This window comes from Nonomuraea sp. MTCD27, assembly GCF_041950495.1.
Taxonomy (GTDB): Bacteria; Actinomycetota; Actinomycetes; order Streptosporangiales; family Streptosporangiaceae; genus Nonomuraea.
Map to the genome: position 1 here is coordinate 1 of NZ_JBGNUW010000049.1, position 43,842 is coordinate 43,842.

28 protein-coding genes and 1 pseudogene are annotated in these 43,842 nt (G+C 72.0%); 18 read left to right on the forward strand and 11 right to left on the reverse strand.

Annotated elements, in window-relative coordinates:
• The 3 genes from ACBJ59_RS61445 to ACBJ59_RS61455 all read right to left on the reverse strand — a co-directional run.
• Positions 1-8,029, reverse strand: an 8,029-nt coding sequence (locus tag ACBJ59_RS61445) for an amino acid adenylation domain-containing protein (protein WP_375119163.1), incomplete at its 3' end; no start/stop codon positions are given.
• The gene (locus tag ACBJ59_RS61450; protein WP_375119164.1) at positions 8,026-8,232 is read right to left on the reverse strand and encodes an MbtH family protein; all 207 of its coding nucleotides are present in this window, start codon (positions 8,230-8,232) and stop codon (positions 8,026-8,028) included. The genes ACBJ59_RS61450 and ACBJ59_RS61445, both read right to left, overlap by 4 nt.
• Positions 8,222-10,018, reverse strand: coding sequence for an amino acid adenylation domain-containing protein (locus tag ACBJ59_RS61455; protein WP_375119165.1), 1,797 nt, complete (start codon positions 10,016-10,018; stop codon positions 8,222-8,224). Before ACBJ59_RS61455 ends, ACBJ59_RS61450 begins: the two co-directional genes overlap by 11 nt.
• Positions 10,019-10,124: 106 nt before the next feature.
• Here ACBJ59_RS61455 and ACBJ59_RS61460 point away from each other — a divergent pair, with 106 nt between their 5' ends.
• Positions 10,125-16,355: an amino acid adenylation domain-containing protein gene (locus ACBJ59_RS61460; protein ID WP_375119166.1), complete on the forward strand. Its 6,231-nt coding sequence runs from the start codon at positions 10,125-10,127 to the stop codon at positions 16,353-16,355.
• Here the strand turns inward: ACBJ59_RS61460 and ACBJ59_RS61465 are convergent.
• Positions 16,257-17,225, reverse strand: coding sequence for an ArsR/SmtB family transcription factor (locus ACBJ59_RS61465; protein ID WP_375119167.1), 969 nt, complete (start codon positions 17,223-17,225; stop codon positions 16,257-16,259). The genes ACBJ59_RS61460 and ACBJ59_RS61465 overlap by 99 nt on opposite strands.
• Before the next feature lie 57 nt (positions 17,226-17,282).
• On the opposite strand from ACBJ59_RS61465, the gene ACBJ59_RS61470 reads away from it, so the two are divergent.
• The gene (locus ACBJ59_RS61470; RefSeq protein ID WP_375119168.1) at positions 17,283-18,482 is read left to right on the forward strand and encodes an MFS transporter; all 1,200 of its coding nucleotides are present in this window, start codon (positions 17,283-17,285) and stop codon (positions 18,480-18,482) included.
• Between the two features lie 51 nt (positions 18,483-18,533).
• Positions 18,534-19,793 carry a Zn-dependent hydrolase gene (locus ACBJ59_RS61475; RefSeq protein WP_375119169.1) on the forward strand — a complete coding sequence of 420 codons (1,260 nt, stop codon included), beginning with the start codon at positions 18,534-18,536 and terminating at the stop codon, positions 19,791-19,793.
• A 2-nt stretch (positions 19,794-19,795) separates the two neighbouring features.
• Here ACBJ59_RS61475 and ACBJ59_RS61480 read toward each other — a convergent pair whose 3' ends face one another.
• Both ACBJ59_RS61480 and ACBJ59_RS61485 read right to left on the reverse strand, forming a co-directional pair.
• Entirely contained in the window at positions 19,796-20,704 is a 909-nt protein-coding gene (locus tag ACBJ59_RS61480; protein WP_375119170.1) for a hypothetical protein, read from the reverse strand.
• A gap of 259 nt (positions 20,705-20,963) precedes the next feature.
• Complete coding sequence (locus ACBJ59_RS61485; protein ID WP_375119171.1) at positions 20,964-23,990, reverse strand: BTAD domain-containing putative transcriptional regulator; 3,027 nt, start codon at positions 23,988-23,990, stop codon at positions 20,964-20,966.
• A 246-nt stretch (positions 23,991-24,236) separates the two neighbouring features.
• On the opposite strand from ACBJ59_RS61485, the gene ACBJ59_RS61490 reads away from it, so the two are divergent.
• From ACBJ59_RS61490 to ACBJ59_RS61530, 9 genes are read left to right on the forward strand one after another with little or no spacing between them, the layout of a single operon-like run.
• A complete protein-coding gene (locus ACBJ59_RS61490; RefSeq protein WP_375119172.1) occupies positions 24,237-24,866 on the forward strand; it encodes a TIGR00730 family Rossman fold protein in 630 nt (209 codons plus the stop codon).
• A complete protein-coding gene (gene purF / locus ACBJ59_RS61495; protein ID WP_375119173.1) occupies positions 24,853-26,229 on the forward strand; it encodes an amidophosphoribosyltransferase in 1,377 nt (458 codons plus the stop codon). Before ACBJ59_RS61490 ends, purF begins: the two co-directional genes overlap by 14 nt.
• Entirely contained in the window at positions 26,226-27,338 is a 1,113-nt protein-coding gene (locus ACBJ59_RS61500; protein ID WP_375119174.1) for a zinc-binding dehydrogenase, read from the forward strand. Before purF ends, ACBJ59_RS61500 begins: the two co-directional genes overlap by 4 nt.
• 10 nt (positions 27,339-27,348) lie before the next feature.
• A complete protein-coding gene (locus tag ACBJ59_RS61505; RefSeq protein ID WP_375119175.1) occupies positions 27,349-30,288 on the forward strand; it encodes an AMP-binding protein in 2,940 nt (979 codons plus the stop codon).
• Positions 30,285-31,427 (forward strand): cytochrome P450, encoded by a 1,143-nt coding sequence (locus tag ACBJ59_RS61510; RefSeq protein WP_375119176.1) that lies wholly within the window; start codon positions 30,285-30,287, stop codon positions 31,425-31,427. The genes ACBJ59_RS61505 and ACBJ59_RS61510 overlap by 4 nt, the downstream gene beginning before the upstream one ends.
• Positions 31,424-31,678, forward strand: coding sequence for an acyl carrier protein (locus tag ACBJ59_RS61515; protein WP_375119177.1), 255 nt, complete (start codon positions 31,424-31,426; stop codon positions 31,676-31,678). The genes ACBJ59_RS61510 and ACBJ59_RS61515 overlap by 4 nt, the downstream gene beginning before the upstream one ends.
• Positions 31,675-33,045, forward strand: coding sequence for an amino acid adenylation domain-containing protein (locus tag ACBJ59_RS61520; RefSeq protein WP_375119178.1), 1,371 nt, complete (start codon positions 31,675-31,677; stop codon positions 33,043-33,045). The genes ACBJ59_RS61515 and ACBJ59_RS61520 overlap by 4 nt, the downstream gene beginning before the upstream one ends.
• Positions 33,036-33,935 (forward strand): LLM class flavin-dependent oxidoreductase, encoded by a 900-nt coding sequence (locus tag ACBJ59_RS61525; protein ID WP_375119179.1) that lies wholly within the window; start codon positions 33,036-33,038, stop codon positions 33,933-33,935. The genes ACBJ59_RS61520 and ACBJ59_RS61525 overlap by 10 nt, the downstream gene beginning before the upstream one ends.
• Positions 33,936-33,949: 14 nt before the next feature.
• A complete protein-coding gene (locus ACBJ59_RS61530) occupies positions 33,950-34,756 on the forward strand; it encodes an alpha/beta fold hydrolase (protein ID WP_375119180.1) in 807 nt (268 codons plus the stop codon).
• A gap of 98 nt (positions 34,757-34,854) precedes the next feature.
• On the opposite strand, the gene ACBJ59_RS61535 is transcribed toward ACBJ59_RS61530, so the two are convergent.
• Positions 34,855-35,277: a DUF4253 domain-containing protein gene (locus ACBJ59_RS61535; RefSeq protein WP_375119181.1), complete on the reverse strand. Its 423-nt coding sequence runs from the start codon at positions 35,275-35,277 to the stop codon at positions 34,855-34,857.
• A 576-nt stretch (positions 35,278-35,853) separates the two neighbouring features.
• Positions 35,854-36,255 carry a MerR family transcriptional regulator gene (locus ACBJ59_RS61540; RefSeq protein WP_375119182.1) on the reverse strand — a complete coding sequence of 134 codons (402 nt, stop codon included), beginning with the start codon at positions 36,253-36,255 and terminating at the stop codon, positions 35,854-35,856.
• Between the two features lie 79 nt (positions 36,256-36,334).
• Here ACBJ59_RS61540 and ACBJ59_RS61545 point away from each other — a divergent pair, with 79 nt between their 5' ends.
• Together ACBJ59_RS61545 and ACBJ59_RS61550 are read left to right on the forward strand one after the other, a co-directional pair.
• A complete protein-coding gene (locus ACBJ59_RS61545) occupies positions 36,335-37,531 on the forward strand; it encodes an MFS transporter (protein WP_375119183.1) in 1,197 nt (398 codons plus the stop codon).
• 31 nt (positions 37,532-37,562) lie between these two features.
• On the forward strand, positions 37,563-38,576 hold the full coding sequence (locus ACBJ59_RS61550; protein WP_375119184.1) for an NADP-dependent oxidoreductase: 1,014 nt from the start codon (positions 37,563-37,565) through the stop codon (positions 38,574-38,576).
• Positions 38,577-38,674: 98 nt separating this feature from the next.
• Here the strand turns inward: ACBJ59_RS61550 and ACBJ59_RS61555 are convergent, their stop codons facing one another.
• Together ACBJ59_RS61555 and wrbA are read right to left on the reverse strand one after the other, a co-directional pair.
• The gene (locus tag ACBJ59_RS61555; RefSeq protein WP_375119185.1) at positions 38,675-40,099 is read right to left on the reverse strand and encodes an MFS transporter; all 1,425 of its coding nucleotides are present in this window, start codon (positions 40,097-40,099) and stop codon (positions 38,675-38,677) included.
• Between the two features lie 25 nt (positions 40,100-40,124).
• Entirely contained in the window at positions 40,125-40,805 is a 681-nt protein-coding gene (gene wrbA / locus ACBJ59_RS61560; RefSeq protein ID WP_375119186.1) for an NAD(P)H:quinone oxidoreductase, read from the reverse strand.
• A 78-nt stretch (positions 40,806-40,883) separates the two neighbouring features.
• On the opposite strand from wrbA, the gene ACBJ59_RS61565 reads away from it, so the two are divergent.
• From ACBJ59_RS61565 to ACBJ59_RS61575, 3 genes are read left to right on the forward strand one after another with little or no spacing between them, the layout of a single operon-like run.
• Entirely contained in the window at positions 40,884-41,840 is a 957-nt protein-coding gene (locus ACBJ59_RS61565; protein ID WP_375119187.1) for a nitroreductase/quinone reductase family protein, read from the forward strand.
• A gap of 40 nt (positions 41,841-41,880) precedes the next feature.
• Positions 41,881-42,672 carry a winged helix-turn-helix domain-containing protein gene (locus ACBJ59_RS61570; protein WP_375119188.1) on the forward strand — a complete coding sequence of 264 codons (792 nt, stop codon included), beginning with the start codon at positions 41,881-41,883 and terminating at the stop codon, positions 42,670-42,672.
• 2 nt (positions 42,673-42,674) lie between these two features.
• Positions 42,675-43,061 (forward strand): hypothetical protein, encoded by a 387-nt coding sequence (locus ACBJ59_RS61575; protein WP_375119189.1) that lies wholly within the window; start codon positions 42,675-42,677, stop codon positions 43,059-43,061.
• On the opposite strand, the gene ACBJ59_RS61580 is transcribed toward ACBJ59_RS61575, so the two are convergent.
• Entirely contained in the window at positions 43,007-43,588 is a 582-nt protein-coding gene (locus tag ACBJ59_RS61580) for a TetR/AcrR family transcriptional regulator (RefSeq protein WP_364137794.1), read from the reverse strand. The genes ACBJ59_RS61575 and ACBJ59_RS61580 overlap by 55 nt on opposite strands.
• A 60-nt stretch (positions 43,589-43,648) precedes the next feature.
• On the opposite strand from ACBJ59_RS61580, the pseudogene ACBJ59_RS61585 reads away from it, so the two are divergent.
• Positions 43,649-43,842, forward strand: a pseudogene (locus ACBJ59_RS61585) (hypothetical protein); the annotation flags it as partial.

Below are 43,842 nucleotides of genomic sequence, written 5' to 3' on the forward strand. Positions count from 1 at the left end.
AGGTGTACATCGCGTACACCAGGTTGTCCGAACAGGGCCGCACCACCGGGGCGCTCGACACCGGTTCGTCTCCGACGCAGATCACGTGGCCGTCGAAGCGGTCACGCCACCGCTTCAGCGTGACCACGACCTGCGCCTTCGTGTCGGCCAGCATGAAGGCGTGCCGGTCGGCCGGGTGCTCCGGGTCCAGCGGCACGTACGCCCCGCCCGCCTTCATCACCCCAAGGAGCGCCACCAGCATCTCGACGCAGTGGTCGACGCACACGCCCACGAAGCGCTCCGGGCCGACCCCCGCCGTCGCCAGCGCCGCCGCCAGCCGGTCCGCACGCTCGTTCAGCTCGGCGAAGGAGACCCGGATGCCGTCGGCGTCGACCACCGCGGTGGCCTCGGGCGTGCGCAGCGCCCACTCCTCGAACAGCTCGTGCACGCACCGATCCCCCGGGTACGGCGCGGCCGTGGCGTTCCACTCCTGGATGATCGTCCGCCGTTCCGCCGGAGTCGGCAGCTCAAGGTCGGCGAGCCGGGCGGCGGGGTCGGCCGCGATGGCGCGCAGGAGATGCTCGTAGTGGCCGAGCAGGCGGGCGACCGTCTCCTCGTCGTAGTGGTCGCGCCGGTAGGTCATGGTCACCGTGAGCCGGTCGCGGGCGGAGATGTCGACCAGCAGCGGGTAGCCGGTCTCCACGCCGCTGCCCGCCGGGCTGACGGTGAGCCCGGCGGTGGTCACCTCGTCCACGAAGGAGTTCTCGAACAGGAAGATGGCCTCGAACAGCGGCTGGTCGGCGGGGACACCGCTGAGCCGGTGGACGTCCACCAGGGACGAGTGCTCGTGCGCCCGCGACTCGACCTGCTGGGCGTGGACGGCGGCCAGCCACTCGCCCACCGTGAGCGAACCGTCCAGCCGCACCCGGACCGGCAGGGTGTTCATCACCATGCCCACCATCCGGTCGATCCCCGCCACCGGCGCCGACCTGCCGGCCGTGGTCACCCCGAAGACCGCCTCCTCCTCCCCCGCGAACCGGCCCTGCAGCATCGCCCACGCGGCCAGCAGCACGGCATTCGTGGTCACCCGTTGCGACCGCGCCAGCTCACTCACCGGCGCCACGTCCAGCGTCCGTGACAGCTCGCCGACGCCCCGCTCACCCGAAGGCCGCGAGGCGGGCAGCGCGGTCGCCGCGGTCACCCCGGCCAGCTCGTCCCGCCAGAACGCCGCATCGGCCCCGGCCTCGACACCGGCCAGCCACCGCGCATGCCCCGCGAACGACACCGGCGCGGGCAACAACGGCTCCACACCCGCCCGCAACGCCTCATACACCGCGAACACCTCGCCGAACACGGCCGACTTGCTCCAGCCGTCCAGCACGATGTGATGACACCACCACGACAGCCGATGCCGGCCCGGACCCTCCTCGTTTAGCGCGATCCGGTACGGCACTCCCGAGGCCAGATCGATGGGCCCTTCCCCACCCAGCGGCACCTCCACCCGGCGCAGCACGACCTGCACCGGGTGCGGCAGCCCCTCCCACAGGAAACGACTGCGCAGCGCCGCGTGCCGGTCCACCACCCGCTGCCAGGCCGCCATCAGCAGCCCCCGGTCCAGCTCGCCCTCGATCACGTACTCGTCCCTGATCACGTACTGGTCGGGCTCGATCACGTGGTGGAGCAGCATGCCCTTCTGCAGCGGCGTGAGCGGCAGCACGTCCTCGGCGTCCGGCCAAGTCCTGCGCACCGCGGCCAGCAGGTCGTGGTCCACCTCGGCCGCCGGTACGGGGACGGCCTCCTGCTCATCCTGGGCCAGCGCGGCGACGGTCTGCGCGCGCAGCACCTGGCGCGGGGTGAACGTCAGCCCCGCCTGCCGGGCCCGGCTGCTGATCTGGATGGCGTGCAGGGAGTCGCCGCCGAGTTCGTAGAAGTTGTCCAGGACGCCGATCCGCCCGGCTTCGAGGACGTCCTCCCAGATGGCGCAGAGCATCCGTTCGAGATCGTCGCGGGGCGCGAGGTACTCCTCGCGCCGCGAGGCGTGATCGGGATCGGGCAGGGCGGCACGGTCGATCTTCAGGTTGGGGGTGAGCGGGAAGGCGTCCAGGTAGACGTATCCGGCGGGAATCATGTAGTCGGGCAGCGTCTCGGCGAGGGAGGCGCGCAGCGCCCCTTCCGCCGGCCGCTCCCCGGCGGCGACCAGGTAGCCGATCAGCTGCCTGTGCCCGCCGCCCGTCTCGCGCACCGCGACCACCGCCTGGGCCACCTGTGGATGCCCGGCCAGCCGGGCCTCGATCTCGCCCAGCTCGATGCGGTGGCCGCGGATCTTCACCTGGTGGTCGGCGCGACCCACGAACTCCAGCTCGCCGTCGGGCAGGTAGCGTGCCAGGTCACCGGTCCGGTAGAGCCGCGCGCCCGGGTGGGCGCCGAAGGGGTCGGGCAGGAACCGGTCGGCCGTCAGGTCCGGGCGGCCCAGATAGCCGCGCGCCACCCCGGCGCCACCGATGTACAGCTCGCCCACGGCTCCCGCGGGCACCGGGTTGAGGTGACGGTCCAGCACGTACAGCTGGGTGTTGGCGAGGGGACGGCCGATCGAGACGCGCCCGGCGTCGGCGTCGACCCGCCAGGCCGACGACCAGATCGTGGTCTCGGTCGGGCCGTAGACGTTCCACACGATGCCCGTACGGCGTGCCAGCTCGGCGGCGAGCGGCACCGGCATGGCCTCGCCGCCGCAGAGCGCGCGCAGTCTCCTGTCGCCGTCCCACCCGGCCTCGATCAGAGTTTGCCAGGTGGTGGGCGTCGCCTGCATGACGGTGGCGCCGGTGCCGGTGATCGCCCGCGCGAGGCGGGTTCCGTCGAAGGCGGCATCGCGGTCCAGCAGCGCCACCGTCCCGCCCTTGATCAGCGGGAGGAAGAGTTCGAGTCCCGCGATGTCGAAGGAGATCGTGGTCACCGCCAGCAGCGTCTCCCCCTGGTCGTAGTCCAGGCGCTCGGCCATCGAGATCAGCAGGTTGACGAGGCCGCCGTGCCGTACCTGGACGCCCTTGGGGCGCCCGGTCGAACCCGAGGTGTAGATCACGTAGGCCAGGTCGTCCGGCCCGATTTCAGGCAACGGGGCCTCGTCCGCTTGCCGTACGTCGTCGATGCGGAGGTGCGGGCGGTCGCCGGCGGGCAGCTGTCCCGCGCAGGTCGCGGTGGTGAGGATCAGCGCGGGGTCGGCGTCCTCGATCACGTGGGCGAGCCGTTCGGCGGGGTGGTGCGGGTCGAGCGGGACATAGGCCGCCCCGGCCTTGAGGATGCCAAGCAGCCCGGCCACCAGCTCGGCGCCCGGCTCGGCGCAGATCGCGACCAGCGACTCCGCGCGGCAGCCCAGCGCGACCAGCCGCCGCGCGAGCCGGTCGGCGCGCTCGTCCAGCTCCCGGTAGGTCACCTGGCCGCCGTCGGTGTCCAGGATCGCCACCGCTTCGGGGGTACGGCGCGCCTGCTCGGCGAACAGCTCGTGCACGCACCGATCCGCCGGGTACGGCGCGACGGTGTCGTTCCACTCCTGGATGATCGTGCGCCGTTCCGCCGGAGTCGGCAGTTCCAGGTCGGCGAGCCGGGCGGCGGTGTCGGCCGCGATGGCGTGCAGGAGGTGCTCGTAGTGGCCGAGCAGGCGGGCGACCGTCTCCTCGTCGTAGTGGTCGCGACGGAAGGACAGGGTGGCGGTGAGCCGGTCGGGCGCGGCCGCGACGTCCAGGGTGAGGGGATAGCCGGTCTCGCCCTCGTCGACGGCGCGGGTGATGGTGAGCCCGGCGGCGGAGACCTCGTCGGTGAGCGCGTTGTCGAAGAGGAAGATGGCCTCGAACAGCGGCTGGTCGGCGGGGACACCGCTGTGCCGGTGGACGTCCACCAGTGAGGAGTGCTCGTGCGCCCGCAGCTCGACCTGCTGGGCGTGGACGGCGGCCAGCCATTCGCCCACCGTGAGCGAACCGTCCAGCCGGACCCGCACGGGCAGGGTGTTCATCACCATGCCCACCATCCGGTCGATCCCCGCCACGGGGGCGGAGCGCCCGGCCACGGTCACGCCGAAGACCGCCTCGTCCTCCCCTGCGAACCGGCCCTGGAGCAGCGCCCACGCGGCGAGCAGCACGGCGTTCACGGTCACCCGCCGCGACCGCGCCAGCTCGATCAGCGGGGCCGCGTCCAGGACGCGCGACAGCTCGCCCGTCCCCTCCTGGCCGGAGGGCCGCGAGGCGGGCAGCGCGGTCGCCGCGGTCACCCCGGCCAGCTCGTCCCGCCAGAACGCCGCATCGGCCCCCGCCTCGACACCGGCCAGCCACCGCGCATGCCCCGCGAACGACACCGGCGCGGGCAACAACGGCTCCACACCCGCCCGCAACGCCTCATACACCGCGAACACCTCGCCGAACACGGCCGACTTGCTCCAGCCGTCCAGCACGATGTGATGACACCACCACGACAGCCGATGCCGATCCGGACCCTCCTGGCGCAGCGCGATCCGGTAAGGGACGCCGGAGCTCAGGTCGAAGGGCTCGTCGCCGGTCAGCGACACGTCCACCCGGCGCAGCACGGCCTGCACCGGACGGGTCAGCCCCTCCCACAGGAAGCGACTGCGCAGCGCCGCGTGCCGGTCCACCACCCGCTGCCAGGCGGCCGCGAACAGCTTCTCCTCCAGCGGCCCCTCGATGACGTACTCGTCGAGTCCGGTGTATTCGCCTGCCTGGCTGAGCGTGTGGAAGAGCATGCCGGACTGGAGCGGCGACAGGCGGAAGGCGTCCGCCACGTTCTCGTCGGCGCGAAGGTTCCGGATCTCCTCGGGTGTCAGGCCTGAATGCGCGAACGGTTCGCCGGCTTCCTCCGCCGCTTCCAGCTGTTCGAGCGTGGGGGCGAGTTCGGCGATGGTCTGGTGGTGGAGCAGGTGACGAGGGGTGAGGTGCAGCCCGTGCGCGCGGGCCGAGGCGGTCAGCGCGATCGTCAGGATGGAGTCGCCGCCGAGCTCGAAGAAGTTGTCGCCGGTGCCGATCCCGGTCACACCCAGCACCTGCTCCCAGAGGTCGACGAGCAGCGCCTCGGTGGCGGTGACCGGCGCCGTCGCGGTGCCGTCCGTGGCGGGCGCGGGCAGCAGCCTGCGGTCGACCTTGCCCGCGCTGGTCAGCGGCATCTCCTCCAACGTGATAATCGTGCCGGGGATCATGTAGTCGGGCAGCGTCTCGCGCAGGAACGCGCGCAGCCCGTCGGGGCTCGGCGGGTCCGCCACCGGGACGATGTAGGCGATCAGCTGCTTGTGGCCGGAACCGGTCTGGTGGACCGCCGCGACCGCCTGGGAGATGCGCGGGTGCAGCAACAGGCGTGCCTCGATCTCGCCCAGCTCGATGCGGTAGCCGCGCACCTTCACCTGGTGGTCGATCCGGCCGAGGAACTCCAGGTTCCCGTCAGGGCGGAACCGGGCCAGATCGCCGGTGCGGTAGAAGCGGGATCCCGGCTCGGCACTGAACGGGTCGGGCAGGAACTTCTCGGCCGTCAGTCCTGGCCGTCCCAGATAGCCTCGGGCCACCCCGGCTCCGCCGATGTACAGCTCGCCGATCGCGCCGGGCGGGACCGGGTTGAGATGGCGGTCCAGCACGTACATGGTCGTGTTCGCGATCGGCTTGCCGATGGACACCGGCCTGGCGGGGGCGAAGTCGTCCCCGATCACGTACACCGAGCAGCCCACCACGGTCTCCGTGGGGCCGTACTCGTCGATGATCCGGGCCTCGGGCGCGATCCGCTGCCAGGCGGCGACGGTTTCCGGGCGGACCTCGTCGGCGCCCACCACGAACGTGCGCACCGACCGCACCGAGCCTGGCTCGAGCAGCCCGCGCAGGGCGTCCAGATGCCCCGGCGTGATCTTCAGCAGGCTGAAGTCGCCCGGCCGGGTCAGCAGGTCGGCCAGCTCGGGCAGAGCGGCGTTGTCCGCCAGCAGGGTCACGCTCTTGCCGCCGATCAGCGGCAGGAAGAAGTTCGGCACCGACAGGTCGAAGGCGATCGAACCCACCATCGGCGCCCCGTCAACACCGTCCAGGCCGTAGCCGTCGATGGCCCACCACAGGTAGTTCATCAGCTGCCGGTGGCTGATCATCACGCCCTTGGGCCGACCGGTCGACCCCGAGGTGTACATCGCGTACACCAGGTTGTCCGAACAGGGCCGCACCACCGGGGCGCTCGACACCGGTTCGTCTCCGACGCAGATCACGTGGCCGTCGAAGCGGTCACGCCACCGCTTCAGCGTGACCACCACCTCCGCGCCCGTGTCGGCCAGCATGAAAGCGTGCCGGTCGGCCGGATGCTCCGGGTCCAACGGCACGTACGCCCCGCCCGCCTTCATCACCCCAAGGAGCGCCACCAGCATTTCCACACAGTGATCGACACACACGCCCACGAAGCGCTCCGGGCCGACCCCCGCCGTCGCCAGCGCCGCCGCCAGCCGGTCCGCACGCTCGTCCAACTCGCGATAGGTCACCGGCACACCGTCGGCGTCCGTGACCGCCACGGCCTCGGGCGTCCGTGCCGCCCACTCCTCGAACAGCTCGTGCACGCACCGATCCCCCGGGTACGGCGCGGCCGTCGCGTTCCACTCCCCCAGCACCAGCGCACGCTCCGCGGGCGCCAGCACCTCCAGGTCTCCCGCTCGCACGCCGGGGTCGGACACGACCTGCTCGAGCACGCGCTCGAACCGGCCGAGCAGGCGCTCCGCCATACCGTCGTCGAACAGGTCGCGCGCGAAGTACAGCTCGAGCCTGATGCCGCCGGGGCGGTCCACGGCCAGCAGCGTGAGATCCATCTTCTCGCCGTCGGCGTAGACCTCGGCCTCCTCCACCGCCAGGCCGGGCAGCGCCCAGTCCTCCTCGACCTCCAGGCACTGGAACATCACCTGGAAGACCGGGTTGCGCGACGGCTCGCGTTCCACCTTCAGGTCGGCGACGATCTGCTCGAAGGTCACCTCCTGGTGGTCGAGCGCGCCGAGCACGGCCCGGTGGGTACGCCGCAGCACCTCGGCGAAGGCCGGATTCCCCGACAGGTCGGCGGGCAGCGGCAGCGTGTTCGCGAACAGCCCGATCAGCGGCTCGAGCTCGGCCCGTCCCCGCCCCGCCACCGGCGAGCCCACCGCGAACCGCTCCTGCCCGGTCAGCCGGTGGAGCGTGGTGGAGAAGGCGGCAAGCAGCGTGGTGAACAGCGTGGTCCCCTGCGTGACCGCCAGGCGCCGTACGCCGGCTTCGAGCCGCCGGTTCAGTGTGCGCCGCACGATCCCGCCCCGGTAGGACGGCGTGGGCGGCCGTGGCCGGTCCGTGGGCAGTTCCAGGATCGCGGGGATCTCGGCCAGCGCTTCCCGCCAGTAGCCGAGCTCGCCTGCCAGCAGCGGCCCGGTCAGCCGCTCGGACTGCCAGCGGGCGTAGTCGCCGTACTGGACGGGCAGGGGCGGCAGGCTCGGCTCGGCGCCGCGCAGGCGGGAGCCGTACAGGTCGCCGAGTTCGGTGGCGAGCAGGCCGAAGGACCACTCGTCGCTGAGCGCGTGGTAGGCGTTGACGACGAGCAGGCTGACGTCGGGGCCGAGCCGCAGGAGCAGGACCCGCAGCAGCGGCCCGGCGGCCAGGTCGAAGGAGGCTGTGACCTCGTCCTCCGCCAGCCGCAGCGCCTGCTCCATGCGCAGGTCGGTGGGGAGGTCGACCAGGTCGACCAGGTCGAAGGCGGCCGGCGAGGGCGGGTGGATCTCCTGCACCGGCCCGTCGGGGCCCGGGCGGAAGGTGGTGCGCAGGGTCTCGTGGCGGCGGACCAGGTCGTCGAAGGCGCCGCGCAGCGCGGCCACGTCCAGGGGGCCGCGCAGCCACAGCGCGCGATGGGTGCCGAACAGGGCGTTGTCGTCGAGGAACTGATCGACGATCCACAGGCCCCGCTGCACAGGCGACAGCGGTACTGGCTCAGTCTCCGGGCGGGCCGGGATGGTCACGGCGGCGGCGGAGGCGCCGCGCAGGCGTTCCTCCAGGAGTGCGCGCTGGGCCGCGGAGATCGTCATCGGGTGTCCTCCTGGTCCGCCATCCGCCTGCGCAGGCTGAGCGGGCGCATGTCCACCCAGACCTCGTTGATGTGGTCGAGGCAGGCCTGCTTGTCGCCGCTGGTTCCCTCCTCCGCCCAACCGGCGGGCAGGTCCTTGCCCTCGGGCCAGATGGAGTACTGCTCCTCGTGGTTGACGACGACCTGGAAGCGGTCAGCGGGCATGGTGTCCTCCGATGTTGTCGGTGATCTCGGCGACGAGGAGCTCCTCGAGCGCGGCCGCGGTGCCCGCGACGGTGGGCCTTTCGAACATGACGCTGAGCGGGAAGTCCGTGCCGAACGCGCTCCTGATGCGGTTGACGACCTTGGTGGCCAGCAGCGAGTGGCCGCCGATGACGAAGAAGTCGTCCTCGACGCCGATGCTCGGGCGGCCGAGCACGTCCTGCCAGATCTCCGCCACCGCCTGCTCCGCGACGGTCCTGGGCGCGACCTGGCCGGCGGAGGGCGCCTCCGGCTCCGGGGCGGGCAGGGAGCGCCGGTCGAGCTTGCCGTTGGGCAGCAGCGGCAGCTCGTCCAGGATCTTGATCGCGCTGGGCACCGCGTAGGCGGGCAGCAGCCCGCTCAGGTAGCCGTGCAGGGTCTCCGGCGTGGCGGTGGCCTCCGGCTCCAGCACCGCGTAGACGGCCAGCCGCTTGTCGCCCGGCGCGGCCTCCCAGGTGGTCGCGGCGGCGTTGACGACCTCGTCGTGGCCGCGCAGCACCGCCTCGACCTCGGCCAGCTCGAGCCGCACGCCCCTGATCTTGACCTGCCTGTCGATCCTGTCCAGGTACTCGAAGGAGCCGTCGGCGCGCGCCACGCCGCGGTCGCCCGTGCGGTAGAGCCGCGCTCCCGGGACGAACGGGTGCGGCAGGAAGGCCTCCGCGGTCCGCCTGGGGTCGCCCAGGTAGCCCCTGGCCAGGGAGTGCCCGCCGATGTAGAGCTCGCCGGGCTCGCCGGGCGGGAGCCGTTCGAGATCGTCGCCGAGCACGTGCACCTCGTTGCCGTCTATGGGCCTGCCCAGGCTGACCACGCCGCCCTCGACCTCGCCGTCGATGCGGCCGCACGGGTGCTGGGTGGAGTCGATGGACGCCTCGGTCGCGCCCCAGGTGTTCTCCAGCGCGACGCGGTCGCCGAACCGTTCGTGGAAGGCGCGCACCAGGTCGGGGCGCAGCGCCTCGCCGCTGGACAGCACGGTGCGAAGGCGGGCCAGCCCGGCGACGTCCGCCGGGGTCAGCGCGTCGAGGAAGAGCTCGAGCACGCTGGGGACGAACTGCACGTGCACCGCCTCGTAGGCGATCGCGGCGTCGATGATGGCGCGCGGGTCACGATGGTCGCCCGGGGCCGGCAGCGCGATCCGCCCGCCCGCCATCAGCGGCCAGAAGATCTCCACGGCGGCGTCGTCGAACGTCAGCGTGGTCTTGTGCAGCACGGTCTCGCCGGGGCGCAGCGCGTGGGTGCGCTGCATCCACCGCATCCTGGTCACCCAGCCCCGGTGGGTGCAGGCCACGCCCTTGGGGTTCCCCGTGCTGCCCGAGGTGTAGTAGACGGCGCACAGGTTGCCGGGATCGACCCGTACGGCGGGCAGGCAGCCGCCCGCCGTACCCTCGAGGCTCACCCGAGGCGGCCCTCCGCCGAGGTCCCGTGCGGCGAACACGGCCTTGGCCCCCGAGTCGAGCAGGATCCGCTCGCGTCGCGCGGCAGGCGTGGCCGTCTCGATCGGCACGTAGGCGCCGCCCGCCTTCAGGGTCGCCAGCAGGGCGACCACTGTCTCCACGGACCTGTCCATGACGACCGCCACCACGTCGTCGGCGTGCACGCCCAGCTCGCGCAGCCGGGCCGCGGCCCGTTCCGCCCGCCGGTCGAGCTCGGCGTAGGTGAGGGTGCCGTCACCGCCGATGACCGCCACGGCGTCGGGTGTGCGGGCCGTTTGCTCCTCGACCAGGCGGTGGAGCAGCTGCGTTGGTCTGTTCACGTGGGGAGCGTCTGCACGGGTGCCATCCGGCAGCTGTCCGGGCGCTATCGGAGGGCGGAAAGCCGGGTGATAGGCAGGTGATAGCGGCCGCGGACGTTCTTGAGCCATGGCCGCAGACACCTTGCCCCAGCTGTTCGCCGAGCAGGCGTCCGCCACTCCGCACGCGAACGCCGTGGTGTCGGGTCAGGACACGATGACCTACCGGCAGCTGATGGACCGCGTCCGTCTCGTGGCGGGACATCTGCGAGCGCGCGGCGCCGGGCAGGGAACGCTGGTCGGAGTGTGCGTGGAGCGCGGCGCCGACCTGGTCGCCGCGCTGCTGGGGGTGCTCGCCTCGGGAGCGGCCTACGTCCCGCTCGACCCCCGCCATCCCCGCGAACGGCTGGCCGCCATCGAAGCCGACGCCGGGGTGCTGCTGACGCTGACGGACGCCGACCTGTCGAGCCTGGAGGGACCCGGCTGGTATGCGGCGCCCGACCCGGACGAGCTCGCCTACGTGATCTACACCTCGGGCTCCACCGGCCGCCCGAAGGGCGTCATGATCTCGCACGGGGCGCTGGCGAACGTCCTGCTCTCCTTCCGGTCCAGCCCGGGCCTCCGGCCGGCGCAGGGGCTGGTGTCGGTGACGACGGTCTCCTTCGACATCGCCACGATCGAGCTGTTCCTCCCGCTGATCGTGGGCGCCCGCACCATCGTGGCCACACATGACGAGGCCGCCGATCCAGTACGGCTGGCCGAGACCATCCGTGGCGTCTCCCACCCGGTGTTGCAGGCGACGCCCGCCACCTGGCACATACTGCGCGACACCGGATTCCGGCCCCCCGAGGGGTTCCTGGCGCTGTGCGGCGGGGAGAGCCTGCCGCCGGATCTCGCGCGGTGGCTGGCGGAGGGCTCCGCCGCCGCGTGGGACGTGTACGGCCCCACCGAGACGACGGTGTGGTCCAGCACGGCCCTGCTGAACCGCGACGGCGGCGTCGCCGAGTGGCAGCCCGTGCGCGAGACGCGGATCCACGTGCTGGACGAGCTGCTGCGTCCGGTGCCGCGCGGGACGGCGGGCGAGCTGTACATCGGCGGGAGCGGGCTGGCCCGCGGCTACCTGGGCCGCCCGGACCTCACCGCCGCGTGCTTCCTGCCCGATCCGCACGCTCCTGTGCCGGGCGCCCGCCTCTACCGGACGGGGGACCTGGCCAGGGAACGCGCGGACGGCAGTGTGGAGATCCTGGGCCGCCTGGACAACCAGGTGAAGATCCGGGGACACCGGGTCGAGCTGGGCGAGGTCGAGACCGCGCTGGCGGCGCATCCGGGAGTCGGCCGGGCCGTGGTGCACCCGCGTCCCGGGCCGAGCGGGACGCCGATGCTGGTGGCCTACGTGACCGCCGCTTGCGGGCAGGCTCCGCCGCGGGAGGAACTGCGGGCACACCTGGCGACCAGGTTGCCCGCGTACATGCTGCCCGGGGCCTACGTGGTGATGGACGCCTTCCCGCTCAACTCCAACGGCAAGGTGGACAGGAACGCCCTCCCCCAGCCCGGCGTGGACGGCTCGCGCGAGATCGCGCCGCCGCGCGACCACCTGGAGCGGGTCCTGGTCGCCGCCTGGGCCGAGGTGCTCGGTGTCGCCCGGGTCGGCATCCACGACCGCTTCCTCGACCTGGGCGGCGACTCGCTGGCGGCGGCCCGGCTGCTGTCACGGCTGCGCGCCGCGTTGGAGGCCGACCTTCCCCTGGCGGTGCTGCTGCGCGAGGAGACGCCCGCCGGTCAGGCGGCCCAGCTGCGGGACCTGCTGCCGCGAGCGCCGCGGGAACAGCCCATCACGCCGGCGCCCCGCGGCCGCGACCTGCCGCTGTCGCCGGGTCAGGAAGGGCTGTGGTTCGTCGAGCAGGTGCAGGCGGGCGGCTACGCCAACACCATCCTGGCCGAATACCGGGTACGCGGGCCGCTGGACGTCGACGCGCTGCGGGTGGCCGTGGAACACGTCGCGGCCAGGCACGAGCCGCTGCGCACCGTGTTCCCGTCGGTGGACGGGCAGCCCGTGCAGCGCGTGCGCGATCGGGCGCAGGTGGAGTTCACCATGCGCGCGTCGCTCGACCAGGCGGCCGCGGCCCCCTTCGACCTGACCCGCGGGCCGCTGATGCGGGTGGTCGCTGCCGAGCTCGGGCAGGAGGAGCACCTGGTCTCGTTCCAGTGGCATCACCTGGTCTTCGACGGCTGGTCGCGGGGCGTCTTCTTCGGCGAGCTTGCGCGGGCCTACCAGGCCGTGTCCGCCGGAGCCTGCCCGGAGCTCCCCTCGCCGCCCGTGCGTTACGCCGACGTCTCGACCTGGGAACGGCGGCGGCTGGCCGACGGCAGGATCGAGCACGCCCTGGCCTACTGGCGCGACCAGCTGTCCGGCGCCCCGTCCGCGCTCGCGCTCCCGTTCGACAGGCCCCGCCCGGCGACGCCCACGTTCGCGGGCGCGCACGTGGAGCATGCCGTAGCCGACGACGACGTGGCGGGCCTGCGGCGGCTCTGCGCACAGCAGCGGGTCACGCTCTACACCGCGCTCCTGGCCGCCCTGGCGATCCTGCTCGGGCGCCACTGCCGCACCGACGACGTGGTAGTCGGCTCCCCATCAGCCAACCGCCCCGAGCCCGAGATGGAGGAGCTGATCGGCTTCTTCGTCAGCACGCTCGTGCTCCGCCTCGACCTGTCGGACGAGCCGTCACTTGCCGGACTGCTGAGCCATGTGCGCGACACCGCCATCGACGCGCACGCCCATCGCGACGTGCCCTTCGAGCGCCTGGTCGAAGACCTCCGTCCGGTACGGCAAGCCGGCCGCAACCCGCTCTTCCAGGTCATGTTCGCCTACGAGGGCGCCGAGACCGGCGAGCTGGAGCTGGACGGCCTGTCCGTCGAGGCCATCCCGGTGGAGAGCGGCCGGGCCCGCTTCGACCTGGTCTTCACCGTCAGGGAGAGCCGCCGGGGAGGGTTGTCGGTGGAGCTGGAGTACTCCACCGACCTGTTCGACGGCTCCACCGCCGAACGCCTGGTCGCCCACTACCTGCGCCTGCTGCACAGCCTGACCGTGGCCGCACCGGACACCGGGATCGACGCCCTGGAGATGGCCACGCCCGCCGACCGGGCCTGGCTGGCCAGGCTGGACGCGGCGGAACTGCCCGACCACGGCCAGGCGACGGTCCACGGGCTGGTGGCCGAGCAGGCCCGCCGTACACCTGCCGCGTACGCGGTGTCGGACGAGCAGGGCACGCTCACCTACGCCGAGCTGGACGAGCGGGCAGGGCGGCTGGCCCGGCGGCTGCTGGCGAACGGCGCGGGGCCGGAGGTCGTGGTGGGCGTCCACGTGCGGCCGGGCGTGGGGGCGGTGGTGGCACTGCTCGGCGTGCTCAAGGCGGGGGCCGCCTATCTGCCGCTCGACGTCTCCTTCCCGCCGGAACGGCTGGCCGCGCTGGTGCGCCGGGCCGGCGCGTCCCTCGTGGTCAGCGAGGACGACGGCGTCTTCCCCGGAGCCGTGCCCCTCGACTCCGACGTGGCGCCGCCGCCCGTCGCCGCGCCCGAGACGCGTCCCGGCGGTCTGGCCTACATCACCTTCACCTCGGGCTCGACCGGTGAGCCCAAGGGCGTGGCCATGGCGCACGGGGCGCTGGTCAACCTGATCCGCTGGCAGGGACGCAACCAGCGCACCGGGACCAGGACCGCCCAGCTCACCTCGCTCAACTTCGACGTCAGCTTCCAGGAGATCTTCGTCACGCTCGCCACGGGCGGACACGTCGTCGTCGCCCCGCAGGACCTGCGCGCCGACGCGGAGCTGCTGTCCGCCTGGCTGGCAGAACGCGAGGTGGAGCACCTGTTCACCACCCCCACGATGCTCGACCTGATCTGCCGCCGGTACACCGCCCTGGGCCGGGTCCCCGAGAGGCTGGGCGAGATCACGGCGGCGGGCGAGCAGTTGCGCATCACTCCCGCCGTCCGCTGGGTCCTGGAGAACTCGGCCCTGCAGCTGCGCAACCACTACGGCCCCTCCGAGACGCACCTCGCGACCACCGCGATCTGCCCCCGCGCGCTGGACGCCTGGGCGGCTCACCCGCCGATCGGCCGCCCCATCACCGGACAGCGCGCCTACGTCCTGGACCCGTCGGGCCGCAGGGTCCCGCCCGGCCTCACCGGCGAGCTGTACCTCGGCGGCCTCGGCGTGGCCCGCGGCTACGCCGGTGCGCCCGGGCTGACCGCCGAGCGATTCCTCCCCGACCCCTTCACGCCGCGCGCGGGCGAGCGCATGTACCGCACGGGCGACCTGGTACGGCTGCGCCCCAACGGTGTGCTCGACTACCTCGGCAGGGTCGACGACCAGTTCAAGCTGCGCGGCATCAGGGTCGAACCCGCCGAGATCGAAGCCGCCCTCACCGCCCACCCGGACGTCCCGGCCGCGGCGGTCGTGGCCCACGAGGTGGCACCGGGTGACAAACGCCTCGTCGCCTACGTCGTGACCCGCGGTGACGTGGACGCTGGAACGTTGCGCGAACACCTCTCGCGGCGGCTGCCCGCCTTCCTGGTCCCCTCGTACTTCGTCCCGATGGCGGCGCTGCCGTTCACCAGGAGCGGCAAGCTGGATCGCGCCGCGCTGCCCGAGCCCCGCGACCTGCCCGCCGACGTGCCCGCGGAGGTGGTGGCGCCGCGAACCCCGCTGGAGCGCGCCGTCGCCGCGGCATGGGCGGACGTGCTCGGCGCTCAGCCGCGCGGCGTGCACGAGGACTTCTTCACCGTGGGCGGCCACTCCTTGCTGGCCACGCAGCTGGTCTCCCGGCTGCGGGCAGCGCTGGCCGTGCCCCTCACCGTGCAGGACCTGTTCGCCGAGCCCACCATCGCCCGGCTCGCGGCGCTGCTCGCCGGGCGCGTGCCCGACCGCGCGCAAACCCCGCACGTGCGGCCCCGCGAGCGAGGCCAGGACGTGCCGCTGTCGTCGTCACAGGCCAGGCTCTGGTTCTTCGACCAGCTCAGGCCGGGGACGCCGGAATACCAGCTCCCCCAGGTCATGCGGGTGCGCGGCCCGCTCGACACCGACGCGCTGCGCCAGGCGCTCGAGCGGATCGTCGCCCGCCACGAGGTGCTGCGGACCCGCTACCCGCTCGTGGACGACGAACCCGTCCAGCACATCGACCCGCCCGCACCCGCCGACCTGCCCGTGGTGGACCTGAACACGCTGGACGACCCGGGCGAGCGGGCACTGCGCCTGCGCCAGGTGGTGGAGTCGGCGAGCTGGCGGCCGTTCGACCTGGCCGAGGGGCCGGTGTTCAGGGCCGCGCTGATCCGGCTCGCCGCCAGCGAACACGTCCTGGTGCTCGTCGTCCATCACATCGCCGCCGACGGCTGGTCGCTCAAGCTCATCAACGACGAGCTGGGCGAGCTGTACGCGGACCAGGAGGCCATGCTGCCGCCGCTGCCCGTGCAGTACGCGGACGTCGCGGTGTGGGAACGCGCGTGGCTGAGTGAGGAGGCACTGGCGCCCGGCCTGGCACACTGGCGGTCCACGCTGGCGGGCATCACGCCGATCGAGCTGCGCACCGACAGGCCGCGCCCGCCCCGCCAGGACCACAGCGGGGCCACGGAACGGCTCGACCTGCCCGCCGAACTGGCCGACGCCGTCCGGGAGCTGGCCAGGGCGTGCGGGGCCACGCCGTACATGGTGCTGCTGGCCGCGTACGCGGTGCTGCTGTCGGACTGGAGCGGGCAGCACGACCTGGTGATCGGCACGCCGACGGCCGGGAGGAGCCGCCCCGAGACCGAGGCGCTGGTCGGCTGCTTCGTCAACACGCTCGCGCTCAGATGCCTGGTGCTGACGGACGACAGCTTCGCCGACCTGGTGGAGCGGGTCAGGCAGCGGACGCTTTCCGCCCTCGCCCAGCAGGACGTCCCCTTCGACCGGGTGGTGACCGAGCTGGGCACCGAGCGCGACCCCTCGCGTCATCCGCTGTTCGACGTCATGTTCAGCCTGACCGAGGAGGCGTCGCTGCGGCTCGACGGGGCGGAGGTCACCCCGATGCCGGTGCGCGCCCGCTCGTCGAGCTTCGACCTCACCCTCCAGGTCGAACAGCGGCTCGACGGCTCGTTGTCGGCGGAGCTGGAGTACGCGACGGCGCTGTTCGACGGCTCCACCGCGCGAAGGCTGCTGCGGGAGTACGCGCGGCTGCTGCGGGAGGTGTGCGCGTACGGCGGAGCCGACCGCCCCGTGGCCTCGCTCACACCGTCACTGACCGGCGTCGGTCAGGGCGTCGCCCAGCGCGGTACGGCGGTAGAGGACCCATCGGCCCGCGCGGGCGCGCTCCACCAGCCCCGCATCCCTTAGCACCGCCAGGTGATCCCCCACGCCGCCCATGCTCAGCCCCAGCACGGCCGCCAGATGGCTGGGCGCGGCGGGGGCCGACAGCTCGCGCAGCAGCGCCGCCCTCGTCCGCCCGAGCAACCGGTCGAGAGCGTGTCCGTCGCCCTCCTCCCGGCCGACCTGGCCATCCGACCACAGCCGGCCGCTGCCCCTGGCCGGGTAGATGAGCGCGTACGCGGGCGGGTCGAGCGACAGCCACTGCGCCCCGTAAACGATCGGCGTCAGGCAGAGTCCGGCGCCCTCCAGCCGGATCGGCGCCCCGTCCATGTGGCTCAGCTCGATCCAGCCCTCGTCGTCCCAGCGCAGATCGGGCCCGATGTCCTGCAGCGCGTGTGACCAGCCGTAGGCGGCCAGCTGCCCGGCCCGGTGGATCACGTCGGCCTCGAGGATCGCGCGCGCGGTCCGCCAGTCCGGTTCCACCAGTTCCTCCCACACCAGGCGCAGCGCCCGCGCCATCCGGGCTCCCACCTCGGCCCCCGGCAACGCCTCCCCGGCTCCGTAGCGTTCGAGCTGCTCCCGCGCGAGACCATCGGGCGTGTCCCTTATCGCCGCCAGCTCGTCGCCGATCGCGGTGTCCATGCCCGACTGCGGCAGCGCGAGAAAGTCGGGCACGCCCCGGCAGGCGCGCACGGCCCGCGCCACCTCCCGAAGTCCCGAATGCGCCCGCAGCAGCTCCTGGTAGCGCCCACGCACCCGCCCTGCCCAGGGCGCCACCCCGTAGGCGGACGTCCCGCGTTCCAGCGCCAGGAGGGCTCCCACCGTGTTGGCCGCGGGCGACATCACGAACCTGCTGGCCGCAAGGTCACGTGGGCTCACGACGATCCTGACGGCCACGATTCGCCTCCTGACGAAAACCTACCCCGCGGTGCGGGCTTCGCCGACCCTGCCACTATGACCATCACCTATCGGGACGTGTTCAGGGTGACGGAGTTCCGCGCCGTCTTCACCAACCACGCGCTCGGGGTCGCGGCCAACACGATGCAGATGCTCGGCCTGTCGGCCCTCGTCTACGCGCGCACGGGATCACCCCTGTTATCCGCCATCGCCTACCTCGCGGGCTTCCTCCCCCACGCGATCGGCGGGCTCAGCCTGCTCTCGTTCGCCGACAGGCTGCCGCCGCGCGCGCTGCTCGTCGGCTGGAGTCTGGCCGGCGCCGCGGTCGCCTGCGCCATCGCGCCCGGACAGCTGCCCGTGTGGGCGGCGCTTGCGCTGGTCGTCGCCGTCGGCATCACCACTCCGGTCGCGGAGGCGGGCAAACTCGCCCTCCTGGCCGACGTGCTGCCGGACAACGCCTACGTGCTGGCCCGCTCCACCCTCAACGCCGCCGTCGGCGTCATGCAGATCGTCGGCTTCGCGGTCGGCGGCTCGCTGCTGGCCCTCATCTCGCCGTCGGGCACGCTGTGGTGCACGGCCCTGCTGTACGTCGCGGGCGCGCTGGTGCTGCGCCTGCGGCTGGCGGCCCGCCCGGCCCGTACGGCAGGCCGCGCCTCCGTGGCCACCACGTGGCAAGGCACCCGCGCGTTGCTAGCCGTGCCCGCCATCAGGGCGCTGCTGCTGGCGCAGTGGCTGCCCAGCGGGCTCATCGTCGGCGTGGAGGCGCTGTTCGTCTCCTACGCGGGCTCGTCGGCGGGCGCGCTCCTGGTGGCCGCGGCGGCGGGCATGCTGGCGGGCGACGTCGTCGTGGGCCGCGTGCTCACGCCGCGCGGGCGGGCGCTGGCCATGATGCCGCTGATGGTGCTGCTGGCCGTGCCGTACCTGGTGTTCGCGTTGACGCCCACGGTGGCGATGGCCTCCGCGCTGGCAGCCGTGGCCTCCTTCGGCTACGGTCACCATCTCGCGCTGCAGGAGCGGTACCTGGCGGCGGTGCCTGAGGAGGCGCGCGGCCAGGCGTTCGGCCTGGCCAACAGCGGCATGATGACCACACAGGGCCTGGCGGCCACCGGCCTGGGCGTGGTCGCCCAGCAGGCCGGCCCGAGCGGAGCGATCGCGCTGGGAGCCGCCGTGGCTCTGGTGGCGGGCCTCGTCCTGGCCCCGTTCCTCCGCCGGCGGAGCGCCGCCGGGCTTGATTGCCCGCCGATAGGTGGCGGATAGGCGGGTTTCGATGCTGGGGAGGAGAGCCTCCTCGAGCAAAGGTGTCCAGTTATGGCGATCACCCGCACGGTACTCGGTCCCGCTGTCGACGCGCACCGGCTGCTCACCCGCCTCCAACGGCTGGCGAAGATCGGCGCCGACGAGGCGGGCGGCGTCACCAGGCCCGGCTTCACCGCGGCGGACCTGGCAGGACGTGACTACGTCGCCGCGGAGGCGGCGGCGGCAGGCCTGTCGGCGAGCGTGGACGCGGCAGGCAACCTCGTCGTCAGCCGCTCCGCGGACCTCGCGAAGGGCGGGCCGGTGGTGCTCATGGGGTCCCATCTCGACACGGTGGTCCAGGGCGGGCCGCTGGACGGGGCCTACGGCGTGATCGCGGGACTCGAGGTGCTCCAGGCGCTCGCCGAGACCGGTGCGGAGATGCGGCACGAGCCCGTCCTGGTGGCCTTCGCCAACGAGGAGGGCGCCAGGTTCCCCTGCCCGTTCTGGGGGTCGCTGGCGCTGACCGGCCGGCTCGCGCGGACGCCGTACGACATCCGCGACCAGGCGGGCGTGTCGCTGGACGAGGCGTTGCGCGAGGTGGGCGGCGACCCCGACCGGCTGGAGTCGGCGGCCTGGCCGCCGGGCTCCGTGGCCGCCTACCTGGAGCTGCACATCGAGCAGGGGCCCGTGCTCGAGCGGCTCGGGCTGACGATCGGCGTGGTGGAGGCGATCGTCGGGCGCACCGTCGTCGAGATCGAGCTACGGGGGCGGGCCGGGCACGCGGGCACCACCCCGATGGACGCCCGTGCCGACGCGCTGACCTTCGCGGCGCGAGTGGTGCTCATGGTGGAGGAAGTGGCGGCCACGCGGCGGCTGTGCGCGGTGGCCACCGCCGGGCGGCTGCGCGTGGCGCCAGGCGTGACGAACGTGGTGCCCGGGCTGGTGCGGCTGACCGCGGAGTTCAGGGACGCGGCGCCGGAGCGGCTGCGCGCCGCGGAAGAGACGCTGATGACGCAGCTTGCCGAGCTCGCCCATGGAGCGCCGATCCAGGTGGAGACGACCGTCAGCGACCGGTTCGCGCCGGTGGCCACCGACGCGAGCCTGCGCGCGGCCATCGGCCGGGCGGCCGGCGAGCTGGGGCTGGCCACGCACGCGCTGCCCAGCGGCGCGGGACACGACGCGCAGATCGTGGCGACGCTCGCGCCGATGGGGATGATCTTCGTGCCGAGCCGCGACGGCGTGAGCCATGTGCCCGAGGAGAGCACCGCCGACGCCGACCTGGTGGCCGGGGCCCAGGTGCTGCTCCGCACCGTCCAGCGGGTGGGGCGCTGAGATCAGGTGCCGCCGGGCAGGGTGCGGTACACGGTGACCTCCGGGGAGATCCTGCGGCAGGCCGCCAGCACCCGGCCCAGGCGGTCCGCGTAGCCCGGTGCGTCGTCCGCCAGGATGACGCCGAGCGAGGTGCCGCTGTGGGCGGCGACCACGCCCAGGGCGCCCGCCCGGCTGCTGACCTCCAGTACCGCCTCCAGCGTGCGGCGCGGTGACAGGCGCTGGTTGAGCTGGGCGCTGCGGGTGGCCACCCGGCCGACCGCCGCCATGTCGCCGCGCCTCACGGCGGCCACCAGCGTGTCGAGCAGGTGCGTGTACTCCCGCTTGTCCCGCTCGTCGTAGGGCTTGGGCAGGCGGTTGAAGGCGATGGTGTCCACGGTGCCGCCCTCGTCCACGCCCACGACCGTCAGCGGCGGCAGGGGCCCCACCCGGGTGATGAGGCTGACGTCGCGGTGGTGGAAGGCGGTCACGTCGTCGTACATGACGCCGTCGGTCGGCTCCACCTCACGCAGCAGCCCTTCGATGGTCTCCGGCGCCAGTTCCTCGCCGAAGGCCGCCGCCACCGCGCGGGCCGTGGCGACCAGGTCCGCGGAGGAGCTGGCCAGGCCCTTGCCCTCCGGCAGTTCGCTGTGGATGGTGAGCCGCCCGCCGCCGCGCCTGCCATACAGGCGGAGCATGGTCCTGGCGAGCGCGCGGGACCTGTGCTTGTGCGCGGGCTCGACCCGCAGCGGCCAGCCGGGCCGCCAGTGGAAGGTGGCGGTCGACCAGCGGGCGATGGGCAGGGTGACGAGGAAGTCCCTGTCGGATGGATAGAGCACGCCTTGCAGGAGCTCGCCGAAGGTGCCGAACGCGGCGCCCGAGCCGATCGCCTGCCGTGTGCCATTGCCGGCCAGGCTCCTCGAGGTGCTGCTCACGAGTGTCCTCCCCGGGGCTTGATCGCGAGTCTTCACCTTCTTGGCGGGAGCTATCCGTGGGCCTTCCTACCGCTATCGGTCGTTGGACGCGGTGGGCTCGGCGCGGAAAGCGGGACGATGCCGTGACGACAGGGCGGGCGCGTTGCATGACGGGCAGAACACAGACGCCGACCAAGGGGTTAACCGTGAATGAGTTCCTGCTCCTGTTGGAAGCCGACACCCACTGGGGATGAGCGGCGGGGAACGGGCCGCCGGCGCCTTACCGCCCGGCCCGTTCCCTCTCCGCGGCGATCCCTTCGGGGAAGGCGGAAGCCCCGTCCAGGAAGGCACTGATCTGGGCCTCCAGGTGGGCGGCGCCGATGGCCCTGGCGGTGCTGAGCGCCTCGTTGGCCCTGGCGGTGGCCGCGGCCGCCTCGCCGCTCGCGCGGTGGAACTCCGCCAGCGAGAAGGCCAGCCGCGCGATCATCAGCTTCTCCGCGCTGGCGCAGGCCAGCGCATAGCCGAGCCGCAACGACATCTCCGCCATGTGGTGGTTGCCCCTGCGCAGTTGCACCCGACCCGTGCCGTGCAGCGCGTAGGCCTCGCCGAGGCGGTCGCCGGTGCTCCTGACGATGTCCGTGACCTCGCCGAAGTGCTCTTCCGCGAGATCGTACTCGCCCTGTTCCAGGCTCTTCTCGCCGAGCAGGCTGAGGGCCTGCGCGCACAGCCGGTGGTTGCCGAGCGCCCGCGCGATGACCAGCGCCCGCCGGCCTACCTCCTCCGCCTCTGCGTAGCGGCCCCACGCGAGCTTGATCTGGCCGATGCTGCACAGCACGTGCGCCGCCGCGGCCTTGTCGCCGACCTCGTCGAAAACGGTCAGCACCTGCTCGTAGGTGGCCAGCGCCTCGTCCAGATGTCCCCTGGTGCGGTCCAGGAAGGCCAGGTTGCGCAGCGCGAGCGCGTAGCCGTGCCGTTCGCTGATCTGCTCGAAGAGGTTGCGCGCCGAGGTCAGATGCACGGCGGACTCGTCCAGGTTCTGCTGGAAGAGCGCCAGGGCGCCCATCGAGTACAGCATCGCGGCCTCGCCGCGCCTGTTTCCGCCCCGTACGGCGGCGCGCAGCCCGATGTCGCTGGTGACCCGCCAGTCGTCGAAGCAGCAGCGCGCCTCGAAGACGGTGACGCAGCTGAGCGCCAGGTCCCAGCAGATCTCGTCCTCCCCGATCGCCTCCGCCTGTGCGACGGCGGCCATCAGCGCGAGCCGTTCCCTGTCCAGCCAGTCGAGCGGGCGGGCGAGCAACCAGGAGACGAGGTCGGGCGGGAGCGGACGGCGCGGAGCGCCGCCGTGGATGATGGTGTAGTCGCCGCCGTATTCGCGCCTGTGCGCCTCCTCGGCCAGGAACAGCCACGTGGACAGCGTCCTGCGCAGGGCGTCCGCGCGTTCCGCCGGGGTTTCCTCGTGGGCCAGGCACTCGTGGGCGTAGACGCGGATGAGCTCGCTCAGCCGGTAGCGCGGCTCCTCGCCCGGCAGTCTTAGCACGTCCACGAGCTGAGCGTCCACGAGCAGTTCGAGCTGGTCCTCCGCCACGCCCAGGTCGCTGTCGAGCAGGGGCGCGGCCACCCAGAAGGGGAAGTCGGGGATGTCCAGCAGCGCCAGCCGCCTGAACAGGCACTGCGCCTGCGGGATGAGGCTGCGGTAGCTGAGCGCGATGGTGGCTCTCACGTTCTGCGGGCCGTACACCAGCTCGTCCAGGCGCTGGCTCATGTCCTCCAGCCGCGAGGCGAGCTGCTCCACCCGCCAGTGCGGCCGGGACGTGAGGCGCGCGGCGGCCACCCGCAGAGCCAGCGGCAGCCCGCCGCACAGCCGGGCCAGGGCGAGCATCTGCGCGGGTTCCGCCCTGGCGCGCTCGTCGCCGATCATGGCGGTGAGCATGCTCACCGACTGCGCGGTGGTCAGCAGGCTGAGGTAGGCCTGGCGGACTCCCGGCAGGCCGGCGAGCCTGCCGCGGCTGGTCACCAGGACCGCGCAGCTGGCCGTCCCGGGAAACAGCGGGAGCACCTGGGCCTCGTCGGCGGCGTCGTCGAGCAGGATGAGGATCTTCCTGCCCGCGACCAGGCCGCGGAAGGTGTCGGCGCACTCGCTGAGGCTGGCCGGCATGGCCGTGGCGGCGACGCCCAGCGCGCGCAGGAAGCGTTCGAGCACCTGACGCGGCGCCAGCGGGTGGGCTCCCGTGCCGTCGAGGTCGGCGAAGAGCTGGCCGTCGGGGAACTCGGCGGCGAGATTGTGCGCGACCTGCAGGGCCAGGGCCGTCTTGCCGATGCCGCCCATGCCGGAGATCGCCACCACCCGCAGGTCCCTGAGCTGGTCGGCCGAGCAGTGCCCGAGCTCGCCGCTGAGCTGGTCCACGAGCTGGGCGTGGTCGAGGAAGTCGGAGACGCTGGGCGGCAGGCACTGGGGCGCGGGCGGAGCCTCCTCGGCGTAGGCGGGTTCGCTCGCGACGGGTTCGACCGGCTCGCTCTGGCCGTTCAGTATCGACTTCTGCAGGCGGCGTAGCTCCTCGCCGGGCTCCAGCCCGAGCTCCATGACGAGCACCTCGCGGGCGCGCCGGTAGGCCTCGAGCGCCTCAGAGCGGCGGCCCAGCAGGCACAGGGCGGTCATCAGCTGCGCCCACAGCCGTTCACGCAGCGGATGCTCTCCGGTGAGCGTCAGCAACTCCTCCACGAGCTCGCGTTCCCTGCCGAGCCCGAGCTCGTAGGCGACGCGTTCCTCGATCATGGAAAGGCGGCGCTCCGACAGGTGTATCCTGGCTGGCTTCACCAGCTCGCTGTCGATGCCGGTCAGCGGCTCGCCATGCCAGAGCGCCAGTGCCGCCCGCATCGCCTCCGCCGCTTCGGCCTGCCTGCCGGCCGAAGCGGCCTGTCTGGAGAAGGCGGTCAGGCGCTCGCTGACGTGCACGTCGAGCTGGTCCTGTTCGACCAGCATCAGGTAGCCGGGCGCGACCGTGCTGATGACGTCGGGCAGGCATAGGTCGGCCAGCGCGCGTCTGAGCCGGGAGACGCAGATCTGGATCTGCGCCCTCGCGCTGGAGGGCGGGTCGTCGCCCCACACCGCGTCGATCAGGCGCTCCGTCGTGACCACCCGGTTGGCCTCGAGGAGCAGGACTGCGATGACGCTGCGCTGACGGGCAGAGGTGAGCCGGAGGCTGCCACCAGGCCCTTTGACTTCGAGGGGACCGAGAATCCGGAAGAGGATGCTCTCGCCGTTCTGCTCTGCCGTATGGTTCGCAGCCGCTCTCTGCACTCCTGCCATCCTCCTAGTCGCACATACGCGAATGACCTGCGCATACCTGCCAAGGTCGCACTTGCACGGCGAGGGTGGGCGGCGAAAACCCCCACCAGGGGATTTTGGTCTGTTGACGATATTTGTCAAGAAGGAATCCGTTTGCGCCCAGCAATGAGCACCTACGACTCCCACCCAAAAAGTGATTGCTGGTTGATGCCCGGATGATAGCGATCTCCGGACGCTGGAGTCCTGGCCCAGCGGCTCGAAATGGAGATGACCATGCACGACTCTGGAACCGGAGTCTTGGAGAAGGCGCCGGAGACCGCGCGCACCCTGTCGGTCTGCGTCTTCTGCGGAGCCAGGCCCGGCGTTTCCGCGCAGGCGGTCGAGGACGCGCGCCGCGTGGGCGCCCTGCTGGCCGAGAGCGGCCATCGCCTGGTGTACGGGGTGGGCGGCATCGGCCTGATGGGCGCGCTGGCCCGGGCGGCCGAGGACGGCGGCGCCGAGATCGTCGGCGTGATACCGCAATTCCTGTACGAACGCGAACGTCCAAACAATCCGCCCGCGCAAACGCTGATCATTACCGACGATCTTTTCGAGCGAAAGCGGGAAATGATCGCCAGGGCGGACGCCTTCCTGGCTCTGCCCGGCGGATTCGGCACGCTCGACGAGATCACGGAGGTGATCGCCGCCGCACATCTCGGCGTGCACGACAAACCACTGATCATTCTCGATGTGGACGGCATCTGGGGCGATTTCCTGCGCATGGTCACCGCTATTCGCGAGCACGGGTTCGCGCCGCCCCGCGACAGGCCGCTCTTCCATCTGGCCGGCACCCCCGAGAAGGCGATGGCGCTCCTGGCGGAGCACACCGTGGTGAGCGGCGGCCATGCTCTGGGGTGACGCCGGGGAGGAATGCGGGGTCGTCGGCATCTGGACCCGCGGCGAGCCCGTCGCGGAGTGGCTGCGCGACGGCCTGTTCGCCCTCCAGCACCGCGGCCAGGAATCGGCGGGCCTGGCGTTGTCCTGCGGCGCCGACATCGCCCACCACACGGGCATGGGACTGGTCTCGGAGGTGCTCACGCACGAGGCGCTGCAGGGCATGAAGGGGCACCTGGGCATCGGCCACGTGCGCTATTCCACCTCGGGCGACTCGTCACCGGAGAACGCGCAGCCCGTCATCGGACAGACCGGATCCGGCGAGCCCTTCGCGCTGGCGCACAACGGCAACCTGACCCGGCTGCCCTCCCCCGCCCGCACCTCCGACACCCACCTGCTGGCCGCCCAGGTCGCCGCGGAGCCCGGCACTCTCGCCGACGCGCTCGCCGATGTGCTGCCCCGCACGAACGGCGCCTTCTCCCTGGTCGGGATCTCGACCGACGTGCTGTACGCCGCCCGCGACCCGCACGGCTTCAGGCCACTGAGCATCGGCAGGCTGCCGGGCAACGGCTGGGCGGTCGCCTCGGAGACGGCGGCCTTGGACAGCATCGGTGCCGTCTTCCACCACGAGGTCGAGCCGGGGGAGATCGCCGAGATGGGCGCGCACGGCCTGCGCGTGCGTTCCTTCGCCTCCGGCGCCAAGGCGCTGTGCGTCTTCGAGCACGTGTACTTCTCGCGCGCCGACTCGGTCATCGACGGCCGCTCCGTCTACGAGGTGCGCAACGCGATGGGCAGGGCGGTGGCCCGGCAGGCGCCCGCGCGGGCCGACCTGGTGATCCCCGTGCCCGACACCGCGCGGGTGGCCGCGCTCGGCTACGCCGAGGAGAGCGGCATCCCCTACGCCGAGGGTTTCGTGCGCAACGCCTACGCCACCCGCACCTTCATCCAGCCCTCCCGCCAGGGCAGGCAGCTCGGGGTGAGGCGCAAGCTGAGCCCCATCGTCTCGGCGGTGCGCGGCCGCCGGCTGGTGGTGGTGGACGACTCGATCGTCAGGGCCACCTCCATGAAGCAGGTCGTCTCCCTGCTCAAGGAGGCGGGGGCGGCGGAGGTGCACGTCAGGGTCGCCTCGCCGCCCGTGCGCTGGCCGTGCTTCTTCGGCGTGGACATCCGCACCACCGGCGAGCTGGTCGCCGGCCGGTACGGGGTGGCGCAGATCCAGCGCATCCTCGGCGCCGACTCGCTCGGCTACCTGTCGATCGGCGGCCTCGTCGAAAGCACCCGCCAAGGCGGGGACCTGTGCACCGCCTGCTTCACCGGCGCCTACCCGGACGCCGTGGCCCTATCGGCCGCACCAGGGCCGGCCTCACGAGGAAGGGAACCCGTATGAACGGCCTGACATCCAGCCGCGCGGTCTGCCTGACGGAGTTCGGCAAACCGGTGGGCGTGCGCGAGGTGCCCGTCGCCGCGCCGCGCCGCGGTCAGACCCTGGTCGCGCCGCGCTACGGCGGCATCTGCGGCACCGACGTCCACCTGCGCGAGGGTTTCCTGCCCATCCCGCTGCCGCTCGTGCTCGGCCACGAGGGACTCGGCACCGTGGTGGCCTGCGACGATGAGGAAGGCGAGGACTTCTTCGGCACCCCGCTGCGTCCCGGCGACCTGGTGATGTGGGCTTCGTCGATCTCCTGCGGCCGGTGCGCGGCGTGCGGCAGGCGCGAGCCGACCCTCTGCGCGCGGCGCAGCACGTACGGCGTCACGCTCGGCCTGGACGACGACCCGCCGCTGTCGGGCTCGTGGGCCGACCGCATGACGCTGCGCGAGGGCACCACGCTGGTCAGGCTGCCCGAAGGGGTGGACCCGCTGGCCGCCGCCTCACTGGCGTGTGCGGCCCCGACGATGGTGCACGCCCTCTACGAGCGCAGACCGGTACGGCTCGGCGAGACGGTGATCGTGCAGGGCAGCGGCCCGGTCGGCATCGCGGCGGCGGCCCTGGCCAGGCTCGCGGGCGCCGCCGAGGTGATCGTCGTGGGCGGACCGGCCTCGCGGCTGAAGCTGGCCGCCGAGATCGGTGTCGGCGACCATCACCTGGACGTCGTGGAGGGGGGCACCCCCGGTACGGCGTTGGAGGCCGTCATGGACCTCACCGGCGGCCGCGGCGCCGACCTGGTCATCGAGTGCGCGGGCGCGCCGGCCGCCGTCGCGCAGGGCCTGCTGATGCCCGCGCGGGGCGGCGCTTACCTGGTCGTCGGCCAGTACACCGACAGAGGCGACGTGCCGCTCAACCCGCACCAGATCGTCCGCAGGCAGCTCGACATCAGGGGCTCGTGGGGCTTCACCGGCGCGCACCTGGCCGAGTACGTCGCCCTGCTCCCCACCCTGACCAGCCGCTTCGACCTGGCCCGGCTGGTGACGGCCTACCCGCTCGAGTCGGCCAACGACGCCCTGGACGACGTGGCCGCGGGCGCGGTGATGAAGGCCGTCCTGGACATCGCCCGCTGAGGAGTTCCCGATGCGCACGCCCTACCCGCACGGCGGTGTGATCCACGAGATCTTCCGCAATCTCGCCCGTGTCCGCCCCGAGGCCGTCGCTCTGGTCGAGGACGACAGACAGATCACCTACCGCGAGCTCGACCGCGCCTCCGACGTACTGGCCAGACGGCTGCAGGACAGCGGCGTGTCCCCGAGGGATCTCGTCCCCGTGATGATGCCCAGGTCGGCCGGGTTCGTGGCGGTCCTGCTCGCGCTGCTGAAGTGCGGGGCCGCCTACGCCGCCCTGGACGGCCGGTGGCCGCGTGAGCAGCTGGCGGCCGTGGTGCGGCAGCTCCGGCCGCCCCTGATCGTGAGCGGGGGGGCTGCCGGCTGGGGGCCGCCCTCGTGGCAGCCGGGCCCGCTGGAGGAGGCGATCGGCGGGAGCGGCCTGCCGTACCCGGTGGAGGTCGACGGCGGCGACCCCGCGACCGTCTTCTTCACCTCCGGGACCACCGGACGCCCGAAGGGCGTCATCACCCCGCACCGCGCCACCGCCCGGCTGGCCGGGGACCCGATGCTCGCTCTCGGCGGTCCGGGTACGGCGATGCCGCAGGCCGCCCCGGTGCCGTGGGACGGCTACAGCCTGGAGCTCTGGGGCATGCTGCTGACCGGCGGCACCTCGGTCGTGGTGGCCGCGCCGTACCTGATGCCACAGGAGTTGCGCACGCTGGTGGCCGGGCGCGGCGTGGACCGGGTGTGGCTGACCGCCTCGCTGTTCAACCTGTTCGTCGAGGAGGACGTCGGCGCGTTCGGCGGGCTGCGGCAGGTGGTGACGGGCGGCGAGCGGCTGTCGCCGCACCACGTCAGGGCGTTCATGGCCGCGCACCCCGGCGTCAGGCTGATCAACGGCTACGGGCCCGTGGAGAGCACGGTCTTCACCACCGCGCACCTCGTGCGGCCGCAGGACTGCCGGTTGCCCGAAGGCGTCCCGATCGGCCGCGCGGTGCTGGGCACGGAGGTCTTCGTGCTGGACGGCGAGCGGCTGTGCGGGCCCGGCGAGACGGGCGAGATCTGCGTCGGCGGCGACGGGCTGGCGGTGGAGTACCTCGGCGATCCGCAGCTGACCACCGAGAGGTTCCCTGCGTGGGGTGGGCGCCGGGTGTACCGCTCGGGAGATCTCGGTCACGTGGACGCCGACGGCCTGCTGCACTTCGCGGGCCGCGGCGACCGGCAGGTCAAGCTGCGCGGGCACCGCATCGAACTGGCCGCCATCGAGGCCGTCGCGACCGCGCAGCCGGAGGTGAGCCGGTGCCTGGCCGTCGTCGAGGCGGCCAGGCTGCACCTGTTCTTCGTCGCGTCGGACCTCTCGGCCGAGGAGCTGGGGGTGAGCCTGCGTGAAAGCCTGCCCGCGTACGCGGCGCCCGAAGTGATCCACCGGGTCGACGCCTTCCCGATGACGGCCAACGGAAAGATCGACAAGGCTGCCCTGCTGGCCGTGGCCGCACCGGCGCGGCGCCAGGCCGCAGGAGCGCCCGCCGACGCGCTCACGCTCGCGGTCGCCGCCGCCTTCGCCGAGGTGATCGGGGTGCCCGAGCTGCCGCACGACGTGTCGCTGTTCGAGCTCGGCGGCAACTCTCTGGACGCCGGTCGGATCTGCGTACGGCTGCGCCGCCGGCTGGACCGCCCGGTGCCGATCTCCCGCCTGATGACCCACCCCACCGTAAACGGCCTGGCGGCCTGGCTGAAGACGACCCGCCCGAGCCCGCCACCGCCGCGCACGGCGGCGGGCGACACCGTCGCCCTGCGCGGCATGCAGGCGGCCTTCTGCACGATGCGCGCGTTCTTCCCCGACGACCTGTCACCGCTGTGCCTGATGCGCTGGGAGATCTGCGGCCCGCTCGACCTGAACGCTCTCGAGGCGGCGCTCGGCGACCTCGTCGCCAGGCACGAGGCCCTGCGGGCCGCCTACCGCCTCGAGCCCGAGCCGGTGGCCAGGGTCCCGGACCCCGTCCCGACGCCGCTGCTCAGGTTCACCCGCATGGCCGACGCCGATGCCGCCCTCGCCCAGCCGCTGGCGATCGAGAAGGGAGAGGTGATCAGGGCCGCGGTGGCCCGCAACGGTGACGCGTGGTCGCTCGGGCTGGCCGTCCACCACGTGGCGGTGGACGGCTTCTCCGAGCACCTGCTGGCCGCGGACCTGTCCACCGCTTACGCCGCCCGCCTGCGCGGGCACGCCCCCGCCTTCGAACGGCCCGCCCCCACGCTGGCCGAGGTCGCGGCCGAGTGGCGCGAACAGGACGAGCACACCGGCCTGGAACCCCAGCGCGCCTTCTGGCGCGCGCGCTTGGCCGGCCTGCCTCCGCTCCGCTATCCGGAGGTCGGGGAGCAGAGCCTGGCCCACACCCACCACCTACCCGCGGACGTGCTGGAAGCCTGGGAGGACCAGGCGAGGCAGGCGGGAACCACCCGCTTCGTCGTGTTGATGGCGGCCTTCGCCCAGGCGCTCGCCCAGGTGACGGGACAGGCTCGCTTCGGTCTCGGCACGCCCGTCTCCAAGCGCGGCACCGAGACCGCCACCAGGGCCGTGGGCTGCCTGATCGACACCGTCTGCGTGCCCGTGCGATCCGGCCCATGGCCGCACCTGCTCGCCGCCGTCACCGACGCGCTCGCCAACCAGGACGTGCCGTTCATGGAGGTCGTACGGCTTGCGCCACGGGCCCGCACCGGCCGCAACCCGCTCTACCAGGCGATGTTCACCGTCCACGACGACCCGGCGCCCGAGCTCGGGCTGCCCGGCTGCGTGACCCGCCTCGACAGGCCGCCGGGGGCGCGGGCCGTGGCCGAGCTGGTGTGCGAGGTGTGGCCGCGGCCGGGGGGAGGCGCGCTGATCGAGATCGGCCACCAGGCCGAACGGGTCTCCGCCGGGCTGGCCGGCCGGATCGGGGCCGCGTACCTGGACCTCCTCAGGGAGCGGGCATGACGGCGACGTTCTGGGAGAACCCCTACCCGACCTACCACGCGATCGGTTCGCCGCTGCGCTGGGACGCCGACATGGGCGTGTGGATCGTCACGGGCAGGCAGGAGGCCACGGCGATCCTGCGTTCGCCCCACGTCTCCTCCTCCTGGCGCCTCCTCAGCGTCCGCGACCACGACGAGCTGCTGCGGCGCACGCTCGGCGGCTGGTTCATGCTGATGGACCCGCCCGGCCACACGCGGCTGCGGCGGGCCGTGCAGGGGTGGTTCACGCGGCGGCGGGTCGAGGCCCTGCGCTCCCTGCTGCGGGAGGACGCGGAGGCGCTGATCGGCTCCGCGGGAGATCCCGTCGACGTCATGGGCGACTTCGCCGAGCCGCTCGGCGTGCGGATGATCTCGCGGGTGCTCGGGGTTCCGGTCGAGGCCAGCGCCGCGGCCGCCCGGCTGATGTCGCCCATCGCCAGCTTCCTGGCCATGCCGTACCACAGGGGATTCGAGGGGCGGGCGGCACGGGCGACGGCGGAGCTGCGGCGGATGTTCCACGACAGCGCCACGGAGCTGGAGCCGGACGGAGTGCTCGCGGCGTTGACCGGCGACCCGGCGTTCGTCGAGACCGCCATGCTCCTGGTGTTCGCCGGTCAGGAGACCACGGCGGGACTGATCGGGACCGGGCTGGTGCACCTGCTGCGCGAGCCCGCCGCCTACCGGCGGCTCACCGGCGCGACGGCGACGGTCGAGAAGGCGGTGGAGGAGATCCTGCGCTACGACACCTCCGTGCCGCAGGTGCCGCGGGTCGCCACGGCCGACCTGGAGGTCGGCGGCGAGCTGATCAGAGCCGGCGACCGGATCGTCGTCATCCTGGGCGCGGCCAACAGGGACGGGCGGGTCACGCCCGAGCCCGACCGGTTCGACCTGGACCATCCGCCCTCGCACCTGGCCTTCGGCACCGGGCTGCACCACTGCCTCGGCGCGCCGGTGGCCCGCATGGCCGCGCAGGAGGCGGTCGGGGCCTGGGTCCGGCTGCTGCCGCGGGCCTGCCTGGTCGAGGGCAGCGTGCGGTGGCATGCCGACCGCGGTTACCGGAAGCTGGCGCGCGCCCTGGTCATGCGCGCGCCGCAACACCTACGACAAGGAGCTCAGCCATGAGCGGTATCCAGTCCGGCCTGCTCGAAAGCCGGGTGCACGCGGTGTCGGACGTCTTCGAGCGCGCGCTCGGCGTCGCCATCGACCCGGACGGCGACTTCTTCCTGCTCGGCGGGCACTCGTTGCTGGTGATCGAGGCGATCGCCGACCTGCGCGAGCGCTACGGGCTACAGGTCCCGGCCAAGCAGTTCCTGGCGGACGCCAGCGTGCGCGCCGTCGCGGCGGCCTGCACCGTGGCGGGGAGCGGGCGATGACGTCCGCGCTGGAGCTGTTCCTGCGGGCGGCGGCCGCGCACTCCGGGCGGACCGCCGTCGTGGAGGCCTCGGGCGCGACCTCCTACTCCCAGCTCCTGGCGATAGGCAGGCGTACGGCCGGCGCCCTGCGTGGGCGTGGCGTGCGGGCCGGCCGGGTGGTGGCCGTGCGGTGCCCGCCCGGCGCGGCGCTGCTCGGGGCACAGCTGGGGGTCTGGCTGCACGGCGGGATCCCGCTGCTGCTCGACCCGTCGCAGCCGCGTCCCAGGGCCGAGAAGATGCTCCAGGACGCCCGCCCCGCCGCGCTGATCACCGACGGGGAGGTGGAGCCGCTCGACTCCGACCTCAGCGCGGCGACGGGCGATCCCGCCTACCTGCTGTACACCTCGGGCTCGACCGGGCAGCCCAAGGGCGTGCTCGTCGGCCACGACTCCTTCGGCGCGCTCATCCGCTGGCACCTGGCCGGGTACCGGGTCACCGCCGGCGACACGGCCTCCTCGGTGGCCGCGCCGTCCTTCGACGCCTTCCAGTGGGAGACCTGGCCGTACCTGTGCGCGGGCGCCCGGATCTGCTTCGCCCCGCCCGAGGTGCGCTACGCCCCGTGGGAGCTCGGCGCCTGGTTCGCCGCGGAAGGGGTGGACCTGGCCTTCCTGCCCACCCCGCTGGCCGAGGCGTACGTCCGGCACGGCTCGGATTTCGGGCAGCTCCGATGCCTGCTCACGGGCGGCGACCGGCTGCGGCTGTCGGACGGGCATCCGCTGCGCCGCCTGGTCAACCACTACGGCCCCACCGAGGCGACCGTGCTGGCGACCAGCCACGACGTCGGACCCGCCGAGACGGGCGAGATCCCGATCGGCGCGCCCATCCCCTCGGCCACCGTCATCCTCCTCGACGAGCAGGGGCGCGAGGCATCGCAGGGGGAGCTGGTCATCGGCGGAGGTTGCCTGGCACTGGGCTACTGGGGGCGCGACGGCCTGGCCGTACCCCTGCCGGGCCGTCCCGGGCGCTGGTACCGCACCGGCGACCTGGCGGCCCGCCGCGACGGCACGCTGCGCTTCCTCGGCCGGCTCGACCGCCAGCTGAAGGTGCGCGGGGCTCGGGTCGAGCCGGGCGAGATCGAGGCCGTGCTGCGCGGGCATCCGCTGCTCGACGACGCCGTGGTGGGTCTCGACCCGGCCGACGGCCGGTTGCTCGCCATCGGCGTGAGCGACTCGGGGCACCTGCACGAAGCGGAACTGCGAGAGTTCGCCGCACACAGACTGCCGCCCGAGATGGTGCCCGGCCGCTTCCGCGTCGTCAGCGAGCTGCCGCTCACCGCGCACGGCAAGGTGGACTTCGCGGCGCTGGACGAGGAGGCGGCATGCGGGTAGGGGTGCTGATCCTCCCGGAGCACCGGTGGGGGACGGGATGCGGGCTGTGGCAGCAGGCCGAGGCGCTCGGCTTCGACCACGCCTGGACCTACGACCACCTGTCGTGGGCGTCGCTGCGCGACAGGACCTGGTTCGCCACGGTGCCGACGTTGACCGCCGCGGCCTGCGTGACCAGCCGCATCAGGCTGGGCACGCTCATCGCCTCGCCCAACTTCCGGCATCCGGTCACCTTCGCCAAGGAACTCGTCGCCCTGGACGACATCTCCGGCGGACGGATGATCGCCGGGCTCGGCTCGGGGGTCGAGGGCTTCGACGCCGAGGCGCTCGGCGGCGTGCCCTGGCCGCGCCGCGAGCGCACCGCCAGGTTCGCCGAGTTCGTCGACCACCTCGACCAGCTGCTGTGCAAGCCGGCCGTCACTACGCGCGGAAGCTACTACAGCGCCACCGAGGCGCGCACCTACCCCGGCTGCGTGCAGAAGCCGCGCATCCCGTTCGCGATCGCGGCCACCGGTCCCCGCGGGATGCGCCTGGCCGCCAGGCACGCGCAGGCGTGGGTGACGCTCGGCGACACCCCTGACTTCGATGATCGCGGGCCCGGCGCGTGCATGACCGCCTTCCAGCGGCAGGTGAAGTTGCTGGAGGACGCCTGCGTCGCCGAGGGGCGCGAGCCGGGCGACATCGGCCGCATCCTGCTCACCGGCATCACGCCGGAGCGGCCGCTGTTGTCCGTGGAGGCTTTCCTGGACTTCGCCGGGCGCTACGACCGGGCCGGGGCGACCGATCTCATTCTGCACTGGCCCCGCCCGGAACCTCCCTACCACGCCATTCCCGCCGTCTTCGAGCGCATCGCCACGGAAGCGGTGCCTGCCGTACGGGCCGGCCGGTTCTAGAGCCGAGGAACACCATGCCTTACGCGAACGTGAACGGGGTCCGCCTGGGCTACGAGGTCCACGGCGCCGGCGACCCGGTGCTGCTGGTGATGGGGGCGGGCGGGCTGGGCAGGACCTGGCACATCCACCAGGTGCCCGCTCTCGTCTCGGCCGGATACCGGGTCATCACCTTCGACAACCGGGGCCTGCCGGCCAACGGCCCCTGCCCCGGCGAGTTCGGCCTGGACGACATGGTCGCCGACACCATCTCCTTGCTCGACACGCTGGGCATCGCGCGTTGCCACGCCGTGGGCGTCTCGCTCGGCTCGATGATCCTTCAGGAGGTGGCGCTCGCCAGGCCCGGGCTACTGTCGCGGTGCGTGCTGCTGGCGACGCGCGGCCGTACCGACGCCTTCCGGGCGGCGATCGTCGCGGCCGAGCTGGACCTGCTTGAACGCGGGCTCTCCCTGCCCGGACCCACCTCCGGCGTGCTGCGCGCGCTGCTCAACCTGTCACCGGCCACCCTCGACGACCCCGCGCGCGTGCGCGACTGGCTCGACGTCTTCGAGATGTCCGCGCCCGCGGCCGGGCCCGGCATCAGGAGCCAGCTGCTTGCCACGCTGATCCCCGACCGCCTGGAGGAGCTGTCCAAGATCGAGACGGCCGGCCTGGTCGTCGCCTTCGAACACGACCGCCTCACCCCGCCCCGCCTGGGCCGCGAGGTGGCCGACCGGATACCGGGCTGCGAGTACGCAATGGTCCCCGACACGGGCCACTACGGCCACCTGGAAAGCCCCAAGACGGTCAACGCCCACATCCTGGACTTCCTGTCGGGCCCCTGAGCCTCACCGCGGCGGCATATTGGCACCTGACGGGTAGCCCCGCTCGTAAGGTGATCATGTTGGGAATCGTTCAATTCTCCGACACCTTAGACCGTTCGTCAGTCCCACCAGAATTGCCACGAGTTGAGTCCGACAAGACGCTCCGCGTAGGTGGCAAGCGTGTGGGGGTGGCTGTTCTGCCAGATGTTGTCCGGGCAGAAGGCGAAGTGCTCGGCTGCGACGTGGAGCGCCTCCTGCAGCGTCGAAGGCGGGGCGGCGATGCTCAGATACAGGTCGGCGAGACCGACGCCGACGACCACGGCGCCGAACCGGTCCTCCCAACTACGCAGGACGGCGGCGATCTCACCGGTGTCGTTGGTGTAGTTCAGCGGGCCCATCCACCCGGCGGCGGCCAGAGCATCAGCCCCCCGGCCGGCGGCGGCCAGGCCGAGGCGCATGTCCGGGTTCTGGGCCGTGAGGTGGACTGCGTACTCGACTGCGAACGAGGCCGGCTCCGCGGTGAACGGCTTGCCCGGCGCCAACCCGGGCCAGTGTTGACCGTAGGGTGGGTCACGGCGATCCGTTCGGTCGGCGACAACTGATCGGTGTCCGCATCGACCTCGGTGTGTTGCGCCCACCACGTCGCCAGGAGAGTCGCGTGGTCGTGGAGATCCGGAGAGGTGATCTTCTCTAGAGAGAGCTCCCCGGATTCCCAGGGCCGGAACTCGCTATCGTGCGGTGAAGATTCCAGCAGCAGAGGCCACAAGCCGGTCCGTCCATGAAGTTCTCGGACAGCTGCCCACAGATCAGCCGAGGCCGGTTCCACAGTCATCCATAGACCCGGGCGGCCTTCGCCTTCGTCCGTCACGATGAGGCGGCCCGGCGACAGCAGGCCGCAGAGTTCCACGACGCTGTCCTCGTGGCCGGCCAGTGCCGCCAGCTCCGACTGGAGCTGCTGTTCAAAACCCATCGCAGCACGATAAGCCATGATCGCCAAGGCATGGAGCGGCCAGAACCTTGCAGCTTGTAACGGTCATGTGGCAGCGAAGATGTCGCGCCGTTTGCCGCCGAAGGTCACATGCGGAGACGTGACCGCGTCCGGGGCTCTCGCAGAACTCTCACAGATGACCATTTATGAGAACCGCTTCGTTCATGCGCCGAGTGACGTCGGCCGGGGCCGCGGCGATGACGTCATTGAGCGCGGCCATGGAGGCCTGAAGGTCGTTGATAGCCTGAGCGATGCGGTCGCGCTCCTGGTGGAGGTCGGCGAGCAGGTCTGAGCAGGTGGGGACGAGACGGTCGCCGGTGTCCCGCAGGCACGGCAGGACCGTAGTGATCGTTGAGGTGCTCAGGCCGGCGGCCAGAAGGCTGCGGATGCGGCGGACGATGGCAACGTCCTCTTCGACGTATTCCCGGTAACCGCTGGGGCGCCGCTGTGGGTGGAGCAGACCCTGCTCCTCGTAGTAGCGCAGAAGGTGCACGGCCACGCCGGTCCGCCGGGACAACTCACCGATACGCACAAAAACCTCCTGATGGCCGCGCGGACCTTGTCCCCTCGACTTGACTCTCATATTGATGTGAGACTTTAGCGTCTGCAGCATGAACGTGAACAAGGGGTTCGCGACGCTCGCGGCATTGTGCGCAAGCGTCTTCGTCGTGGGTACCTCGGAGTACCTGATCGCCGGGCTGCTGCCCCAGGTCGGAGCTGATCTGGACATCTCCGTGGGAACCGCTGGACAAGCGGTGACCGCATACGCGCTCGGAGTGGTGGTCGGAGGGCCCGTCATGGCCCTGCTGACCGCGCGTCTGCCGCGCAAGGGGCTCGCCGTCGGCCTGATGGTGCTGTTCGCGGCAGGCAGCGCAATCAGCGCCGTGGCGCCTTCGTTTGGCCTGCTCCTGGTGGGCCGCGTGGTGTCCTCGCTCAGCCACGCCGCCTTCCTGGCCCTGGCGCTGGTGACGGCGACCCGGGTGGTCCCGGCCGAGAAGACGGGTTCGGCCATCGCCACCGTCGCCTCCGGCTTCACCGTGGCCACGCTCCTCGGGGTGCCCCTGGGGGCGCTGCTCGGGCAGAGTTCCGGATGGCGGGCTCCGTTCGCCGTGCTGACCGCTCTTGCCGTGGCAGGCACCGTTCTCCTGGCCGCGGTGCTGCCCCGGCAGGAGGCGCCGGCCACGCGACTGCGCGACGAGATACGCGTGGTGGCGCGTCGGCCGGTTATGCTCGCCATCGCCACCACCGCGGTGGGCTTCTCCGGGGTCGCCACAGTGTTCACCTACATCGCCCCGCTGCTGACCCGCGTCTCTGGCTTCTCCGCCGCGGCGGTCTCCGGTCTGCTGCTCGCCTACGGCGCGGGCAGTTTCCTCGGCAATCTCACCGCCGGAAAGCTGACCGACAAATCGATGAGTGCAACCGTACGTGGGGTCTTCGGCGGGCTGACGGGGACGCTCCTGCTCATTCCGTTCGCCGCGGTGTGGCAGCCCACCGCCGTGGCCGCGGTCCTGGTGCTCGGCCTGCTCGCCACCGCGACCATCGCCCCGCTGCAGGGACTGATCCTGCACCACGCGGGCGCCGCTCCAACTCTGGCCGTTTCCGTCAACGTGGGTGCCTTCAACCTCGGCGCCGCAGCCGGCTCGGTTATCGGCGGTGCGATCGTCGCCGTCGGCGCTCTGCGCTGGACCGGCCTGGCGGGCGCGGTGCTGACCCTGATCGGACTGTCCCTCACCTATCTCGTCCTGCCCCGGCCACGGACGTCGGCGCAGGACGCCGAACCCGAAGTCTTCACCTCCACCGCCGCCTGATCCCCCGTCCATTCGCGCAAAGGAGGTCGCCATGCACGCGATCCAGATCGCTAGCCACGGCGGGCCCGAAGTCTTGTCCGTCCGGGAGGTTCCCCAGCCCGCTCCAGGAGCTGACGAGGTGCTGATCCGTACCGCCGCAAGCAGCCTGAACCCGGTGGACTGGAAGACCCGCGCATGGGAGGTCGGGCCCGAACTCCCGGCCACCTTGGGGTGGGACCTGGCCGGAGTCGTCACCGCCACCAACCACCCCGGCTACCGCCCCGGGGACCAGGTGATCGCGATGTCCGCGCAGATCGCCACCGGCCGCGGTACCTGGGCCGAGCAGGTCGCCCTGCCGGCCCGGCTGCTGGCGGCCGCCCCCACCACGGTTTCGCTGGTGGATGCCGCGTCACTCCCGCTGGCCGGAGTGACGGCGCTGCAGGCTCTCCAGCAGGCGGCAGTCACCGAGGGAGACCACGTTCTGATCACCGGCGCGGCCGGTGCCGTGGGTGGCGTGGCCGTCCAGCTCGCCCGCCACACCGGGGCCACCGTCGACGCCCTGGTCTCACGCCCCGAGCACCTCGTAGCGGCCCGGGAACTCGGCGCCGAACGCGTCTGGCACACCCCGGCCGATCTCCCCCGCCGTACCTATACGGCAGTACTGGACACCGCAGGCACCGCCGCGGGCCCCGCCCTCGCGCCGGGAGGACGGTACGTCTCCATCGCTGACCATCCCCTGCCCGACATCCCCGGGGCCGCCAAGAGCTACGTCCAGGAGGATCAGGATCACCTCGCCCACCTCGCCGCCCTCGTGGACCGAAACGGGTCGAAGCGCGCGTCGATTTGGCGCTCAACGTGCGGAGCAGATCCTGACATATGCCACCAGTCGAGCCTAAACACCCACTTAGCGTACGTTTCGTTCCATCCGGATTTCCGGCCTCGACGCTACTGCCTTGATCGCCTCGTACTCCGACTCGTGGTTCTCCCGGGACTCGCCCAGCAGCCGCAACGCGCGCTGCCGAAACTCCGGCGGGAACTGACGTGGCATAGCTCCATCCTCCAATAGAAGTCGGAGCTAAACCCAGGACGGTTCACATGCACCGCCACGTGAGGTCGTTCGCAGACACAGGGGTGCGGCGAGTGAGCACGCGGCGTCGCCGGCGGTCAGCCGCGCTGCTGTCGCGGCAGCAGCAAGCTGACCACCGCGATGGCCAGGCCGAGCCCAGCCGCCATGAGGAAGACCAGGCCGTATCCGGCGGCGAGGGCGGCGGCCGGGGAACTCCCGCCGGCCTCCATCGCGGCTCTGGCGCTGGCGGCCGTCGCGAGCACCGCCAGGCCGATCGACCCGCCTACCTGGCTGGCGGTTTGGGCCAGGCCGCCGATGATCCCCGCGTCGCCGTCGGGAACGCCGGCGGTCGCCGCGGCCATGATGGTGGGGAAGGTCAGCCCGATGCCGACCGCGATGAGCAGCGTAGGCCCGAGCACGCTGGTGACATAGCCGCTGTCGGCATGAGCCAGGGAGAGCCAGCCGAAACCGGCCACGAAACAGCCGCTGCCGGCCAGCACCAGGGGGCGCACACCGGTTCGCGACAGCAGGGCGGAGGCCCATCGCGTGATCACCATGAACGTCACCGCCGCGGGTGTCTGCCCGAGCCCGGCTTGAAGCGCGCTGTAGCCGAGGACGTTCTGCAGGAAGAGCGACGTGAAATACCACATCGCGATGGCAATCCCTCCGAACAGCAGCAGCATGCCGCTGCCGACCGCCACCCCCCGTATCTTGAACAGCCGCAGCGGCACCGTCGGCTGGGTGGCGAAGCGCGCCTCCACCACAGTGAAGGCGACGAGCAGGAGCAGGCCCGCCACTACTGGCCCGATGACCAGCCCGGACGACCAGCCGTGATCGGCGCTCTGCATGACCCCGTAGATCACCGCGGCCAGCCCCGCCGTCCCCGTGACCGCGCCCGTGAGGTCGAGCGATTCCCGCCGGCTGCTTCGCGTGCCGGCCAGCGACATCATGGCCGCGACGATCAGCACCGCGCCGATGGGCACGTTGATGAGGAAGACCCACCGCCACGACAGGCCAGTGGTGATGGCGCCGCCCGCGATCGCGCCGGCCAGCCCGCCCACACCGCCCGCGGCGGACCATGCACCGAACGCCTTGGCACGCGCGTTCGGCTCGGTGAAGGAGGTGTTGATCACGGCCAGCGTCGCCGGGGCCATCATGGCGGCTCCCATGCCCTGCGCGAGGCGGGCCGCCACCAGGACCTCCGGAGCGGTTGCCAGGCCGCCGACCAGACTCGAGGCGGAGAACAACAACAGCCCGGCGGCCAGCATCCGGCGCGGGCCGTACAGGTCGGCGGCGCGGCCGCCCAGCAGCATCAAGCCGGCGAAGGTGAGCAGGTAGCCGTTCACCACCCAGGCCAGGCCGGTGGGTGTAAAGCCGAGGTCCTCGCGGACCGAGGGCAGGGCCACGTTCACGATGGACGAATCCAGGATCACCATGAACTGGCAGGCGCACGCTAACGCCAGAACCAACCAGGCGGGCCCGGTGTGCGGCGTGGCCCGCTGCGTCTCGGTGTTGGTTGTCATGACTTCCTCCCGGCCAACCTGCCGCTCACGCGGTCCGGGAGGCCGTAGCGGCCAGGGCTTCGCGGGCGTTCCCGTCGTCCGCGGCGGCATCGGTGACGCGCCCGCTTCCCAGCAGCCGGATTGTGATCTGGGCCAACCGCTGCCCCTGGTACCTGGCCGCTTCCAGCACTGCGGTGTCCGGGCCTTCTCCGGTCGGGCCGGTCACATGCGACGTGCCGTAGGGGTTGCCACCGGCGGCGTACACGGCCGGATCGGTGAATCCGGGCGGGACGATCAGCGCCCCCCAGTGGTAGAAGACGTTGCCCAGCGACAAGATCGTGGCCTCGCTGCCGCCGTGCCGGTTGAAAGCCGAGGTAAAGGCCGTCACCGGTTTGTCGGCCAGTTTCCCTTCCTGCCACAGCCCGCCGGTCTGGTCGATGAAGTGCTTGAGCTGCGCGGCTGGCGCGCCGAACCGGGTCGGCGTCCCGAACGCGAACGCGTCGGCCCACGCCAGGTCCTCAATCGAGGCCTGGGCGATCGACGTGGTGGCGTCGGTGTGCCGCCGCCACTGCGGGTTCTGGTCGATCGCGCTGTCGGGTGCCAGCTCGGCGACCCGCCGCAGCCGCACCTCGGCCCCGGCCGAGGCGGCGCCCTCGGCGACGGCCTGCGCGAGCGCGTGCACGCTGCCTGTCGCGCTGTAGTAGATGACGGAGACCTTCACGGTCATGTCCGGCTCCTCGATGTCGAGTAAGATTGGTTATCCGCATAATAGTTATGCGCGTAACTAATCTGTCAAGGAGAGTCCATGGACTTCGAGCAAGCCGACGCCCTCAACCAGGCCATCCGCCTGTTGAGTCTGCGCCACCGGGCCAGGGCCGCGGCGCTGCTGGCCCCGCTCGGCCTGCACCCCGGACAGGAGGCGCTTTTGCTCGAGCTCGCCCGGACCGGCCCGATGATCCAGGCCCAGCTCAGCGAGGCGCTCGGTTGCGAGCCGCCCAGCGTCACGCTCATGACCCGCAAGCTCGAAGCCACCGGCCACATCCGCCGCACACCCGCCCCCTCCGACAAGCGCGCCAGCATCGTCGAACTCACCGACAGCGGCAAAGCTCTAGCCGACCAGGTCAAGCAGCTATGGTGCGCTCTGGCGGAGGAGACCGTGGCCGGCCTGCCCGCCGAAACGGTGGCCGAACTCCCCGGCATCCTCACAACCTTGACCGGCAACGTGGATACCAGGCGCCCCCGCCAACCACACGGCCGCCGGCACGATCCAGTCGCGCAATCGCGACGGGCCGGGCACGTTGATCAGGACATGGCGTTGACTGGCGATTACGAACCGAGCGCGTCGGGGTGGGTCCGCGAGCACGTCGAGCAGATCGTGCGCACCGGCACAACCGACGGCGTCACGATCAGTGGCCTGCCCACCGTACTGATGACCTACTGGGGCGCCAAGAGCGGCAAGGTTCGCAAGACGCCGCTGATGCGTGTCGAGCACGAGGGGTACTACGCGGCTGTCGCGTCCAAGGGTGGCGCGCCGACCAACCCGCAGTGGTACGCCAGCCTGGTCGCCGAGCCGGTCATCGAGCTTCAGGACGGCGCGGTGATCCGGGAGTACCGGGCGCGCGAGGTGTTCGGGGACGAGAAGGCCCTCTGGTGGCGCCGGGCGGTGGACGCGTACCCGGACTATGCCGACTACCAGCGCAAGACCGACCGACAGATCCCGATCTTCGTGCTCGAACCGGTCAGCGGGGGCACCAGCCGGTGACGGCACCGAGGGCTAGTGTCATGCGCCTGTGATTTCACACTTGAATATCAGACTGGTTTTTGGTGGTCGGCGGATTGATCTTGGTGAGGTAGTCAGCGAGGCTTTTGAGGATTTCGTCGGCCGTTGTCGTTTTCCGGAGCCGCCTGCACGAATGTTCGAAGTCCTGTGCACAGCCGTCCTCGTATCACGCTGGGACATCGCGTTGGGTGACGACCGGAGCATGCAGTACGGGCAAAGAGGTGGATGCACGCCCGCTGAGCAGGAACGGCGGGAGCGTGTGCGGCTGCAGGCGGCCGAGTGGTTCGAGGCCGGAGAGTCGACCAGGCAGTGGGCGCGGCTGGACGCCGAGCTCCGGCGCGGGCCGCCGGCCTGGGGCTATGTGGAGGACCAGTGCTGGACGCTGGACCGGGTCAAGACGCTGATCGGGCGGCTGTTCCACATCGGCTACACCATCGAGGGCGTGGGCAAGCTGCTGCATCGCCACGGCTGGTCGGTACAGATGCCGGCCCGGCGCGCCCTGGAGCGGGACGAGGAGGCCATCGCGCTGTGGAAGGCCGAGGTGTGGCCCGCGGTAAAAGCACCGCGGCGGACCTGGGCGCCGGTCGGCGCCCGGCCGGTGGTGACGGTCCGCGGCAGAGGCTCCGGCCGCATCAACATGGCCGGCGTCGTCTGCTACCGCGACAGCGAGCGACCGCACCTGTTCTATCGCCTGCACATCTACCACGGTCGCAAGGGCGAGCCCAAGACGTTCTCCTGGATGGACTACCGGGACCTGATCGTGGCCGTTCACCAGCATCTGACGCACCGCCGGTGTGGTGCTGCGACAACCTGAACGTGCACCTGGCCGGCCAACTCGCCGACTTCGCCGCCGAGAACGCCGACTGCGCATCGTCCAACTCCCCGGCCTACGCCCCCGAACTCAATCCCACCGAGGGCGTCTGGTCACTACTCCGCCGGGCCTTAGCCAACTTCGCCGTCACCGACCTCCATGACCGACTCTACGAATTCAACTTGTGTATCGGCTTGCGGGACGTTTGCGCCCGCTCACGTTGGCTCGGGACTCCCCGGGCTACGGCGGGTTGCCACTCCGGGGTTCGGCGGCTTGCGATAAGAGGGCGGTTGCACAGCAGAAACTCGGCTACGCGCGGCAGGAGCGTCTTTCCAGTTCAATGCCTCGGGCTCATGCCGGCGAAGAGGGCTTGGAGGACGCGATCGACGTAATCATGGGTCATGGGCTCCTGAGTGATCAGGAGCCGGAAGTACAGAGGTCCGGACAGGATCGCCATGGCCAGGTCGAGGTCGAAGTCGGGCGAAAGCTGCCCCTGGTCTTGGGCCGTCTTGAGACGGGTAATGGTCTTGTCGGTCTGTGGGCGGATGAAGCGTTCGTTGAAGCCGGCGGCGACCGCGGGGTCGTGCTGAACCTCGGCCACCAGTGCCTGGTAGAGCGGGCCCCAGGGTGGATTGGCCAGCAGGTCCACCGCCGCGTAGATCTGCCGGCGCAGGTCGGCCAGGACGTCGCCGGTGTCGGGATAGTCGAGGACGGGCTCGTTCAGCGACAGCAGCGAGTCGAGAAACAGCAGACCCTTTGAGGGCCAGCGGCGGTAGATCGTGTGCTTGCCCGCGCCGGCGCGGGCCGCGACCGCCTCGATGCTGAGCTTGGCATAGCCGGTCTCCTGAGCCAGGGCAAGCGTGGCCTGCATGATCGCTTTGGTGCGTGTGGCGGCTCGATCGTGGTGGCTGGTGGTCACGACATCATCTTATCGGCACGGCACGTACCGTGTTGACAGGTTTGCCGATAGCCGCCCAAAATGACCGCGTCCGCTCTCGGCACGGCGCGTGCCGTTCCAGTGCTTGCGACGAAGAACCCGCTCACTCAACGTTCAGGAAAGAAGGCCGTGCCCGATTTCTCCGTCCCCGCCATCGAGGTGGCGGACCTCACCCAGCGATTCGGATCCGTGCTTGCCGTCGATCGGCTCAGCCTGAGCGTTCCGCCGGGGATGTT

What these genes read in the sequence shown, in the direction of transcription:
- ACBJ59_RS61500 (WP_375119174.1), top strand. Translation starts at nt 26,226, where the DNA reads ATGAACGGCCTGACATCCAGCCGCGCGGTCTGCCTGACGGAGTTCGGC.
- ACBJ59_RS61565 (WP_375119187.1), top strand. Translation starts at nt 40,884, where the DNA reads ATGGACTTCGAGCAAGCCGACGCCCTCAACCAGGCCATCCGCCTGTTG.
- ACBJ59_RS61545 (WP_375119183.1), top strand. Translation starts at nt 36,335, where the DNA reads ATGAACGTGAACAAGGGGTTCGCGACGCTCGCGGCATTGTGCGCAAGC.
- ACBJ59_RS61555 (WP_375119185.1), bottom strand. Translation starts at nt 40,099, where the DNA reads ATGACAACCAACACCGAGACGCAGCGGGCCACGCCGCACACCGGGCCC.
- ACBJ59_RS61475 (WP_375119169.1), top strand. Translation starts at nt 18,534, where the DNA reads ATGGCGATCACCCGCACGGTACTCGGTCCCGCTGTCGACGCGCACCGG.
- ACBJ59_RS61490 (WP_375119172.1), top strand. Translation starts at nt 24,237, where the DNA reads ATGACCATGCACGACTCTGGAACCGGAGTCTTGGAGAAGGCGCCGGAG.
- ACBJ59_RS61520 (WP_375119178.1), top strand. Translation starts at nt 31,675, where the DNA reads ATGACGTCCGCGCTGGAGCTGTTCCTGCGGGCGGCGGCCGCGCACTCC.
- ACBJ59_RS61515 (WP_375119177.1), top strand. Translation starts at nt 31,424, where the DNA reads ATGAGCGGTATCCAGTCCGGCCTGCTCGAAAGCCGGGTGCACGCGGTG.
- ACBJ59_RS61470 (WP_375119168.1), top strand. Translation starts at nt 17,283, where the DNA reads ATGACCATCACCTATCGGGACGTGTTCAGGGTGACGGAGTTCCGCGCC.
- ACBJ59_RS61505 (WP_375119175.1), top strand. Translation starts at nt 27,349, where the DNA reads ATGCGCACGCCCTACCCGCACGGCGGTGTGATCCACGAGATCTTCCGC.
- ACBJ59_RS61450 (WP_375119164.1), bottom strand. Translation starts at nt 8,232, where the DNA reads ATGCCCGCTGACCGCTTCCAGGTCGTCGTCAACCACGAGGAGCAGTAC.
- ACBJ59_RS61510 (WP_375119176.1), top strand. Translation starts at nt 30,285, where the DNA reads ATGACGGCGACGTTCTGGGAGAACCCCTACCCGACCTACCACGCGATC.
- ACBJ59_RS61460 (WP_375119166.1), top strand. Translation starts at nt 10,125, where the DNA reads ATGGCCGCAGACACCTTGCCCCAGCTGTTCGCCGAGCAGGCGTCCGCC.
- ACBJ59_RS61530 (WP_375119180.1), top strand. Translation starts at nt 33,950, where the DNA reads ATGCCTTACGCGAACGTGAACGGGGTCCGCCTGGGCTACGAGGTCCAC.
- ACBJ59_RS61485 (WP_375119171.1), bottom strand. Translation starts at nt 23,990, where the DNA reads ATGGCAGGAGTGCAGAGAGCGGCTGCGAACCATACGGCAGAGCAGAAC.
- ACBJ59_RS61525 (WP_375119179.1), top strand. Translation starts at nt 33,036, where the DNA reads ATGCGGGTAGGGGTGCTGATCCTCCCGGAGCACCGGTGGGGGACGGGA.
- purF (WP_375119173.1), top strand. Translation starts at nt 24,853, where the DNA reads ATGCTCTGGGGTGACGCCGGGGAGGAATGCGGGGTCGTCGGCATCTGG.
- ACBJ59_RS61550 (WP_375119184.1), top strand. Translation starts at nt 37,563, where the DNA reads ATGCACGCGATCCAGATCGCTAGCCACGGCGGGCCCGAAGTCTTGTCC.
- wrbA (WP_375119186.1), bottom strand. Translation starts at nt 40,805, where the DNA reads ATGACCGTGAAGGTCTCCGTCATCTACTACAGCGCGACAGGCAGCGTG.